Source organism: Streptomyces sp. NPDC007164 (assembly GCF_040634135.1).
In the GTDB taxonomy this organism is placed as follows: Bacteria; Actinomycetota; Actinomycetes; order Streptomycetales; family Streptomycetaceae; genus Streptomyces; species Streptomyces sanglieri.
In genome coordinates this window covers 1-55,466 of sequence record NZ_JBEYFB010000032.1, presented here as the reverse complement: position 1 = coordinate 55,466, position 55,466 = coordinate 1, and the positions used below count along the sequence as shown (strand labels likewise).

The 55,466-nt window shown below is 69.9% G+C and carries 56 protein-coding genes and 3 pseudogenes (1 of these 59 running past the window's edge); 31 read left to right on the top strand and 28 right to left on the bottom strand.

Translation table 11 applies throughout. The annotated features are described in order from the left end of the window. The 3 genes from ABZ622_RS30365 to ABZ622_RS30355 form a co-directional block, all read right to left on the bottom strand. On the bottom strand, window positions 1-663 hold the 5' portion of the coding sequence (locus tag ABZ622_RS30365) for an ATP-dependent endonuclease (RefSeq protein WP_360548583.1). It extends 6 nt beyond the left edge of the window; the window shows 663 of its 669 coding nt (coding positions 1-663); the start codon lies at window positions 661-663; its stop codon lies beyond the left edge, outside the window. A gap of 228 nt (window positions 664-891) precedes the next feature. Next, complete coding sequence (locus tag ABZ622_RS30360; RefSeq protein ID WP_360548581.1) at window positions 892-1,104, bottom strand: DUF5988 family protein; 213 nt, start codon at window positions 1,102-1,104, stop codon at window positions 892-894. Window positions 1,105-1,216: 112 nt separating this feature from the next. Beyond that, window positions 1,217-2,740 carry a DHA2 family efflux MFS transporter permease subunit gene (locus ABZ622_RS30355; RefSeq protein WP_360548579.1) on the bottom strand — a complete coding sequence of 508 codons (1,524 nt, stop codon included), beginning with the start codon at window positions 2,738-2,740 and terminating at the stop codon, window positions 1,217-1,219. 185 nt (window positions 2,741-2,925) lie between these two features. Between ABZ622_RS30355 and ABZ622_RS30350 the strand changes: the two genes are divergently transcribed. From ABZ622_RS30350 to ABZ622_RS30335, 4 genes are all read left to right on the top strand, one after another. Further along, the gene (locus tag ABZ622_RS30350; RefSeq protein ID WP_360548577.1) at window positions 2,926-3,381 is read left to right on the top strand and encodes a MarR family transcriptional regulator; all 456 of its coding nucleotides are present in this window, start codon (window positions 2,926-2,928) and stop codon (window positions 3,379-3,381) included. A 143-nt stretch (window positions 3,382-3,524) separates the two neighbouring features. Continuing rightward, window positions 3,525-4,304, top strand: a complete 780-nt coding sequence (locus ABZ622_RS30345; RefSeq protein ID WP_360548575.1) for an alpha/beta fold hydrolase — start codon at window positions 3,525-3,527, stop codon at window positions 4,302-4,304. A gap of 4 nt (window positions 4,305-4,308) precedes the next feature. Next, window positions 4,309-5,139 (top strand): metallophosphoesterase, encoded by an 831-nt coding sequence (locus tag ABZ622_RS30340; RefSeq protein ID WP_360548573.1) that lies wholly within the window; start codon window positions 4,309-4,311, stop codon window positions 5,137-5,139. 161 nt (window positions 5,140-5,300) lie between these two features. Then, window positions 5,301-7,649 (top strand): AAA family ATPase, encoded by a 2,349-nt coding sequence (locus ABZ622_RS30335; protein WP_360548571.1) that lies wholly within the window; start codon window positions 5,301-5,303, stop codon window positions 7,647-7,649. A 215-nt stretch (window positions 7,650-7,864) separates the two neighbouring features. On the opposite strand, the pseudogene ABZ622_RS30330 reads toward ABZ622_RS30335, so the two are convergent. Continuing rightward, window positions 7,865-8,818 (bottom strand): annotated as a pseudogene (locus ABZ622_RS30330) (FAD-dependent monooxygenase); the annotation flags it as partial. A gap of 234 nt (window positions 8,819-9,052) precedes the next feature. On the opposite strand from ABZ622_RS30330, the gene ABZ622_RS30325 reads away from it, so the two are divergent. Beyond that, window positions 9,053-9,676, top strand: a complete 624-nt coding sequence (locus tag ABZ622_RS30325) for a L,D-transpeptidase family protein (protein WP_360548569.1) — start codon at window positions 9,053-9,055, stop codon at window positions 9,674-9,676. A gap of 105 nt (window positions 9,677-9,781) precedes the next feature. On the opposite strand, the gene ABZ622_RS30320 is transcribed toward ABZ622_RS30325, so the two are convergent. Further along, complete coding sequence (locus ABZ622_RS30320) at window positions 9,782-10,960, bottom strand: GDSL-type esterase/lipase family protein (protein WP_360548567.1); 1,179 nt, start codon at window positions 10,958-10,960, stop codon at window positions 9,782-9,784. A gap of 87 nt (window positions 10,961-11,047) precedes the next feature. Further along, entirely contained in the window at window positions 11,048-11,617 is a 570-nt protein-coding gene (locus ABZ622_RS30315) for a WHG domain-containing protein (protein ID WP_360548565.1), read from the bottom strand. Between the two features lie 115 nt (window positions 11,618-11,732). Between ABZ622_RS30315 and ABZ622_RS30310 the strand changes: the two genes are divergently transcribed. The 4 genes from ABZ622_RS30310 (at window position 11,733) to ABZ622_RS30295 (ending at window position 14,680) form a co-directional block, all read left to right on the top strand. After that, window positions 11,733-12,272, top strand: coding sequence for a winged helix-turn-helix domain-containing protein (locus ABZ622_RS30310; RefSeq protein ID WP_360548563.1), 540 nt, complete (start codon window positions 11,733-11,735; stop codon window positions 12,270-12,272). Beyond that, a complete protein-coding gene (locus tag ABZ622_RS30305) occupies window positions 12,269-13,537 on the top strand; it encodes an MFS transporter (RefSeq protein WP_360548561.1) in 1,269 nt (422 codons plus the stop codon). The genes ABZ622_RS30310 and ABZ622_RS30305 overlap by 4 nt, the downstream gene beginning before the upstream one ends. A 598-nt stretch (window positions 13,538-14,135) precedes the next feature. After that, window positions 14,136-14,411 carry a hypothetical protein gene (locus ABZ622_RS30300; protein WP_124723133.1) on the top strand — a complete coding sequence of 92 codons (276 nt, stop codon included), beginning with the start codon at window positions 14,136-14,138 and terminating at the stop codon, window positions 14,409-14,411. Next, window positions 14,408-14,680 carry a hypothetical protein gene (locus tag ABZ622_RS30295; RefSeq protein ID WP_360548559.1) on the top strand — a complete coding sequence of 91 codons (273 nt, stop codon included), beginning with the start codon at window positions 14,408-14,410 and terminating at the stop codon, window positions 14,678-14,680. Before ABZ622_RS30300 ends, ABZ622_RS30295 begins: the two co-directional genes overlap by 4 nt. 42 nt (window positions 14,681-14,722) lie before the next feature. Here ABZ622_RS30295 and ABZ622_RS30290 read toward each other — a convergent pair whose 3' ends face one another. Then, window positions 14,723-15,298: an SMI1/KNR4 family protein gene (locus ABZ622_RS30290; protein WP_360548557.1), complete on the bottom strand. Its 576-nt coding sequence runs from the start codon at window positions 15,296-15,298 to the stop codon at window positions 14,723-14,725. Window positions 15,299-15,524: 226 nt separating this feature from the next. On the opposite strand from ABZ622_RS30290, the gene ABZ622_RS30285 reads away from it, so the two are divergent. The 3 genes from ABZ622_RS30285 (at window position 15,525) to ABZ622_RS30275 (ending at window position 17,297) form a co-directional block, all read left to right on the top strand. Next, the gene (locus ABZ622_RS30285) at window positions 15,525-16,061 is read left to right on the top strand and encodes a hypothetical protein (protein ID WP_360548555.1); all 537 of its coding nucleotides are present in this window, start codon (window positions 15,525-15,527) and stop codon (window positions 16,059-16,061) included. Window positions 16,062-16,395: 334 nt separating this feature from the next. After that, a complete protein-coding gene (locus ABZ622_RS30280; RefSeq protein ID WP_360548553.1) occupies window positions 16,396-16,779 on the top strand; it encodes a VOC family protein in 384 nt (127 codons plus the stop codon). 131 nt (window positions 16,780-16,910) lie between these two features. Beyond that, entirely contained in the window at window positions 16,911-17,297 is a 387-nt protein-coding gene (locus ABZ622_RS30275; protein ID WP_360548551.1) for a nuclear transport factor 2 family protein, read from the top strand. 270 nt (window positions 17,298-17,567) lie between these two features. Here ABZ622_RS30275 and ABZ622_RS30270 read toward each other — a convergent pair whose 3' ends face one another. After that, window positions 17,568-18,137, bottom strand: coding sequence for a TetR/AcrR family transcriptional regulator (locus ABZ622_RS30270; protein ID WP_360548549.1), 570 nt, complete (start codon window positions 18,135-18,137; stop codon window positions 17,568-17,570). A 103-nt stretch (window positions 18,138-18,240) separates the two neighbouring features. Here ABZ622_RS30270 and ABZ622_RS30265 point away from each other — a divergent pair, with 103 nt between their 5' ends. Then, a complete protein-coding gene (locus tag ABZ622_RS30265; protein WP_360548547.1) occupies window positions 18,241-19,152 on the top strand; it encodes an alpha/beta fold hydrolase in 912 nt (303 codons plus the stop codon). 150 nt (window positions 19,153-19,302) lie between these two features. On the opposite strand, the gene ABZ622_RS30260 is transcribed toward ABZ622_RS30265, so the two are convergent. The 3 genes from ABZ622_RS30260 to ABZ622_RS30250 all read right to left on the bottom strand — a co-directional run bounded on the left by ABZ622_RS30260 (window position 19,303) and on the right by ABZ622_RS30250 (window position 21,568). Next, window positions 19,303-19,641, bottom strand: a complete 339-nt coding sequence (locus ABZ622_RS30260) for a hypothetical protein (protein WP_360548545.1) — start codon at window positions 19,639-19,641, stop codon at window positions 19,303-19,305. A 67-nt stretch (window positions 19,642-19,708) separates the two neighbouring features. Then, on the bottom strand, window positions 19,709-20,311 hold the full coding sequence (locus ABZ622_RS30255; protein ID WP_360548543.1) for a sigma-70 family RNA polymerase sigma factor: 603 nt from the start codon (window positions 20,309-20,311) through the stop codon (window positions 19,709-19,711). A gap of 408 nt (window positions 20,312-20,719) precedes the next feature. After that, the gene (locus tag ABZ622_RS30250) at window positions 20,720-21,568 is read right to left on the bottom strand and encodes an alpha/beta hydrolase-fold protein (RefSeq protein ID WP_360548541.1); all 849 of its coding nucleotides are present in this window, start codon (window positions 21,566-21,568) and stop codon (window positions 20,720-20,722) included. A gap of 233 nt (window positions 21,569-21,801) precedes the next feature. On the opposite strand from ABZ622_RS30250, the gene ABZ622_RS30245 reads away from it, so the two are divergent. Beyond that, on the top strand, window positions 21,802-23,739 hold the full coding sequence (locus ABZ622_RS30245) for an SMI1/KNR4 family protein (protein ID WP_360548539.1): 1,938 nt from the start codon (window positions 21,802-21,804) through the stop codon (window positions 23,737-23,739). 190 nt (window positions 23,740-23,929) lie between these two features. On the opposite strand, the pseudogene ABZ622_RS30240 reads toward ABZ622_RS30245, so the two are convergent. Then, window positions 23,930-24,127: pseudogene (locus ABZ622_RS30240) on the bottom strand (helix-turn-helix domain-containing protein); the annotation flags it as partial. 231 nt (window positions 24,128-24,358) lie between these two features. Beyond that, window positions 24,359-24,865, bottom strand: a complete 507-nt coding sequence (locus ABZ622_RS30235; RefSeq protein ID WP_360548537.1) for a MarR family transcriptional regulator — start codon at window positions 24,863-24,865, stop codon at window positions 24,359-24,361. Between the two features lie 206 nt (window positions 24,866-25,071). Here ABZ622_RS30235 and ABZ622_RS30230 point away from each other — a divergent pair, with 206 nt between their 5' ends. Together ABZ622_RS30230 and ABZ622_RS30225 are read left to right on the top strand one after the other, a co-directional pair. Further along, window positions 25,072-25,407 carry an SgcJ/EcaC family oxidoreductase gene (locus ABZ622_RS30230; RefSeq protein WP_360548658.1) on the top strand — a complete coding sequence of 112 codons (336 nt, stop codon included), beginning with the start codon at window positions 25,072-25,074 and terminating at the stop codon, window positions 25,405-25,407. A gap of 149 nt (window positions 25,408-25,556) precedes the next feature. Further along, complete coding sequence (locus ABZ622_RS30225; RefSeq protein WP_360548535.1) at window positions 25,557-26,147, top strand: SgcJ/EcaC family oxidoreductase; 591 nt, start codon at window positions 25,557-25,559, stop codon at window positions 26,145-26,147. Window positions 26,148-26,285: 138 nt separating this feature from the next. On the opposite strand, the gene ABZ622_RS30220 is transcribed toward ABZ622_RS30225, so the two are convergent. Next, window positions 26,286-26,852, bottom strand: a complete 567-nt coding sequence (locus tag ABZ622_RS30220; RefSeq protein ID WP_360548533.1) for a TetR family transcriptional regulator — start codon at window positions 26,850-26,852, stop codon at window positions 26,286-26,288. A 68-nt stretch (window positions 26,853-26,920) separates the two neighbouring features. Here ABZ622_RS30220 and ABZ622_RS30215 point away from each other — a divergent pair, with 68 nt between their 5' ends. Both ABZ622_RS30215 and ABZ622_RS30210 read left to right on the top strand, forming a co-directional pair. Continuing rightward, window positions 26,921-27,361, top strand: a complete 441-nt coding sequence (locus tag ABZ622_RS30215; protein ID WP_360548531.1) for a nuclear transport factor 2 family protein — start codon at window positions 26,921-26,923, stop codon at window positions 27,359-27,361. Between the two features lie 107 nt (window positions 27,362-27,468). Beyond that, window positions 27,469-27,900 carry a hypothetical protein gene (locus tag ABZ622_RS30210; protein ID WP_360548529.1) on the top strand — a complete coding sequence of 144 codons (432 nt, stop codon included), beginning with the start codon at window positions 27,469-27,471 and terminating at the stop codon, window positions 27,898-27,900. Window positions 27,901-28,071: 171 nt separating this feature from the next. On the opposite strand, the gene ABZ622_RS30205 is transcribed toward ABZ622_RS30210, so the two are convergent. Then, a complete protein-coding gene (locus ABZ622_RS30205) occupies window positions 28,072-28,488 on the bottom strand; it encodes a hypothetical protein (RefSeq protein WP_360548527.1) in 417 nt (138 codons plus the stop codon). 197 nt (window positions 28,489-28,685) lie between these two features. Between ABZ622_RS30205 and ABZ622_RS30200 the strand changes: the two genes are divergently transcribed. Further along, window positions 28,686-29,603 (top strand): aminoglycoside phosphotransferase family protein, encoded by a 918-nt coding sequence (locus tag ABZ622_RS30200; RefSeq protein ID WP_360548525.1) that lies wholly within the window; start codon window positions 28,686-28,688, stop codon window positions 29,601-29,603. Between the two features lie 92 nt (window positions 29,604-29,695). After that, window positions 29,696-30,004: a hypothetical protein gene (locus ABZ622_RS30195; RefSeq protein ID WP_360548523.1), complete on the top strand. Its 309-nt coding sequence runs from the start codon at window positions 29,696-29,698 to the stop codon at window positions 30,002-30,004. A 467-nt stretch (window positions 30,005-30,471) separates the two neighbouring features. On the opposite strand, the gene ABZ622_RS30190 is transcribed toward ABZ622_RS30195, so the two are convergent. Beyond that, entirely contained in the window at window positions 30,472-31,185 is a 714-nt protein-coding gene (locus ABZ622_RS30190) for a GNAT family N-acetyltransferase (RefSeq protein WP_360548521.1), read from the bottom strand. Between the two features lie 315 nt (window positions 31,186-31,500). On the opposite strand from ABZ622_RS30190, the gene thpR reads away from it, so the two are divergent. From thpR to ABZ622_RS30175, 3 genes are all read left to right on the top strand, one after another. Beyond that, window positions 31,501-32,127 carry an RNA 2',3'-cyclic phosphodiesterase gene (gene thpR / locus ABZ622_RS30185; protein ID WP_360548519.1) on the top strand — a complete coding sequence of 209 codons (627 nt, stop codon included), beginning with the start codon at window positions 31,501-31,503 and terminating at the stop codon, window positions 32,125-32,127. 39 nt (window positions 32,128-32,166) lie between these two features. Next, on the top strand, window positions 32,167-32,808 hold the full coding sequence (locus ABZ622_RS30180) for a histidine phosphatase family protein (protein ID WP_360548517.1): 642 nt from the start codon (window positions 32,167-32,169) through the stop codon (window positions 32,806-32,808). A 164-nt stretch (window positions 32,809-32,972) separates the two neighbouring features. After that, window positions 32,973-33,551, top strand: coding sequence for a hypothetical protein (locus ABZ622_RS30175; protein ID WP_360548515.1), 579 nt, complete (start codon window positions 32,973-32,975; stop codon window positions 33,549-33,551). Window positions 33,552-33,569: 18 nt separating this feature from the next. On the opposite strand, the gene ABZ622_RS30170 is transcribed toward ABZ622_RS30175, so the two are convergent. Together ABZ622_RS30170 and ABZ622_RS30165 are read right to left on the bottom strand one after the other, a co-directional pair. Further along, the gene (locus ABZ622_RS30170; protein ID WP_360548514.1) at window positions 33,570-33,710 is read right to left on the bottom strand and encodes a hypothetical protein; all 141 of its coding nucleotides are present in this window, start codon (window positions 33,708-33,710) and stop codon (window positions 33,570-33,572) included. A 194-nt stretch (window positions 33,711-33,904) separates the two neighbouring features. Beyond that, a pseudogene (locus tag ABZ622_RS30165) lies at window positions 33,905-34,135 on the bottom strand (alpha/beta hydrolase); the annotation flags it as partial. 452 nt (window positions 34,136-34,587) lie between these two features. On the opposite strand from ABZ622_RS30165, the gene ABZ622_RS30160 reads away from it, so the two are divergent. Next, window positions 34,588-36,132, top strand: coding sequence for an FMN-binding glutamate synthase family protein (locus tag ABZ622_RS30160; RefSeq protein ID WP_360548513.1), 1,545 nt, complete (start codon window positions 34,588-34,590; stop codon window positions 36,130-36,132). 186 nt (window positions 36,133-36,318) lie between these two features. Here the strand turns inward: ABZ622_RS30160 and ABZ622_RS30155 are convergent, their stop codons facing one another. Beyond that, the gene (locus ABZ622_RS30155; RefSeq protein WP_266920929.1) at window positions 36,319-36,582 is read right to left on the bottom strand and encodes a hypothetical protein; all 264 of its coding nucleotides are present in this window, start codon (window positions 36,580-36,582) and stop codon (window positions 36,319-36,321) included. A gap of 234 nt (window positions 36,583-36,816) precedes the next feature. On the opposite strand from ABZ622_RS30155, the gene ABZ622_RS30150 reads away from it, so the two are divergent. From ABZ622_RS30150 to ABZ622_RS30135, 4 genes are all read left to right on the top strand, one after another. After that, window positions 36,817-37,770, top strand: a complete 954-nt coding sequence (locus ABZ622_RS30150; protein ID WP_360548511.1) for a helix-turn-helix domain-containing protein — start codon at window positions 36,817-36,819, stop codon at window positions 37,768-37,770. Window positions 37,771-37,890: 120 nt separating this feature from the next. Continuing rightward, window positions 37,891-38,889, top strand: a complete 999-nt coding sequence (gene gap / locus ABZ622_RS30145; protein ID WP_360548509.1) for a type I glyceraldehyde-3-phosphate dehydrogenase — start codon at window positions 37,891-37,893, stop codon at window positions 38,887-38,889. 39 nt (window positions 38,890-38,928) lie between these two features. Continuing rightward, entirely contained in the window at window positions 38,929-39,462 is a 534-nt protein-coding gene (locus tag ABZ622_RS30140; protein ID WP_360548507.1) for an aminoglycoside adenylyltransferase, read from the top strand. Window positions 39,463-39,557: 95 nt separating this feature from the next. After that, on the top strand, window positions 39,558-40,031 hold the full coding sequence (locus ABZ622_RS30135) for a nucleoside hydrolase (RefSeq protein WP_360548656.1): 474 nt from the start codon (window positions 39,558-39,560) through the stop codon (window positions 40,029-40,031). Between the two features lie 50 nt (window positions 40,032-40,081). Here ABZ622_RS30135 and ABZ622_RS30130 read toward each other — a convergent pair whose 3' ends face one another. From ABZ622_RS30130 to ABZ622_RS30120, 3 genes are all read right to left on the bottom strand, one after another. Next, window positions 40,082-42,247: a serine/threonine-protein kinase gene (locus ABZ622_RS30130; protein ID WP_360548505.1), complete on the bottom strand. Its 2,166-nt coding sequence runs from the start codon at window positions 42,245-42,247 to the stop codon at window positions 40,082-40,084. A 104-nt stretch (window positions 42,248-42,351) separates the two neighbouring features. Continuing rightward, a complete protein-coding gene (locus ABZ622_RS30125; protein ID WP_360548503.1) occupies window positions 42,352-42,999 on the bottom strand; it encodes a response regulator transcription factor in 648 nt (215 codons plus the stop codon). Continuing rightward, window positions 42,984-44,204, bottom strand: coding sequence for a sensor domain-containing protein (locus tag ABZ622_RS30120; RefSeq protein WP_360548501.1), 1,221 nt, complete (start codon window positions 44,202-44,204; stop codon window positions 42,984-42,986). Before ABZ622_RS30120 ends, ABZ622_RS30125 begins: the two co-directional genes overlap by 16 nt. Window positions 44,205-44,313: 109 nt before the next feature. Between ABZ622_RS30120 and ABZ622_RS30115 the strand changes: the two genes are divergently transcribed. Beyond that, window positions 44,314-45,081, top strand: coding sequence for an ABC transporter ATP-binding protein (locus ABZ622_RS30115; RefSeq protein WP_360548499.1), 768 nt, complete (start codon window positions 44,314-44,316; stop codon window positions 45,079-45,081). After that, entirely contained in the window at window positions 45,078-47,450 is a 2,373-nt protein-coding gene (locus ABZ622_RS30110) for an ABC transporter permease (protein ID WP_360548497.1), read from the top strand. The genes ABZ622_RS30115 and ABZ622_RS30110 overlap by 4 nt, the downstream gene beginning before the upstream one ends. A 290-nt stretch (window positions 47,451-47,740) precedes the next feature. Here the strand turns inward: ABZ622_RS30110 and ABZ622_RS30105 are convergent, their stop codons facing one another. Further along, window positions 47,741-48,271 (bottom strand): GNAT family N-acetyltransferase, encoded by a 531-nt coding sequence (locus ABZ622_RS30105; RefSeq protein WP_360548495.1) that lies wholly within the window; start codon window positions 48,269-48,271, stop codon window positions 47,741-47,743. A gap of 62 nt (window positions 48,272-48,333) precedes the next feature. Further along, window positions 48,334-49,218, bottom strand: coding sequence for a LysR family transcriptional regulator (locus ABZ622_RS30100; RefSeq protein WP_360548493.1), 885 nt, complete (start codon window positions 49,216-49,218; stop codon window positions 48,334-48,336). 165 nt (window positions 49,219-49,383) lie between these two features. Between ABZ622_RS30100 and ABZ622_RS30095 the strand changes: the two genes are divergently transcribed. Continuing rightward, window positions 49,384-50,037, top strand: a complete 654-nt coding sequence (locus tag ABZ622_RS30095) for an anthrone oxygenase family protein (protein ID WP_360548491.1) — start codon at window positions 49,384-49,386, stop codon at window positions 50,035-50,037. 142 nt (window positions 50,038-50,179) lie between these two features. Here the strand turns inward: ABZ622_RS30095 and ABZ622_RS30090 are convergent, their stop codons facing one another. The 4 genes from ABZ622_RS30090 to ABZ622_RS30075 are packed head-to-tail and all read right to left on the bottom strand — an operon-like array spanning window position 50,180 to window position 55,186. Further along, on the bottom strand, window positions 50,180-51,145 hold the full coding sequence (locus ABZ622_RS30090) for a terpene synthase family protein (protein ID WP_360548489.1): 966 nt from the start codon (window positions 51,143-51,145) through the stop codon (window positions 50,180-50,182). After that, entirely contained in the window at window positions 51,142-52,521 is a 1,380-nt protein-coding gene (locus ABZ622_RS30085) for a cytochrome P450 (RefSeq protein WP_360548487.1), read from the bottom strand. The genes ABZ622_RS30090 and ABZ622_RS30085 overlap by 4 nt, the downstream gene beginning before the upstream one ends. After that, entirely contained in the window at window positions 52,518-54,113 is a 1,596-nt protein-coding gene (locus ABZ622_RS30080; protein WP_360548485.1) for a prenyltransferase/squalene oxidase repeat-containing protein, read from the bottom strand. Before ABZ622_RS30080 ends, ABZ622_RS30085 begins: the two co-directional genes overlap by 4 nt. Window positions 54,114-54,160: 47 nt before the next feature. Further along, window positions 54,161-55,186 carry a polyprenyl synthetase family protein gene (locus tag ABZ622_RS30075; RefSeq protein ID WP_360548483.1) on the bottom strand — a complete coding sequence of 342 codons (1,026 nt, stop codon included), beginning with the start codon at window positions 55,184-55,186 and terminating at the stop codon, window positions 54,161-54,163. Between the last annotated feature and the right edge of the window lie 280 nt (window positions 55,187-55,466).

Genomic DNA, 55,466 nt, shown 5'->3' with positions numbered 1-55,466 from the left:
CGCGGACACGTGCGCGAGCAGGCGGTCCAACGGCCTTGGTACCTGGGTGAGTTCCAGGGCATCGATGAGTGACCGCGCGTACTGGCTCTTCCGGCCGCTGATGGTTCCCATGAAGCGCCGCAGCTGGTGCTCGACCATCCGCTCCCGCTGGGCGGGCTGCTTCTGGAAGATGTGGAACGCCCGCAGGTCGCCCTGGGCGTCGATGACCTGTTGCACGGAGGTGGTGCCCAGAGAGCGGATCAGCTCCTCCTCCAGGTCGGCGACGCACACATAGAAACCGAGCGGCTCCATGTCGGCGCGAGAGAGGCCGCCCCCGAGACCTGCCCGCTCCAGCGCGCGTGAGAAGTGGCTCTCCTCTCCGGCGTCGCACAGGCCCGCCAGCCCGATGCCGAGCCCCTGAGGACCCAGCAGATCCAGGAACCTGCCGATGCTGGTCGCACCTCCGAGCGGGACGACCGCGATGCCCTCCGCACCGAGGTCCCGCCCGTGGCGGGCAGCCAGCGCTTCGAGCGCGACCCGGTCGCTGACCCCTTCCACGAGCACCGCCGTACGCAACGCGGAACCGGCCGCCAGTTCGCGTGCGACCTCGGCGGCCGCCGGAGCCCCGCTACCGCCGGCCGCCCATTCCACAACTGCCGTACAGAACCGCTCTGTCGCATCCATGGACCCAGTCTCTCAGCCCTGCCCGGGAAGGCCGGTCCGCCCGGGAAGGCCGGTCCGCCCGGGAAGGCGGGTCCGCGCGGAACTCGGGGTGCCCGTTCCCGCGCGGGTGCGGACAGCGGAGGGCAGCGGTCCGGGACGCTGCCGGGCCGCTGCCTCATGGATCGTTCCGTGTTGTCGGCCGACGCCGACCGGGTCCGGTCGGCGTTCGTCCTGTCCGTCCTGTCGGGTCTACTCGGCGACGTAGGTGCAGCCGCTCCAGGCGAACACCTGGAGCTCTCGGTTGCCTTCGACGACGGTCTCGTCGGTCGGCTCGAAGTGCTCGTGCCGGTTGCCCGAAAGTACCTTCACCTTGGAGTTCGTGTTCGCGATGTAGCGCACGCGGTCCTCCTCATGGATGAGGAACGTAGGACCACCAGTGAGAATGACGTTGGGATTCTCCATGACTGCCGTCTCCTTCGGCGCAGGTGCGGATTGTTCGGAAGTCCTCATTGCTTCGGCTTGGCAGTAGGGGTGCTTCGCTGCGCGCAGGATCGGCGGTTGCTCTAAAGCTCGTCTAAAGCGTTTTCCCGTCCGCCGGCCCCGTCGTGGCGCCGACGGCCCGACCGGTCTGGGGGCCGGCCCCGGCCGGAGGAACGACAGGGGGTGCGGCCGGGGCGGCGGCCGGGGCGGTGCCCGGTGTGCGGGACTTGGTGTGGTTGCGGATCAGGAGGCAGGCGAGCAGGCCGACCATCAGGACCGAGATGGGCAGGGCCACAGTGCTGTGCAGAGTGGAGAGGAACGCGGCCGAGTAGGTCTGGCCGGCCGAGATCCCGGCGGAGAGCTGTCCCTGTACGAGGGCGCCGACAGCGGCTGCACCGATGACCGAACCGATCTGGCGGACGGTGTTGTTGACACCGGAGGCGGCTCCGGCGAGCTGCGGCGGGATATTGCGCATGGCCTCGGTGGACATCGGGGCGACGATGCATCCGACGCCGAGCCCGGTGAGCAGGGTGGCGGGGACGAAGGCGTACCAGGAGGTGGCGGGGCCCGCGATCAGGGCGATGGCGAGGATGCCGGACGCGTACAGGGCCAGTCCGGTGACCATCAGGTACTTGCCGCCGATCCGGTCGGACATGCGCCCGGCGAACGGGCCGAGTGCCATCGATACCAGGGAGGACGGGGCCAGCACCAGACCCGCCTTCATCGCGCTCATGTGCAGGACGGACTGGAGGTAGAGGTTGAAGGGCAGCACCAGCCCCAGCATGGCGATCGAGACGAGTCCGACCAGCACGGTCATCACGGTGAAGTTGCGGTCCTTGAAGAGCGCGAAGGGGACGAGCGGCTCACGGTCCTGCCGGCCGCGCTGGTGCAGCAGGAACCCGACAGCCAGGGCCGCGCCGGCGGCGAGCAGCGTCCAGATGCCCGGACCCCACTGGTAGCGCTCGCCCTCCTGGAGACCGAACGCCAGGCAGAACAGGGTGGCGGTGGCGAGAAGAACGCCCATCAGGTCGAAGCGGTGGGCGCGGGCGGGGCGGATGTCGGGGACGAGCAGGAACGTGAGGGCGAGCGCGGCGATCCCGATCGGTACGTTTACCAGGAAGATCCAGCGCCAGCCCACGGCCGAGACCAGGATGCCCCCGAGGGTCGGCCCGGACAGGGTGGCCAGGCCCGCGACCGTGCCCCAGATGCCCAGTGCGGAGCCGCGCCGGGAGGCCGGGAAGACGGACACGATCAGGGTCATCGTCTGCGGCACGAGGAGGGCGGCGCCCAGCCCCTGTACTCCGCGGGCGGCGATCAGGGCCGCTGCGTTCGGGGCGAATCCGCAGGCGACGCTTGCCAGGGTGAAGACGACCAGGCCCGCGGCGAACAGGTTGCGCGGGCCGCGCATGTCGCCGAGCCGGCTCGCGGTGATCAGCAGCACGGAGAGCGTCAGCGCGTAGGCGCTGACCACCCACAGGGTCTGGTCGAGCGAGGCTCCCAGGCCGTTGATCATGTCGGGGATCGCGATGTTCACGATCGTCAGGTCCAGCAGGGTCATGAAGAACCCGAGCGAGAGCGTCACCAGGACTGCCCAGGGGTTCCCGCGCCACTTGAGCACGACCGTCTCCTTCGTCCGTCGATGGCCGGTGTCCCGGCGTCTGCTTCGAAGCTAACTCATCTTCTTAGATGTATCAAGATAGATGTATCAAAGTAGTTGCATCTCCGAGAGATACATCTTCAGAAGATGCATCTCTGGAAGATGCATCTCTGGAAGATGCATCGAAAGCGATGTAACCTGGTGGCATGGATGGAGTCGAGCTTTTCCTGCTGGGGCGAACCTTGATGAAGATCGGGGAGGGCGCGATGCCCGAGCCGGAGGGCGGCGCGGCCCGCTACGGCGGCGGTGTGCGTTCGGTCCTCATCGTGGTGAGCGACCTGGCCACCCACCCCGACAGCGCGGTCGGTGAGATCGCGGCCCGTACCGGCCTTCCGCAGAGCCAGGTTTCCACCGCGGTGGCCCGGCTGAAGGAAGCCGGCGTCGTGGTCACCAACCCCGACCCCGCAGACCGCCGCCGCCTACTGGTCCGGCAGTCCGCCCGCCCCTCCGACCGGATGGCCCAGGTCAGAGCGACATCCATCGAGGGCGCACTGGCCCACGCGCTCGGCGACGATCCCGAGCGGCTCAAGGAAGTCACCGAGGCCCTGGACGTGCTCGCCCGCCACCTGTCCCCGCAGGCCAGATCCCGCAAACAGTCCTGACGAACACGCACCTGGGGCGGACGCAACCGCACCCGGGGCGGACGCAACCGCCGCTTCGGACGATCCCGACGGCCCCGCCGCACCCCGCCCGGCCCCGGCGCGCACAAGCCCCGCTTAACCGGGAAGAGCTAGCTTTCCGGCACATGAGCATCCACGAGACCGAAGCAGAACTGTGGATCCGGCGCTTCCACCCGGCTCCCGAGAAGCCGATCAGGCTCGTCTGCCTGCCGCACGCGGGCGGCACCGCCTCCTCCTTCTTCCGCTACTCGCAGGTCCTCGCGGCGACCGCGGACGTGCTCACGATCCAGTACCCGGGGCGCCAGGACCGGCGGCACGAACCGCCCCTGACGACGGTGAGCGCCCTGGCGGACCGGATCCACCGGGTGATCGCGCCCTACCACGACCGTCCGCTGTTCCTCTTCGGCCACAGCATGGGCGGCGTCCTCGGCTTCGAACTGGCCCGCAGGATGGAGCGCGAGGGCCGGCCGCCCAGCGGCCTCATCGTCTCCGGGCGGCGCGCCCCCGACATCTACGCCGCGGACAATGTGCACACCCGCGGGGACGAGGCGCTGATCGCGGAGATGAGCACCCTCTCGGGCACCGACCCGGGGGTCCTCGCCGACGAGGAGATCCTGCGGATGGTGCTGCCCGCCATGCGCGCCGACTTCAAGGCGATCGAGACCTACCGCTACCGGCCGGACGGGTCGCAGCCCGCCCTCGGCTGCCCGCTGAGCGTGCTCACCGGGGAGTCCGACCCGCGCGTCAGCCTGGAACAGGCCAAGGCATGGCGGGAGTTCACCAGCGGCCCCTTCACCTTCCGCAGCTTCCCGGGCGGCCACTTCTTCCTGACCCCGCAGCAGGACGCCGTCACCGCGGCGATCGCCCAGGACATGGCCCTGATCTCCCAGCCCGCCGACCACTGAACCCGTGGCGCACGGGAAGCTGCTGGCCATCAGTGACCTGCACGTCGGATACCCCGAGAACCGCCTCGTCGTCGAAGGGCTGCGGGGCACGACCGATCAGGACTGGCTGATCATCGCCGGTGACATCGGCGAGCTGGTGTCGGACGTCGAATGGGCCGTGCGGCTGCTGGGCGAACGCTTCGCCAAAGTGGTGTGGACACCGGGGAACCACGAACTGTGGACCCCACCCGACGACCCGGTACAGCTGCGGGGCGAGGAGCGGTACCAGCACCTGGTGTCGCTCTGCCGGGCCGCGGGCGTCGTCACCCCGGAAGACCCCTACCCCGTGTGGCACGGCCCCGGCGGACCCGTGCTCGTCGCCCCGCTGTTCCTGCTGTACGACTACACCTTCCGCACCGGTACGGCCCGGAACAAGGAGGAATCGCTGGCCCAGGCGTATCGGAGCGGCGTCGTCTGCTCGGACGAATTCCTGCTGCACCCCGATCCGTACCCGAGCCGCGAGGCGTGGTGCCGGGAACGTGTCATCGACACCGAACGGCGGCTCCGGGACATCGACCCCGAGCTGCCGACCGTACTGGTCAACCACTTCCCACTGGTCCGCGAGCCGACCAGGATCCTGCGCCATCCCGAATTCGCCCAGTGGTGCGGCACCGTGCGCACCTCCGACTGGCATCTGCGCTTCCGCGCCCGGACGGTCGTCTACGGCCATCTGCACATCCCCCGCACCAGCTGGTACGACGGCGTGCGCTTCGAGGAGGTGTCGGTCGGCTACCCCCGCGAGTGGCGAACCCCGGGCCATCCCCGTACCGTTCCGCGCACCATCCTCCCCGCCTGAGAGGCTGCCCGGATCCTCCCCGCCCGAGAGGCAGCTCCGGCTCTCCCCACTTCCCGTCGTTCCGGCCTCGGGAACGGGCCCGGGGAGAACTTGCTGTCCCGCAGGTTGTGGCCACCGTTCCCCGGCTCCTGCCCACCCGGAACGTACATAACCTGCTGCTCATGACGCTGTTGAGCCGAGACGCCGAACGGACACAGCTCGACGGCGCGCTGGCCGCCTGCATGCGGGGCGACACCGGAATCGTGCTGGTGGAGGGCGCCGTGGGCTGCGGCAAGTCCGCCCTGTTGCGGCACTGCGCCGACGCCGCGCACCGCCACGGAGCCGCGACCGTGCGCGCCGCGTACCCGGACTGCGCCACGGACCTCACCACCGCGGTCGGCGACATCCCCGAGCGAACCCCCGTGGTCGTCTGCCTCGACGACATCGACCAGGCGGACGCCGCTTCCCTGGGCCGGCTCACCGCATGGGTGCGCACCACGTCCCACACCGCCCGCGCCGGCGGTCTGCTGCTCGTGCTCACCACGGCCGACGCCCCGTCCCGCGACGCGGGCCTGGACACCGAACTGCTGAAGCACCCCGCCTACACAAGGATCCGGATCGGTCTTCTGGACCGCACCGCGACCGCGGCACTGGTACGTCAGCACACCGGCACACCGGCCGCCCGCGCCGTGGCCGACGGCCTGCACCGCATCAGTGGCGGGAACCCATTGCTGCTCCGCGCCCTGCTCTCCGAGCCCGGACACGTACCCGAGCCGGGCGGCCCCTTCTCGCGCGCGGTGCTCACCTGCCTGGAGCGCTGCGGTGCGGCCGCCCCGCGCCTGGCCCGGGCGCTCGCCGCCCTCGGGGACAGTGCGACCACGGAGCGCATCGCGAGCGTGCTCCGCATGACACCCACCGAGGCCGCCCGCACCCTGACCGCGCTCCGGGCCACGGGCCTCGCCCTCGGCGACCGGCTGCGGCACGCCGCGACAGCGGCGGCGGTGCTGGACGGCATGGACCCGACGGAACGCGAGGAACTGCACCGGCGGGTGGCCCGCGTCCTTCACGCGTCCCGGGCCGAGGCCGCCGTCATCGCCGACAGCCTGCGGGCCTGCGGCGGCATCGACGACTCCGATGAATCCGGCAGCTCGTGCAGCTCGTGCAGCTCGTGCAGTTCGTGCAGCTCCGACAACTGCGGCAGCTCCGGCAGCGACTGGGTCGTGCCCGTGCTGCGCGAGGCGGCACAGCAAGCCATGGCCGTCGACGAACCCGAGCGCGCCGCCGCCTGTCTGCAACTCGCCCACGCGTCCTGCGCGACCGCCGCTGACGAGCACGCACGCGGCGAAATCATGCTCCAACTCGCGGCCCTCACCCGGCGGTTGAGCCCGGCTGCGGCAGAGCAGCATCTGGAAGAACCGCTCGCCGCCCTGCGCGCCGGACGGCTCGGCGCCGCCACCGCGGGACATCTCGCGAGACTCCTCGTCGCCCAGGGGCGCATCGAGGAAGGCGCCGAAGCCCTGAGCCGTACGACAGGCACCGACGCGCTGCGGGAACTGTTCGCGCTTCCGCCGGGCGGGAGTCACCCCACCCCGCCCGGCGGAGAACACCTGAGCCCCTGTGCTGCGCTGTGGACCCACCCGGGCCACCAGGACGACGCGAAGGACGCCGAGCGATTCCTCGACGGCGCCCCGGCCGCACAGGGCACCCACGAAGCCCTGGCCCAGGCCGTGCGGACACTCATCCACACCGACCAGCCGCGCAGGGCCGCCGAATGGTGCCGGCGCCTTCAGGAAAAGGCCGCCCGGCACCGGGCCCCCGGGCTCCGGGCGACGTACGGCACGCTGCACGCCGAGGCACTCCTGCGTCTCGGTGACCTCGCGGGCGCCGAACGCGAGGCGTCCACGGCGATCCGGGCAGTCGCCGGCCGAGGAGGCCACTTCCGCTCCGCGCCCGTCGCCGTCCTCGTCATGGCACTCACCAACATGGGCCGGTACGACGAAGCGGCACGGCACCTCGAACCCCTCGTACCGGAACGGACCCTGGCGACGGTCCACGCACTGCCGCTGCTGCGCGCCCGCGGACAGTACTTCCTGGCAACACACCGCGCCGAGGCGGCGCTGGGCGAATTCCTCGATCTGGGCCGCCTCGCCCGGCGGTGGGACCTGGACCGGCCCCGCCAGCACCCTTGGCGCACCGACGCAGCCGAGGCGCTGCTGCGACTGGGCAGACACCAGGAAGCCACGGCACTGATCGCCGAGCAACTGGCCCTGCCCGACGCGACGGGGGCCCGGCTGCGTGGTGTCGCGCTACGCCTCCGCGCGGCCACCGAGGTGCCCCGTGAACGGACCCGCCTGCTGACCCGGGCGGTCGCCGAACTCCGAGGCAGCGGCGACCGGTTGGAACTTGCGCCCCCGCCACCGGACAGATCCAGTACGACCCCTCGACCGGAATGGAACAGCTCCGGGGTCGCCACCGCACCGGCCGACGTCACCAGCGCCGTATCGGGGAGGACGGCACCGAGCAGCTCGTGATCCGTCGAATCATCGGCGGACAGGGGATAACGCACCCGAGTGACGTACTGCGAAAGGAACTTGTTGACCACGTCGAACTCCAGCAGCTCCGCGAAGACCTCGCGCAGCGGAACGGCTCGGTCGAGCGGCGCCTGCAAGGGGAGCTGTGCCAGGGCCCGCCGACACGCACGCCTCCCCACGGGGTGCCGCTCGCCGTGGTAGGAGTCGAGCAGCCCGGAAGGGGCCCAGCCGTGCACGGCGCCGGCCAGCTTCCAGCCGAGGTTCACCGCATCGTGCACGGCGGTGTTCATCCCGTGCCCGGAGGACGGTGGATGCGGATGGGCGGCGTCACCGGCAAGGAACACCCTGCCCGTGCGATAGCTCCGGGCCAGCCGCGTAGGGCTTCCGTACCGCGTCATCCAGCGCACCGCGCGCAGATCCGGCGCCTGCCCGGTGACCCGCTCGATCGTGGAGCGGATCTCGTCGACGGTGAGCGGCTCCCCGTCGGACGGAGGCTCACGGTAGAACTCGACCGTCATCAACCGGACTTCGGTCGGATCGGCCGGATTCACCGGCAGCGCACCGAACTGACCACTCGGATACGAGCCGGCCCTGAACAGCGCCTGCGCCTCGTCGTCCACGACGACATCGGCGATGACCCCGTAGTACGCAGGGGCGAGGGATTCGAACTCGAAGCCGGCCGCCTCGGCCACAAGACTGCGCGGACCGTCGCACCCGACTACGTAGGAGGCACGCAGAGTGCCGGAACCCTCCGGCGAGACCACCGTGAGCGTCACGCCGTCCGCGTCCTGCTCGATATCGATGACTTCCTGGCCGAGCCGCACCTCGACACCCAGCTCGACCGCTCGTTCCCGCAGCAACTGCTCACTGCGCCACTGCGGAACGATCAAGTCGTAGTCGGTCTCGGCCAGTTCGCCGTCGATGTCCCGGTAGACGAGACCGAAGTGACTTCGCCCCCAGGTAGGCGTGTCCGGCGTCCGGAAGCGTTCCTCCAGGCCTCTCTTGCGCAGGAAGTCCGCGATGTGTGCGTTGAGGAGCATGCCGCCGGAACGCTCCAGGAGCTCGGACCGACGTTCCAGCACGACCGTGGGAACCCCGGCCAGCCCCAGCTCGCACGCAAGCGTCAGACCGGCGGCGCCACTACCGACGATGACTATGGGATCAGACATGGTCTCAGCTTCCGCCATCGGGCTTAAGCGACCGCAAAGCGCCAGGGCCTATGGGGGTCGCGCAGGCTCACGACCGCCCCGGTCCCTGTCCGGGAAACGGTGGTGACCAGCCAGGACAGCGGCGGACTGTCCGGGACAGCGGGCATCCCTTGCTGCACAGGGCGCGCGGCCAGCAGGGTCGGTGTTGCCGGCGAAACAGTCACGTACAACGACACATCAGACAGGAGTGCCCACATGCGCAAGAACGTATGGTCCGCACGCATCGTCCCCCTCGCGCTCGCCGCGGTCTTCGTCGGTGGCCTGAGCGCCACCACGGCCGCCCCGGCCCAGGCGCGCACCGAGACCAAGGCGCCCGCCCAGACATCCGCCCAGGCGTCCGCCCGGGTGACCGACGCCTACTACCTGCGCTTCAACAAGGGTTCGGTCACCAACTCCCGCCTCGAACTGGTCAAGCGCACGCCCGGCCGGGACAAGGTGATCAAGACCTACAAGGCGGGCTCGGGCCAGGTCAAGAACACCTGTGCCGTCGGCAAGGGCTGGCTGCCCAACGCCGGGGCGAGCAAGCCGTACGCCGTTCAGTGGCACCGCAAGAACTTCGACGGCATCATCAACGGCTTCGTCATCAAGATCTCCGACCGCAAGTGCCACAACGGCACCAAGCGCACCGAACTGTTCATCCACAGCGAGATGAAGCCGAACGGCAAGCAGGGCACCATCGAGTCCGAGCGGTGGACCAACAACGGCCCCAACGACTACTACTCCAACGGCTGCATCAAGCTCAACCCGACCAACATCAAGGACCTGTTCAAGCGCCTGGACCGGGTCGGCTGGCCGAAGAAGATGTACGTGGTGAACTGACCCTGCGTCAGTGCTCCGTCCGTGGTGCCCGGGAAGCCCGTCCAGAGGCTTCCCGGGTACCACGTGTCGGTGGCGACGCAGCACCGGCGAGAACTGCCGGCAGCGTCAGCCGGTACTGACGCCGAACGGGCCGCCGTCGCCGAACGCGAGCCGGGCGAAGTTCTCGCCGATGCGGCGGTGTCCTGCCGGGTCGGGGTGGACCTCGTCGGGCAGCGGGAATTCGGCGTAGTCCTGCTCGCCGTACAGGTCACGGCCGTCCAGGTAGTACAGGTTCGGGTCGTCGGCCGCCCGTTGTTCGACGATCCGGACGAGTTCCTCCCGGATGACGTTGAGCGTCAGGCGTCCGGCGGCGATTTCGGCGGGATCGCCGGTCGCCTTGAACCGCAGGGTGCCGCCGTCGAAGTCGGGGGCGAGAGGGCCGGGAGTGTCCTCCTGGACCGGACACAGGACGGGGGACACGACCAGCAGCGGCTCGGTCGGGTGCCCCTCGCGGATGGTGTCGAGGAAGCCGTGGACCGCGGGGCCGAAGGCGCGCAGACGCATCGCGTCGGCGTTGACGACATTGATCCCGACCTTGACGCTGATCAGGTCCGCGGGCGCGTCCCGCATCGCTCGGGCCGTGAACGGATCCAGCAGCGCGCCGCCGCCGAACCCCATGTTGACCAGCTCCACCCCGCCCCGGGCGGCTGCCAGGGCCGGCCAGATGGCGGTCGGATGAGTGGCGTTCGAGCCGTGGCTGACGGAACTGCCGTGGTGCAGCCAGACCCTGCGCCCGTTGTCCGGCGCCCGCTCGACGGGGGCGTCGGTGCGCAGGGCGATCAGCTCGGTGATCTCCGTGTGCGGGAGCCAGATCTCGATGTCCTTGTCACCGGCCGGGAGACCGGCGAACCGGGCGGTGCCGGCCGGCCCCTCCGACAGCTCGGAGGACTGGGTGACCATGTCGGTGATCGTGCGTACGTTGCCGCCGGTCACCGTGGCCTGGGCGACGAGACGGCCATCGACCAGCAGGTCGTACACGCCGTCCGCCGGGGCCGGGAGACCTCGGTAGACCCGCTTGGTGGGCAGTGTGTCCAGCTCGATCGTGGTGGCCCGGGTGCGGAAGGCCAGCCGTACGCCGGAGGGCTGGGCCTCGGCCACGGCCAGCTGGTCGTCGGGGATCTGCCGGCGTGCCCGGGCGGGCAGCCGATGCGGCAGCAGACCGTGCGCGGTCGTCTCCACATCGAGGAAGCCGCGCAGGAGGTCCGTGGTGACAGGTGTGGTGATCGTGTTGTGTTCGCTGTTCATTGCCAGTGCCTCGCTGCCTCAGTGCCTCGGCCTGTTGATCAAGATTCTCGGAATGTTGTGGATGAGCCGGTGCGGCACCCCTGCTGGTCAGGGTGTGGCCCGGTTCCGCAGCAGGGCGTCGAGGGAATCCACGATCCAGAGCCAGGACTCCTGAGAGTCCGGGGAGCTGTGCTCGAAGCCTCCGGCCAGCTCCAGGCTGACGTAACCGTGGAAGACGCTGCCCAGCATCCGGACCGCGTGCGTCTGGTCCGGCCCCGTCAGGTCGTAGCCACGCAGGATCGCCCGCGTCATCTGTGCGTGCCGCACCCCGGCGCTGGCGGCCGCCGTCTCGGGATCGAGCCGGAGCCGTGCGGCGGCGTACCGGCCAGGGTGCTCCCGGGCGTAATCGCGGTAGGCGTCCGCGAAGGCGGACAGGGCGTCCTTGCCGGCCCGCCCGGCCACGGCATCGGCGACCCGGTCGGCGAGCTCCTCCAGGGCGAACAGGGCGATCCTGGTCTTGAGTTCCTGGGAGTTCTTCAGATGTGAGTACAGACTCGCGACCTTCACGTCGAACCGCCGGGCGAGCGCCGAAACGGTCACCTGGTCGAAGCCGACCTCGTCGGCCAGCTCTGCCCCCGCCAACGTCAGACGCTCCGGGGTCAACCCCACTCTGACCATAATCTTCCTCCTTCTTGGCGATAACCATTATCGATTTGCCTAAAGCTTTTAGGTAAATGACTTCCGGCGCCGGGGCCCCTTGTCAAATGGTCAAGAAGTGTTGACCATTGAGGGCATGCCTACCGATGATCTTCCCGAGGCGTTCCACGTCACCACTGACGAGCAACTGCGCGCCGTTTCCAATCTCACGCGTCACCGGATCATGGCCGTGCTCCGCTTCGAGCCCGCGACGATTACGCAGATCGCCGAGCGCGTGGGCCTTGCGAAAGGGAGCTCCAGCTACCACGTACGGCTGCTGGAGCGGGCCGGCCTGGTGAAGGTGGTACGGACGCGGAAGGTCCGGGGGGTCACCGAGCGGTACTACGCGATGGCCGCGCGGGCGATCGTGCTGCCGGATCCGGGCGAGGGAGGGCCGGATGTGCTGATGCGGCATGCGGTGGCGGACCTGGAGGCAGCGCCGGTGGACGGCGAGCGGCACGTACGGATGGCGCATCTGCGGCTCACCGAGGAGCGGTTCGCGGAGCTGGGGGCGCGGCTGGAGGCACTGGCGGACGAGTACCGGGAGCTGTCCGATCCGTCGCTGCCCGACGCTTCACTGGTCTTCGCACTGTTCCACCCGGCACCGCGCGAGCAGGCCGAAGGGGACGCCGAGTGACCTCGGACATCCGGAAGTTGCCGACCGGGTTCGGACGGCTGTGGACTGCGCAGACGGTCTCCTCGCTCGGTGACGGGGTGTCGCATGCCGCGCTGCCGCTGCTCGCGCTGACGTTGACGCGGGATCCGATGGCGCTCGCCGTCGTCACGGCTGCCGGAACGCTGCCGTGGCTGCTGTTCGGGGTGCTCGGCGGTGCGCTGGTGGACCGCTGGGACCGCCGGCGCACGATGTGGGTCACGGACGCGGTGCGTGCGGTGCTGCTCGCGATACCGGCGGCAGCGGCCGCGCTCGACGTACTGAGCATTCCACTGCTCGCGGCCGTCGCCTTCCTGCTCGGCCTCGGCGGCCTCTTCTTCGACACGGCCGCCACGGCCTATCTGCCGGATCTGCTCGGCCGAGACCCCGCGCTCCTGGAGCGCGCCAACTCCCGGCTGCGCGGCACCCAGACCGCCGCGTCCGGCTTCGCGGGGCCGCCTGCGGGCAGTGCCCTGCTCGCGCTCGGGCTGGCGGTTCCGCTGCTCGCCGACGCGGTGTCGTTCGCGCTCTCCGCACTGCTCGTACGGTCGCTGCCCGTCGCACCCCGGCCCCTCCCGAAGGCCCGCGAGTCACTGCTGCGGCAGGCGCGTGCCGGCGCCTCGTACGTATTCCGGGATCAGTTGCTGCTCGGGCTCGCGCTGCGTCCGGCGGTCGGAAACATCGCCTTCCTCGCCGTGGAGACCGTACTCGCCCTCTTTGCGCACGATCGTCTCGGCATCGACACCTTCGGTTTCGGCCTGCTCCTCACGGCGGAGGCCACCGGCGGTCTGCTCGGCGCGGGCATCGCCTCCTTCCTCGGCCGACGACTCGGCACCGGCACCGCACTGACCTGCACGGCCGCAGTCGAGGGACTCGCCATCCTGGGCCTGGCCGCCGCCCCGAACCCGTACGTCGCCGGCCTCGCGCTCGCCGTCTGCGGAGCGGGCATGGGCGCCACGATGGTGCTCGGCCCCTCCCTCCGACAGACGATCGTCCCCGCCCACCTCATGGGCCGGGTCGCCTCCACCTCCCGCATGCTCGCCATGTGCGCCGCCCCGTTCGGCGCCTTCCTCGGCGGCTGGCTGGCCACCACCTACGACGTACGCACCCCGCTCTACACCGCCGCCGGCCTCCTCCTCACCATGACCGCCGTCACGTCGACCATGACCGGCAACCGCCGGGTCGAGGCGGCGCTGCGTGCCGCCGCCCCGGCCGATGAACCGGATCACCCGAAATCCCTGAACCCCTGAACCCCTGAACCCCTGAACCCCTGAATCCCGATCAGGAGGGTGCCGTTCAGGGCTCCGCGAGGTCGTTGAGCCGGTGCTGAGCCCAGCTTCCGGGTCCCGGAGGGGGCAAGGACCTGACCGGGACCGCCGGCTTGATGCTGAACAGATGGCGGCCCAGGAGGTTCTGTCCGGACGATTTCCGGGACGGTGATGGCCTACTCGTAGAAGCAAGCCGCCCTCAACATGCTGGCGATCAAACTCCAGTCGGGGCTTTCGGGAACGGGCTCTCCTCGGTCGATGAAGTAGCCGTCCATGTCGTCGGTCCAGGCACTGAGCGCTTCGAGGTAGCGATCCAGTGACTGGTTCCCCCAACTGCTGGAAGGGGCCTCGGCCTCTTGGCCGAGCTGTACGTCCCGGTGAACAGGCGTGGCTCACTGGGCGTTGATCGCCCGCAGCATGTTCAGGCGGGCCACCCGCCCGGCCCGACCCACGGACGGGCCGCCGGCCCTTCGGGCAGTCGCCTTCCCCACCTCGAAAGCCGGGGGCGAGTTCACCGGCCCGGTTCCCGATCCGGGCTCCGGCGTAGGACACTCGGGTCAGCAGAACGAAGGAGAGATCTGTGACGGCTCAACCCGAGCACCCCGCAGGCCCCCGGGTCACCGCTGTCCCGCACACCATCAACGCGATCGGTGACGCACTGACCGGTGCCGAGCGTGCCCGGTTCTACACCGAGGTCCTGGCCGCCGAAGAAGGCGAGGTACCGGGCGTGATGCGCCGCTGGTGGAAGACGGCGATGCTGCACCGTGCCCCCGCCGCGGTCCAGAGCCGGGCCAATGCCGCGGCCGGCCGTGCTCTCGTCTCCGTCGACGACCTGCTCGTGGACGAGCCACGGTGAGCTGGACCGTCTGGACGGAGGCGATCCCGGCACAGACCGTGCTCGACATGCCCGTCGATCTCCGCAGGAAGACGGCGAACTTTCTGCGGGCCCTGGCCATCGAGGCCGGTGGCGCGATCAACCTCGGCAGGAAACCGCCCGGCGACGCGATGGACGACTTCGAGGTCCGATACTCCCTCGAAGTCCCCGGCGAACCGGTCATCATCGAGTACATGATCATGCGGGAAGCCAAGGAGATACGCGTCTCCGTCCTGGTCTGGTTCCACTGACGCAACCGTCCGCGCCCGGCGGAGACGGCCCAACCTCCTCAGTCAGCCGGCTGCCCGGTCCGACTGCATTCGTGAGGCGGCGTCCGCCCATCGGGCCCTGCCGAACACTCCGTCGACGGCGTCCTGTTCGTCCCGGCCTCGGCCGTCCAGCCAGGTCACGAGCCACTCGGCGAGACTGCCCGCATCCACGAACCACGCCCTGGACGGGTCCTGGCCACTGATGGCATTGGGTTCGAAGAGCAGAACTGTTCCGTCATCGCTGTGACAGTCCACGCAGGCGAACCTTGCGCAGCCCCAGTCCAGAACAGGCACTACCCCTTCGGGCCACGACCACCACGTGTCCGCTCCTTCCGGAGGAATCCTGTCCTGGTATTCCTGTACGACCGACGTCTCCCAGTTCTCATCCGGGCCGCCGCAGAGCGGAAGCAGAGAATCTGCGAGGCCGAAGCCACCGTTCCCCACTTGCCGGTAGAGCGCGGCAAGCAGGGGATGCAGGCGAAAGCCCAGATTCCGCTCGGCCTCGGCCAGTTCTGCGGCGGAAATCGGCGGCTGGAGGCGGTCACTTGCCGCAGATGCAGCCGCAACCCGACGGACCAGCGCTTCGAAGCTGTTGCTCATGGCCGCATCTTTTCCTATCCGCCCGACAGTCAAGAGCCTGGGGGCTCAGGAGCTTGACCAGCGGATTCGCGCATACGTGGACGCAACAAGTGCGGCACCGATCACGACACCCGGACCGGCTCGGGAACCGTTCGCCCGGATCCTGCGTGGCGTCTTGATGTCTTGATGTGTTGTCGGCTGGTGATGTGACCGAGGGGACCGGATGAGAGCGCGGACGATTGTGAGCGTGGCGGTATCGGCCTGTGTGGTGCTGGTGGCGAGCGCGTGCGGTCCGGAGAAGGCGAAGGAGGATACGGACGCGAGGCCTTCGCAGCCGTCCGCGTCCACAGGAGCGAAGGAGCCGTCGGCCACGCCGTCCGCATCCGCTCGGACCGAGAAGCCGCCGGCCGCCCAGACAGGCGACCGGCCCGCGCCCCGGACGACGCAGGGCGCGATCCAGCGGTACGAGCAGTACCTCCACGCCGTGGGCCATGAGGACCTCGACACGGTCTGCGATGTGGCCGGGCCTGCCGCGAAGAAGGCACAGGACGAGGGGCTCGGCCCGTGCAGGTCGACGTACCCCGTCGTGTTCCAGATGATCTCGCCCGCGCAGAAGAAGGCCCTGCAAACCGCAACGGTCGACCCGCAGCGCATCGTCGTGAGTACACCGGACAAGATCGAGATGCCGACCGAATCGGTCAGAGCCTCCGTCACCTTCTCCGAAGAAGAACTCGGCAGCTGCACCTTGGAGTACCTCAAGAACAATTGGTACATCACCGACTGAATCCGCATGCTGTGTGCGGATCCGCCCGGTGGTGCATGGGCCAGTTGGATCCTGCGCGCCTGCACAGGGTGTGGTTGCCGAGAAGGGCGTGGCCCGACTGCGTACCGCCCACAAAGCGGTACGCAGTCGGGCTTTCGGTAATGCGGTAATGCGGCAATTTTGCAGTGCGGGTCGAAATGGCCACCCCGAAATCACATCAAGCGCCCTCTGGGGCTGGATGGCATACAAGCTCCCCGGCACGGCCGCTGAGACGACAGGGAACTTCAGGGCACTTCGCGGCGTTCGGTCGCGGATTTGATGGCGGACCGAGCGGTGTTCAGGCAGGCTGAGCTGCATGGTTTCGGTGGTGCAGAACGTGGCGATCGACTGTTCGGATGCCTATGAGCTGGCTCGGTTTTGGAGTGAGGCGACCGGTTGCCCACTGCACCCGGAGGACAGACGGGGCAGCAGGGAGACCCAGGTGATGCTTCCGGAGGGCCCGCTGCTGTACTTCAACCAGGTGCCGGAACCGAAGACAATCAAGAACCGGATCCACCTGTGCCTGCGCCCGACGACCTCGCGCGAGGAGGAGATCGAGCGGCTGTTGGCTCTGGGAGCCACCCTGGTCGCTGATCGCAGGGAGCCCGACGGTGCGGGCTGGGCCGTCCTCGCCGATCCTGAAGGCAATGAATTCTGTGTCCTCCGCAGCGAGTCCGATCGCGCTGCGATGTCCCCCTGAAGAACATGTGAAGGTGCCGGCCCAAGGGGGTGTCGCGATAGGTGGCAACCAGCCGGCCAGGAAGCCGAGCCGTGCTCTGCGCGTGGTAACTCGGTTGCGATGGGCTTGGTCACTTGGGCGAAGATGCCTGCATGAGCCGGGAGACAGAAGAGGTACGCGAAGCGATCGCAGGCGAGCTGCGTCTCATGGACCCCAGTGTGCGCATGTCACGCTCGCTTGCCCGACAGCTGATGGACCCGGACTTCGTGGAGGTCGGTGCTTCGGGGCGGCGGTGGACGTATGACGAGATGCTTGCCGCGCTGCCCGAGCTGGACGGTGCGGCAGAAAGCAGTCCGCGCTATGAGCCCTCAAACTTCACCGGTGTTCTGCTGGCACCCGGACTGGTGCACCTCACCTACGAGACCACGATGGACGGAGACCGGGCACGCCGGAGTTCGCTCTGGCGCAAGCAGGGTGCGGCCGCGACGTGGCAGATGTATTACCACCAGGCCACCCCCATCCCGCCCGACAGCGTGTAACCGCGAATCCCGGGCGGCGATCGCCCGTTGTCACTCGCTCGCGGTCCGCTACGAGGCAGTCGTCCTTGTCGTAGCCGTCAACGATTGGCTGTGACCTCCGGCCGTCGCGCGGAGGGCTCCCCGGTTCCGCGCCTCCATGGTTCCGCGCCTCCATGGTTCCGCGCCTCCATGGTTCCGCGCCTCCACGGCTCCACGCCTCCACGGCTCTATGCCCCAGGCAGAGATCGATGTTGCGCACAGCAGGTGGTGAGGGCGGGGCGGGTCCTGTCGCTATACCCTGCGACGACATCCGGCGAGGAGGGTGGCGACCATGTGCTTGGCGTCGGCCTGTTCGTAGTCGGGGCCCGTGATGCAGAGGTTTCCGATGGCACGCATGAGCGTGTAGGCGGTGATGCCGGGGCTGAGTTCGTCGGCGGCGACGCAGGCGTCGAGCAACGTTGCGCAGGCCGGGACCAGTGTGTCGAGCATGAGGCTGTGGAGGTTCTCCAGCCCTGCGTCACCTGACCCCAGCGCGGCGCCGAGCCCGTGCTTGGTCACCAAGAACTCCACGAACGCGTCCACCCAGCGGGTCAGCGCGGTGAACGGCGAGGCTGAATCCTCCAGGAGTTGGGGCGCGAGTGCGGCGCAGGTGTCGATCTGGTGCCGGTAGACGGCGGTGACGAGGTCCGCCCGGGTCGGGAAGTGCCGATAGATCGTGCCGACGCCGACGCCGGCGCGTTCGGCGATGTCACGGATGGGGGCCTGGACGCCCTGATCCACGAAGACGGCTGCCGCGGCCGCCAGCACGCCACCGCGGGTCCGTTGCGCCTGTGCTTGGCGTACTCCGACCGTCTCCGGCACGAGGCCCTCCCTTTGTTCGCGGAACAATGTTCCGCTAAAGTGGCGGAACGGTGCTCCGCCAAAGTACGGCAGAGCGATCCCGTGGAGAAAGGGCAGGTCCCGCATGTCTTCCAGCCACCTCGACCAGCGGATCGTCGCGGTCAAGCCCATCATCGTTCCCGTGCCCGACCGCAGCATCGACCTACAGGTGAAGGTCACCGCCCCGCTGTCGGGCCAGAACCTGCCCGTCATCGTGTTCTCCCACGGCAACGCATGGTCCCTGGACGGATACGAACCGCTCGTCGACCGGTGGGCCGCAGCCGGGTTCGTCGTCGTGCAGCCCACTCACCTGGACTCCCGCCGCAACGGTCTCGGGTGGGACGACCCGCGCTTCGCCACCGTCTGGCGCGTCCGGATCGCCGACCTCCATGCGGTCCTCGACGGCCTCGACGACATCCTCCTCCAGGCCGGCGGCCTGGAGACCCGCGTCGACCGTGAGCGCATCGCGGTCGTCGGCCACTCCTGGGGCGCCCAGACCGTCGGCGCGCTCCTCGGCGCACGCGTGCTCGACGCCGACGGAGTGCCCGGAGAAGATTTCTCCCACTCTGCGGTCGCGGCCGGCGCACTGATCGCCGCGACCGGAACCGGCGACACCCTCACCCCGTTCGCCGCCGAGCACCTTCCGTTCATGAGGCCGGACTACTCCAGCATGACCACCCCGGCCCTGGTCGTCGCGGGCGGCAAGGACCAGTCCCAGCTCTCCACGCGCGGGCCGGAGTGGTTCACCGACGCCTACCACCTCAGCCCGTCCCCGAAGAGTCTGCTCACCATCGCCGAGGGCGAGCACACCCTGGGTGGCATCGCCGGCGAGATGGTCGCCGAGACCACCGACGAGGACCCCACCCGCGTCGCCCTCGTCGCCAACGCGATCTCCGCCTACCTCCTCGACGCCTTCAAGCTCAACAGCGCCGCGTGGACCGCCCTCAACAACGCCACTGAGGCCGGCGACAGTACGTGGAGCATCTCCAGCAAGTGAACCCGGCCGGACCGCGCTGTCGACCGAGCCAGGAGTGGGCGGTGCAGAAGCCCGGCCCGAACCCCGACCGCAAGAATCAGGGTGGCTCGCGGTGGGCGGACGCCGCGAGGCCCTCGCGGTCGAGCGACCAGCTCCTTCGATACACGACCTCTAAGGTCTGGCGCGGTTCAGTTCGCACCTCCCCTCCGTGCAGGACCGACGCAGCCGCCCGGCCGAGACGGTCTCCACGAGGCCGATCACCCAGCACATCGGGCAGCCGCGCAGCGCGACCAGGCCGACCGGGGCGAGCAGAAGGCTCGCCGGCCCGACGACCGGTAACAGGGCCAGGGACCCGGCGAGCGCGCCGAATCCGACGGCGCCGCGGGCCAGATGACGCGGAACGGTGTCGCCGGCGAAGCCACCGCGCGCCGGTGCGCCGCGTGCGCCAGCGGTGCCGGGTCCGGAATCAGGCATGGAGCCGGGCACGGAACCGGGAATGGAGCTGGCCATGGAACCAGGTCCGGGACCGGGCGTAGCGGTGCGTTTCGTCGTGGTCGGGTCAGGTGTCGTCGTGGGCTCACCTCGTCCCGGTCGGATCGTCCCGCAGCGCCTCGCGCACCGCCGAACGGGCCCGGTGCAGGCGGGACTTCATCGCGGCGGTGCTCAGCCCGAGCCGGTCGGCGACGGTGCGGCCGGGCAGGCCCTGGACGTCCCGCATGACCAGTACCTGCCGCTGGTCCTCGGGCAGGGCGGCGACGGCAGCCGCGACGCGTTCGGCCTCCAGGCGCAGCAGGACGTCCTCCTCGGCGGACCGTGCGGTGCCGCCTGACGCGCCGAACACGTCGAACGCGTCGAACCGGCCCGATGCTCCGAGCCCGCCGGGTTCGTCGGCCGGTCCGCGACGGAGCAGGGCGCGGGTGCGCCGCAGGCATTCGTTACGGACGATCCGGAACATCCACGATGCCAGCGCCCCGGAGGCGCGCAGCATGCCGATCTTGCGGTAGAGGATGATCAGCGCTTCCTGGGCGGCATCCTCGGCGTCCTGGGGTGTGGCGCACAGCGTGTGCGCGAACCGGTGAACGTGCGGGTAGGAGCCGTACACCAACGCGGTGAGCGCCTCGACGTCGCCGCGTTGCGCCGCGCCGACCAGGGTCGCGCCGGGCCAGATGTGGTCAGCCACGCTGACGCCTCCGGCGGCGCAGCAGCGTGACAGTACACGCGCACAGCAGCAGCGCGGCGGCCGCGGCGACGATGACGACGGCGGTCATGGGTTCCTCCCGGTGGGGTGCAGGGCGGACGCGGTCGTCCGCACGCATATGAGAGGCGCGGCGGGCGCGAAAGGATTCACCCCTGTCCGCGCTCCGGTGGTTCGGGGCACCTCGGCACGTACGGTCCGCAGACCGTCGCGGCCGAGCCCGGTGGCGTCGGACGATGTGGTGATGGGGGATGGGGCGGGCCGGTGACGGGCGGCCTCGTCCTCCGTGACTCGTAGCCCTTCCCGATCTCGTCCTGCGGCACAACCTCATGGTCGGCCGAGCAGATCGCTTCCCCGGTGCTCAGGGTTTGTCGACCCACACCTGGACGGCACTCAGCGCTCCTCGGACCGCCACAGCCAGCGAAGGGCATCGGGGAGCAGGACGCCACCGTGGTTGGGGCTGTGGCCGCCGTCGCCCAGGACCAGCCGAAAGTCGTAGCCGGCTTCCGCGAGCGCGGTCGCGACACGCAGATTGCCGGCCAGCCAATTCCTCTCGCGCTCGTTCCAGTGCAGGTCGCGATGGCCCGCCTGCAGGAGAATTCGTAGCGGCTTGCGGGGAACGCGGGGAATGAGTTCGGGGTACGGGTTGCCGGCCGGCATCTGCGTGAAGCTGGACAGGAAGGCGATGACCCGGCTGAACCTGTCGGGGCGCAACCATGCCGCGGTGAAGGCGCAGTTGCCGCCGCTGCTGCCACCGCAGACGGCCCACTGACCGGGGTCCTCGGTGATCGAGTAGCGCTTCGTGACCTCGGGGATGATCTCGCTGAGGAGGAAACCGACGTACCGGTCGTCGTATGCGTCGTACTCGACATTGCGGTTCTTCGGATTCTCGGCGCCGGGGATGATGCCGGGGTCGACGAACACCCCGATGGTGACCGGGATGTCTCCATGCTGGACGAGGTTGTCCAGGACGATCGCGCCGCGGACTTCCCCATCGGGATCGAGGTACCACCATCCGTCCTGGAACACCACGAGCGACGCCGGCTCGGAAGGGGTATAACGCGCGGGCACGTGGATCCAGAATTTCCGGGACGTCCTGGGATAGACCACGCTGTCGTTCCAGTCGAACTCGATCGTCTCACCGGCGCGCACTCCGGGTTGTGCAACAGAGTCGGGGCCATGGACGTAACGAACGTCCGACTGATGAATCGGGAGCGGCTGGTAGGGCACCTCGATCGTCACACGGGCCAACCTAGGAGAGACCGGGACCTGGCTCAAGGGGGTTAGGAGCCGGTGCGAGGTGGCGGTCGCAGCGAAGCGTCGAGGCCGGTCGGAGCCGATATGCCCGGCGAGCTCGTCGGCCTGCTCTCGGAGGGCGTCGTACGACGCGGCACCGATCCCGTCGTGGACCCGAGCCACGACCACCGGACCCAAGGGCCAGGGGCAATGTCAGTGCCGGATGACATCATCCGGGCATGAGCGGCGATTCTTTCGACTGGCACGAGTTCCTGGGACGTTGGCAGGAGGAGTGGGTTCCGCGCGAGGACGAGTACGAGGGCGAGAGCGAGGACGGCGGGCAGGCCGTCGCCGCTCTGGGGAGGCCCGGGGCGGACGAGGCAGCGATCGCTGCGGCCGAGGAGCGGCTGGGGCGGCGGCTGCCGCCCTCGTACCGGGAGTTCCTGTCCGTGAGCGACGGGTGGCACGTGGACCAGATGGCCGGGGTCTATCAGCTCGGCGGCGCCGCGGACATCGACTGGTTCCAGGATCCGTACGACATGACCCCGATGTACGAGGAGAACCTGGGCGACAACCCGCGCGAGGAGGACGTCCTGCTGGCCGGCATGTGGCAGCGGGCGCTACGGCTGGAGACGGACTCCGACATGTCGTACGCCCTGCTCGACCCGGGCGACAGCGACCAGGACGGCGAATGGGCGCTCTACGTCTACAAGGGCTGGGGCGGTGAACTGCCGGACCGGTATCCGTCGTTCCGCGCGTACATGGAGGCCATGTACCGGGGATTCCACTCCGTCCGGGTGGAGAGACCCGACTTCGAGAACGCGACCACGCGCGCCCAGGACGCCCACGTGGAAGAAGCCCATCTGCTGGCCCTGCGCGGACGTTACGAGGAGGCCCTGCCCCTGCTGGAGGAAGCGCTGTCCTTCGGACGGCCACGGAGCGCCGCCCTGCTGACCCAGATCCGGCATCTGCTGGCTCCGCACAGCTCCCAGGGTTACGGCCATCTGGTGTCCGACCCGTGCTACCTGCCCGAGATTCTGCCCGTGGAGGCCATGACGCCGGCCCGTGGCGAATGGCGGCTGGGCGGGGACGACCACTGGCTCGGGATGATGGCCGCCCGCGGGGCCACCCGGGAGACCGCCGAAGCTGTACTGAGCACGATGCGGGACGGTACTTACTGCTACGCGCCTCCCGGCGCATGGGGCCGGGCCGTCACCGAGGCCCGGGAGTCGGCCCGCTGGGGGGCGACCGACGCCGCATGGCGGGTGCTCCGGGACGCGCTCCCGTCGTGGGAAGCGCCCGGGCCCTTGCTGATCGCCCCGATCGGCCTGCTCGCCGATCCGGTCCTGGGTCCGCTGATCACGCCGGAGCGTGGGCGGGAGATCCTCGCGACCCCGCGGGCCGGGGAGACGGGCCCCGCTCCCGAGCCGGTGCCCGATCTCGACCCGCCGGGGCTCGCCTGGCTGACGGAGCCCGCGGCGAACCGGTGGCCGCTCGACGGATACCGCTGTGTCTGGGCCGAGGGAATCGACCCCTCCCGACTGCCCGACCTGATCGGCGAGGAAGGCGCCGGACTGAGCGCGCCCACGGATCCGGGCAAGGCGTCCTGGCGGGCACCCAGGCCCCATGAGCGGGAGGGGGTGGAACTCTGGGAGGACCGGGCCGTGGTCGCCGTCGGCCGCACCGCGGATGCGTGGGCCTTCGCCTTCGCAGGCCACTCCGGCCACCTGAACAATCTGTTCCTGTCGCCCGCTCCGGCCGCCTCCTCGTCCGGCCGCGCGGTGGTGGTGTGGCGCGACCCGAGGCGCACGTCCTCGGGCGACCATCCGACCGCGTTCCACCTGTCGGTGGCCGAACGGGGCGAGGAGATCTACGCGTTCACCGTGCGGGGCACGGAGATCCAGCGCTCCGGCGCGATACCCGGGTCCCTGGACCCCGAACGGCTGTTCCGCCCGGAAGACACCGAGCTGGACCGCGAACTGCGTGTGCTGGAGGCCCTGCATGCAGAGCTCGGACTCGCGCTCCCGCGCTTCGCGCTGACCCAGGGCAGGCTCCACACCCTCACCACCACCTCCTGGACCCGGGCGCCACGCTCGGGCGAGGGGTTCGCCTATGCCTACATCGGCTTCGGGGGCGGTGACCGGTCGCGGGCGCCCGCCCCCATGCGTTATAGTTGATCTTGAGAGTTCGCCGCAACACACGGCGAACGACCTCGCGTTGGTCGTCCAAGGAAAGACGCCCCGCTTCCTGCGGGGAAATGCAGGTGCAAGGCCTGCCCAGCGCTCGTTCACGAGGCCCTTCCCCCGCCGGGGAAGGGCCTCGGGCCGTTTCTCACACGCCCTGTGGCCTTCGGGCCGACGCCGATTCTCAGGTGGAGGCGGCTTCGAGGAGGGTTTCGGCGGCGGCGGCGGTGCGGGCGTAGAGGACGGAACGGCCGACGCGGTGGGCGCTGACCAGACCCGCGTCGCGCAGCGCGGTCAGGCACTGGGACACCCCGGCTACGGAGAGCCCGGTACGACGGGCCAGCACGGTGGTGGAGGCCGGGGTCTCCAGTTCGGTCAGCACCAGCCCCGCGCCTGCCGTCCTGCCGTCCTGCGGGACAGCGGTTGCTTGCGGCGGGCCAGCAGCAACGCGTTGTCGCCTCAGGTCACCGTGGTGTGCAGGTCGTTGAAGAGATGGCCGACGCCCTACCCGGACGCACCCGGCACCCGGCACCCGGTCCTGACCGCCCGCTGAGCGACACCGGCTGGAGCCTCCGTCCAGCATCCGGGCCCCATGGGACGGCTGGGGGAGCGGTTACGGGGCCGCCGGCGGTGCGCTCGGCTTTCTTCCCGGCTTGCGGCGCCGGGTGGCCGCTGCGCGGATCTCGTCGGTGGCCGCACGGTAGGCGGGCGCGGCGTGGGCGAAGTAGTCGAAGAGGAGTTCGCGCTGCTCGGGTGTGTAGCGGTTGAGGACCTCGGCGATGCGCCGGCGGGCGGGACCGACCACATCGTCGATGTCGGGAAGGCTGTCGGCCGATGCCTGGACCACGACACGGCGGCGGTCGGCCGGGTCGGCGGTGCGGTGTACGTATCCGGCCCGCTCCAGCCGGTCGATCAGGCGGGTGGTGGCACCCGTCGTGAGACCGGTGCGGGTCGCCAGTTCCCCCGAGGTCATGCCGCCCGCGAGCGTGATCTCGCTCAGCGCGTACCACTCGCCGGCCTGTAGCCCCGCGGCCTCGGCGCCGGCCAAGGCGTGCAGCCCCACAGCGTCGAGGTACTGACGGAAGGTCACATGCGGGTCGGCAGGTGCCGGGATTGCCATCGGGTGCATCTCCCTCTACATTTATATCTGCACGCATGCAGATGTTGCTTTAAAGCTGATTCTGCTTCATTCTAATCACCTGGGAGCGGCATGACTACCACCGAGGAGACGGCCGCGGTCAGGGCGGTGATCGCCTCGCTGATCGACGCGTGGCAACGCCATGACGCGCAGGCTTACGGCGCCCGTTCACCGTCGATGCCGCGTACATCACCTTCGTCGGCACCTACTACCAAGGGCGCGCCGGCATCGTGGAGAGCCACCGCACGCTGTTCGAGAAGCACCTGAAGGGGACCCGGCTCGCCGACGAGGTCCTGGACATCCGCTTCTACGGGCCGGACACGGCCGTGGTCACAGGCCGCGGCGACACCTACAAGGGCAGCCGGCCGCAGAAGCTCACCAAGATCCAGTCCTACACGCTGGTGCGCGAGGCTGACGGGGAATGGCGCATCGCCGCCTTCCACAACACCAAGCGCAAACCGCTGCTGGAGGCGATCTCGTTCAGGACCGCCCCGGGCCTGGTCCCGGCCGCCGCCCGGAAGTAACCCCCGTCGCTCACCACCACGAAGCGGCCGCCGGCCGCGGAAAGCCCGAGTGATCACCCATGACGACCCGTCAATTACCTGCCGCCCCGATCGCGAGCGACCCGGCCCCCGAGAAGGGCCCCCGTCCACGCCGGCGCCGCGTCAAGCGCGTGCTTGGATACTCCGCCCTGGCTCTGGCCGGGGTCGCCTGCGGCGGCTATCTCTGGCTCGACGCCACGTCCGACGTGCACAGCACCGGCCAGGCCGAATGCACCCGCGTCACCCCCGTGGCCACGGCCGCACAGACGAAGGGGCAGGCCGAGAAGGACCACGCGGCGGTCTGCGGGGTGCTGGACTCCATGGCCGATGCCTGGGACCGCAACGATGCCGACGCCTACGGCAAGAAGTTCACCGAGAACGCCACCTACACCACCTTCGTCGGCACCCACTACACGGGCCGCAAGGACATCACCGACGCCCACCGGGCCCTGTTCGACGGGTTCCTCGACGGCAGCAGGCTGGCCGACTCCTTTCTCGACGTCCGGTTCCTCTCCCCGGACACCGCCGTGGTCACCAGCCGCGGCGACACCTACACCGGCGACGAGCCGGACGAACTGTCCAAGATCCAGACCTACACCCTGGTCCGCGAACCGGACGGCGAATGGCGCATCGCCGCGTTCCACAACACCCAGCGCCAGTCGGTGATGGAGCGTGTCTCGTTCATCTTCTCCCCCGACACCAGGCCCGAGGCCGAGAAGTGACCGAGTCCCCGCGGCGCCGAGCCCTGGTCACCGGTGTCAGTGAGGGCATTGGGCGGCCCTTCGCCCGAAGGCTCGCCGCACGGGTACGCGGTGATCGCCGTAGCCCGCAACGAGGAGGCACCGGAGGCGCCGCCGTTTTCAGTCCGGAGGTCCTGCCAGGGCCTTGAACGCCGGGCGCAGTAGAGCGGCGATGCGGTCGGCCGGGACTTCGCGAAGAGCGGCAAGGCCGAGGAACTGGTGGCCGATGGTGATGCCCAGCAAGGCGGTGACGAACAGTGCGGCGCGCAGCTCGGGGTCCTCGGTCGCGGTCAGGGCGGTGCTGACGCTGTCGATCTGCCGGTCGAGGGCGGCGCGGACGTGATCGGCTGCTGCCGGGTCGGTGAGCATGGAGCGAATCATCGCCAGCGTGCCCTCGGGAAGGCCGCCGAGCTTGAGCCCGAGCGTGGCCAGCAGCTGATCGACGAGCGCGTCGGTGTCAGTGGTTTCCGGCAGCGCGGGAAACGCCTGCATGGCTTGGTCGAAAAGCTCGCGCTTCGAGCCGAAGTACTGCATGACCAGAGCCGGGTCGACGGTCGACGCAGTCGCCACGGCGCGGATGGTGGTGCGATCGAATCCCTTCTCGGCGAACAGCTCCCGGGCGCTGTCGAGGATGCGTGCCTCAGTCGCTCGGCGGCGGTCGGCGCGGGACTGGCGAGGAGTGGACACCGATTTACTTTACAGCCGTTGACCGAACTTCCTGCCGACTCTACGGTGAGCGGGTCAACAAGCGTTGAGTGAATGGAGTCCCTGTGTCGCATGTGGATACACCTGCTGTTCGCGCCCCTCGCGAGGTGCTGAACCGCTACTACCGGGCCATGCTCGACAAGTCCGCGGACGATCTCGCCGATCTCTATGCCATGGACGCGGTGCACGAGTTCCCGTTCACTTCTACCGGGTTCCCTCCGTGCTACGAGGGACGCGAGGCGGTGCGCGCGGGATACCGGGCGGCCTGGGGTGCAAGCCCCGTCCAGGTTCAGGAGGTCAGGAAGATCGCGGCCTACGAGACCGCCGATCCGGAAGTGATCATCGCCGAGCACGTTGTGGTGGGAACGCTGCCGACCGGACCCACTGACTTCACCGTCCCCGGCCTTTTGATTCTCCACGTCCACAACGGACTGATCACGCGGGCCCGCGACTACATGGACAGCTTGGGAGTCCCCAGCGCCAGGGGATGAGAGTGGGGTGTTCCGCAACTGCTGGCTCCGTGCTCGGAGGTCGTCGCCGGTCAGGCCCGGTCGGAGGTCGATGCGGAGGGGCGAGGCGGTGTTGAGAGAATCCGGACATGGGATCTTGGGGGACTCTGGCGAGTGCCCGGCAGCTGGAAGTCGAGCAGTCGGCCGCGTATCGCGCCGAGCTCAAGGACGTGATCCTGAAATTCCTGGGCGTCGCGTCCCGGGTGCAGAAGGCGGCGCTTGCCCGCTCGGGTGGCGACGGCGGCCAGGACGGCGGCGGCGTCCAGGAGGGCCGGCTCGACGAACTCGCGGAAGAGCTGTGGCTCGCGCAGGCCGAGATCGACCTGGCGGCCAGGACGGAGTCGCTGCGTGGTGCCACCTACCGCTATGCGTTCCGGCTTGCCGAAGCGGCCCGGGGCGACGATGCCGATGCGGCCACGCTGCGCGGGGTGCAGGCCGAGTTCATGGACGCTGCCTATGACGATCTGTGGCCGGGCCGGCAGCGGGTGACCGCCCCCGGTGACTTGGGCAGGAATACGTGAACGATCCAGATATGCCTGGTGTGTTCACGGCGTCGGAGTCGTCCTGATCCGGTGCAGAGACAGAGACAGAGACAGGGACAGGGACAGGGACAGGGACAGGGGCAAGGGTGGCTGTGAGGGGCGTGCGGCTCACGGGCTGTTCGAGCATCGGCCGATGGATGGTCACGGTGGCTAGTTCGGCGGCCGCACCCACGGTGCGAGGCGCTGACCAGGGGCAACGTCGTCCCGCCAATACCTCAGAACGGTCCCGCGCACGATCTTGAGCTTTTCCGCAGCGACGAGACAGGAGACAGGCTCCCGACCACCGGCGTCCGCTTCGAAGGCGACGACGACCGGCAGTTCTTCGCCGAGCTGACGAGCGACTCTCGCACGCTCCTCGCTCGTAGGGTCCCGGAAGACCGGATCTTGAAACGTCGCCGGACAACTGACGAAGCCCGGATCGTCGAAGACCAGCTCCAAGCCGTGGTGATAGGCGAGATCCCAACCGGCCGCCAGACTGAGCCGGCCGGGATCCCAGGCGATGACGTCCCAGTCCCACCAGCTCCCCTCAGGAAGCCGGATGCCACCGTTTCGGTGCTCCCTGTCCACCCCCAGCCCCTCACTCCGTTCGAATGGATCGACAGGCTACAGAAGGAGTCGCCGTCGCACTTTTGGACTCGACTCGTTACGTGCCGACGGAGCCCGCGCACACTCGTAGGTCATTTACCGGACAGCCCTTGGTCTGAGCAGCGCAGAGTGATGGGCGTCATAAACGGTGGATCACTGTCCGACTACGGTTGTTCCGCATGACCCACACCGAGATTGAGATCACCGCGGAGTTGGTCCGGGACCTGTTGCGCGACCAGCACCCCGACCTGGCCGATCAGCCCTTGAAGCTCGGCGCGCGTGGCTGGGACAACCAGCTGTGGCGACTCGGCGACGACCTCGCCGTCCGGTTGCCCTGGGCGACACAGTCCGCGGACGAACTGCTGCGCAAGGAACACGCCTGGCTGCCCGCCCTTGCCCCGCACCTTCCGCTGCCGGTCCCCGTCCCGCAGCGCCTCGGCGAGCCCTCCGAGCGGTTCCCGCGGCCCTGGATCGTCACCACCTGGGTGCCGGGCGAGCCGGCCGACCGCGCCCCTGCCACGCGCCCTGAGGTGGCTGCCGACACCTTGGCCGCCTTCCTGACGGCTCTTCACCGCCCGGCCCCCGACGGGGCGCCTGCCGGCCGTGGCCGCGGTGGGCCGCTGGCCGACCACGCCGACGGGTTCGCCGGCGGGCTCGCCTCGGCCACCGAGCTGGGGCTGATCCCCGACCCGGACGCCGTCCGCGCGGTCTGGGAGGACGCCGCCGCCGCGCCCGACTGGGCCGGTCCGGCACTGTGGCTCCACGGTGACCTGCACCCGGCCAACGTTCTCACCGCGGACGGCACCTTCTGCGGCGTGATCGACTTCGGCGACCTCTGCGCGGGCGATCCGGCCTGCGACCTCGCCGCCCCTTGGGTGCTGCTGCCGGACGGTACCGCCGACCGCTTCTACGAGGCCTACCGGCCGACCCCGGACGCCGCGACCTTGCGCCGCGCCCGCGGCTGGGCGGTGCTGCGTGCCCTCTCCTGCATCCTCATCGGAGACGCCGGCGTCCACGGCCGCCCCGGAGGCAAGCCGACCTGGGGCCCGCCCGCCCACGCCACGCTGCGACGCCTCATCGCAACGGCCGGCCGCTGAATTACGCCCTCGACCCGGCAGCGGGAGCCCGCTGCCGGGTGCGGCACTGGACAAGTGAGCCGGCCGGTCGAACGTTCCGGGACCATGGCAGCATGACCGCCTCTCTCGTTGAGCCGCAACCCGAGGTCCAGATCGTGCAGGTGGACATCCTCGGGACCGATCTGCTCGCCATCGTGGTGCGATGTCTGGCGACAACGCGGCTGGGCGCTCACTTCCACTGCGTGAACCGAGATGGCCGGGCCGTCGACCTGACCCTGGCGGAGATCCAACGCTACGCCGGGGTAACGGTCACCGAAGTGGACCCGCCCTGCGCCGCTCGCCTCGTGCTCACGGGCACGGGCGCGAGTGAACTTCACCTCCAGCCCCGGGACGTCCTCCAGGGCATCAACCCGATCGCCTGATCAAGCGGCCGGGTGGCTGCCCCCGGGCTTGGTTGGCGCGGGTTCGGGAAGCCGTGCCACCAGTTGGAGTCAAGGCCCGCCGGTTACAGGTTGTCGCAGCGGGCGGCGGCTGCGAACAGGGGAGGGGCACAGCAGCGGGAGCAAGGAGGAGAAGAGAGGTCGGCCCGATGGGCAGCGCCGGCCAGGGCGAGGGCTGATCCGCACGTCCGGGCCGTGCCCACGAAGTCCCGTCCGGCTCGCGGCGGCCGGCACTTCCCCGGGGGAGACCTCATCTCATGCGGCGCCGTCGGAGCCGCCCTCGTACACCCGGTCAATCGGCCCTGCGGCACGTGCGAAGTGGCCGCAGGACCGACCCAGAAGCACCGTCCTGTCAGGGCGCCCACGCCCGACCGTACGAGCAGCAGCAGTTCACCGCTCGGTGAGCTGCTGCATACGTGCTCGCCCCGGCCCCGCTCACTGAGCCTCCGCTACGAATCGGCCGGGGTGCGGAACCCGCGGAACGTCACCGGCCTGCGGGTCTCGAAGCCCAGGCGTTCGTAGAGCGCGATGGCGGCGGTGTTGCTGTCGGCCACGTGCAGGAAGGGACGCTCGTACCGGGCCACGATCCGCGCGGCGAGTGCGCCGACCAGACGGGCGGCGTAGCCTCGCCCGCGGGCTTCGGGGGCGGTGCAGACCGCGCTGATCTCGGTCCATCCCAAGGGCCGCAGCCGTTCCCCAGCCATCGCCACCAGCGTGCCGTGGTCGCGGATGCCGAGGTAGGTGCCGAGTTCGGGGGTGCGCGCCCAGAACGGTCCCGGTCGGGTTCGCCCGGCCAGATCGAGCATCTCGGGCACATCGCCCGGGCCCAGTTCGACCACGTCAGTTCTGGCCTCGGCCGGGGAAGCGGCGGGAGAGCCGGCGCCAGGCCGGATCATCTGACGCCCTTCGAGGACGAAAACAGGTTCCCAGTGCGACGGGGGGATCGACGGGCAGTCGAACATGTCCGCGAACCCACCTGGCCCCAGCAGTTGGGTGAGGTCGGCCCACTCTGCCGGCCCCGGTTCGGCGGGCACCGCGGAGAAGGTCGCGACTTCCGGCAGGTAGGTGACGGCCCGGCCGCATCCGCGGGCGAGGTGCGCGTGGTGGCCCCGGAGCGACGCGCCGACCGGGTCGTCCAGTACGACAGCGTTGCTGCCCTCCATGGTGCAGTGCCTTCCGTGTTGAGCGTGAGGCGGTGCGCTGCCGTGCGATGCGGCGGCGCCTGGGCACCGCGGCCGGTGCGAGGAGCCTCACTGATCAGCTGTCCGAGATCGGACTCTAGTAGGGCCGAGCCGTGCACCTGGAACAGGGGCCGTTCGCCCAGGTGAACGCCTTGGCGACCGCTGTGCCGTGCTCCCTGCGACAGGACACCGAACCGGCACTTCGGCCCTTGCGGCGCGGCGTTTCACAGGCGGTACATGAAAGCGGTGGCTACCCGGGTCGTTGCATCCGCTACCGGGTGCGGTACGAAGTCCGGTGTGAACGATCAGACTCAGCCCGCGACTGTTCGCGTGTTCATCGCGCTCGCCCCGCCCGACCACGCGAAAGAAGAACTCGCCCGGGAACTGCGCCCCGCCTATGGCACGTACCCTCGCATGCGATGGAACCGCATCGAGGACTGGCACATCACCCTGGCGTTCCTCGGGGAGCTCCCGGTCGAGACAGTTCCGCTCCTGCGCCCGCCGCTCGCCGACCTCGCGGCGATCCACCGGCCAATCCGTCTGGCACTGCGCGGCAGCGGGAACTTCGACGACCGGGTGCTGTGGAGCGGAATCGACGGAGACCTCGATGGGCTGCACATGCTCGCGGCCGATGTGCGTGCCGCCGTCAAGAACTGCGGTGTCACCTTCGAGGATCGCCCCCTGCGCCCCCATCTGACGTTGGCCCGTGCCCGCCGAGGGGATCGGTCCTCGGCAGGAGAAATCGCCGAGGGGCTCGCCGGATTCGCCGGGTGTCAGTGGCCGGCCGAACGTCTGCACCTGGTCGGCAGCAACGTCGGCCGCAGCCGGGGACCGATCCACTACCGCGACATCGAGGCCTGGCCCCTCGGCAACGGGAACCCCACCGGATCCCGAACGGACCGACAGCGGCCCGGAGAGGTGTGACCACCTCGACGTCTCTCGCGGAGTCCGTACCGGGCATCCATGCGCACTCTTTACGTCGTCACCCACCCGGAGGCGACGCACCACGTCGACGGAGTCGTCGGTGGATGGCACGATTCGCAGCTGACGCCCACCGGCGTCCGTGCGGCCGTCTCCATAGCCCGGGCGCTTCGGTCCCAGGTCCCGGACGGAGCGGAGGCGGAGCTGTTCTCCTCGGATCTGCAGCGCACCCTGCGGACGGCCGAGGAAGTGTCCGAACTGTTCGGTGTGAAGCCGAACTTGGACCGCAGGCTGCGGGAGAAGCCTACGGGCAGGCGGGGGGGAAGGCCCCAGGAGTGGCTGGACCGGCGCTTCGTCCCACCGCCTGCTGCCGGGGAGCGGATGGAACACGACGAGGGCGTGGAGGGCGCGGAGACCAAGGCGGCGTACGCGCAGCGCATCTACGCGGCCATGGACGAGATTCTGCAGCACCCTTGCGAGCACCAGATCATCGTGACGCACGGCGGCTCCCTGACGTTCGTCGTCACGTCCTGGATCAGGATGCCGGTCGAGTCGGCCGGCTATGCCAGTTTCCGGGCGCCTTCGCGCAGCATCACCACGCTGCGCGAAGACGACTACTTCCACAGCCGTCAGGTGGTCAACCTTGGTGACACCCGCCATCTCGACGCCGTCCACGCCGACTGACCTCGACCTGGCCCGTTTCGACGGCCTGCTGCCCCTCGTGGGCGGCGGGCCGTTCCATGCCTGGGTGCCGTTGGCCGGTCCGCCCTGTCCGTGATGTGTGTGCTGGTGGCGGCATCTCAGGGTGCTCGAAGAGGCCCCTTCTCAAGCCCCGTTATGCTCGGCGCATGAGAGGGCCTTACCCGGTTGAACCGCCGGAGACGTTCGTCACGGGGCGCGACGATCGCTGGTTCGGGCGGTTCCGGTTGCGTTTCCCGCAGGTGTCGCCGTGGCCCGACCGGCATTGGACGTTCGCTCGGGTGCGCCCCGGGTGGCGGTCCTTGGTCGAGGAGATGCTCTCGGTGGTCGCCACCGAGGTGCCTGGTCAGGTTTGGCCCGTCTATCTGCTCAACCAGGGGGTCGACGGGAAAGGATGGGAGTTCGATCTGGGCCCGCCGGAGGCAAACTACCTCTACTGGGAGCAGTTGTCGGACGTCTGCTACATCGACATGCGCAATCTCTACCGGCTCGTCGACCTGCTGGCTCCAGCCGTTGAGGACGCACATTTCTTCGTCTACTCGATGGGCGACGGCCTCGACCAGTGGGTCGACGAGGTACGTATCCGTGACGGGCGCAGCAGCGTTGCCAGGTGGACCGTCGAGGGCGAGGCCTGGACTGATTTCCCTGCGCTGTGCGCCGAGCTCGCCGTCAGTCGCGCTGGGGACGAGGCCTTCGAACGCTTCCTCACCTTCCTGAGCGATCGGTGAGCCCAGCCGCGAATCCGATCACGCGGCAGTGCTCTCCAGGCATTCGACGAGGACGCCGTTCTCGAACCCCGGTGCCGGCGCGGACGAGCGCGACGAGGTGGGCTCCGGACCGGGCCTGGCCTCTGCCGCCTTCACTGCTGCCTCCACTGCCTGCTCCACTGCTGCCTCCACGCGTCCGATCCAGGTGGCAGCCAGGGCTCCATGAGCTCGATGAACGTTTCCGCGCCGCAACGATCCCGTGGCCCGGCCGACGGCACTCCGGCTCCGCGGCTCCATCATCTGGATACGCAGCCCCGACCCGGGCCGCGGTGGCGGCGCCCGATGGGCGGATCGGACACCGCCACCGTTCACCTTCAGGCCGGTGAGGTGACCGCCCGGCCGAGATTCCGGGCGAAGAACCGGACCGCGCTGTCCGCCTCGAACCTGGGGAAGCCGAAGTGCTTGCCCGCGTTGGCGTGCAACGACTTCTCCTTCGAGGCGAAGGCGTCGAACAACGCGAGGCCGGCCTCGCGCGGGATGCGCTCGTTGTCCCACTGCATGTCGAACTCGATCGGGACGGTGATCTGCTTCGCCTTCTCGACCATGCCGTTCGACGACGACTCGGCGGAGAACTGCGGAGAGTGCACAGGTGTTGCCTTTCGGGAGTGCCTTGTTGTCGAGGCGCTCCCGGCGACGTCTACGTCAATCGCCGGCCGTGACAGGAAGGGGGAGCACCCACATCGATACAGCGTTCATGGGTCTCACCTCCTCGGGCGGTGTCGCGGTCAACTGCAAGCTACCAGCCCGATCAGCATCCTTCCAGCGCCCTTCCCCACCACTGATCACCACTCCGGACAGGCCCTGGGCGATGCCTGCGGTGCGGCCGGACTCACACACCCTGCCCCGTCCGCCCATCCACGAGACCTCTAACATCATGTGGCGTTTCGTCGTCGGACGCTGATGCCTGCCTGGCTGGCCGTGTCCGCCGCCCAACGCCCACGACGTCCGCCGCACAGCGACGGAGTCGGGTATCGAGCAACCGAGGAGAGGAACGTTCATGCGCGCTCGGAGCATCGGAGCGGCCGCCGCAACAGCACTGGCGCTGGTGGCTGCCCGGGACCTCGTCCAGAAGAAGCACGCACTGCTCAGAAACTTCCCCGTGATCGGCCACGCCCGGTACCTGCTGGAGACGATCGGGCCGGAACTGCGCCAGTACGTCGTGACGTCCAACGAGGAAGAGCGCCCGTTCAGCCGTGACCAGCGCACCTGGATCTACGCGTCGGCGAAGGAAGAGAACAACTACTTCGGGTTCGGAACCGACGTGGACGTCGAGCACGTGCAAGGGCACGCGTACGTGAAGCAGCGGACGTTCGCCGGCACGCTGCCCGATCTGCACGACCCGCAGGCCCCGCTGCCCTCGGCCAAGGTGCTGGGCGGACCGCGCGGGCGCGCCAAGGCGTTCCGGCCGGCGAGCGTCGTGAACATCTCGGCGATGAGCTTCGGATCACTGTCCGGCGCGGCCGTCACGGCGCTCAACAAGGGCGCGGCGCTGGCCGGCGCGATGCAGAACACGGGCGAGGGCGGCCTCTCGCCGTACCACCGCAACGGCGGTGACCTCGTCCTCCAGATCGGGACGTCGTACTTCGGCTGCCGCAACGAGGACGGCACCTTCAGCCTCGACAAGCTCAAGGAAGTGGTCGCAGGCGCCCCGGTCAAGGCGATAGAGATCAAGCTTTCCCAGGGCGCCAAGCCGGGGCTCGGCGGGATGCTGCCGGGTGCGAAGGTGACCCCCGAGATCGCCGAGATCCGCGGCATCCCGGCCGGCCAGGACTGCGCCTCCCCGTCCCGGCACACCGCGTTCCACGACGTCGACTCGATGCTCGACTTCGTGGAGCTGATCGCCACCGAGACCGGTCTGCCGGTCGGGATCAAGAGCGCCGTGGGGGAGATGAGCTTCTGGGAAGAGCTGGCCATGCTGATGGCGCGTGGTGACCGCGGGGTCGACTTCGTGACCATCGACGGAGGCGAGGGCGGCACCGGGGCGGCTCCGCTGATCTTCACCGACTCGGTGTCGCTGCCGTTCCGGATGGGCTTCTCCCGCGTCTACAGCACGTTCGCCGAGCAGGGGCTGACCGACGACCTCACCTTCATAGGATCCGGCAAGCTGGGCCTGCCCGAGAACGCCGCCGTCGCCTTCGCTCTTGGCGTCGACATGATCAACGTCGCCCGCGAGGCCATGCTGTCCATCGGCTGCATCCAGGCGCAGAAATGCCACACCGACAAGTGCCCCACCGGCATCGCCACTCAGAACCCGTGGCTGGTGCGAGGCGTCGACGCACCCTCGAAGGCCACCCGGGCAGCTGTCTACCTGCGTACTCTGCGCAAGGAGCTGCTGAAGGTCTCGGGAGCGGTCGGCGTCGCCCACCCGGCACTCATCACCACCACCGACATCGAGATCATGAACGGCGACTACGACGCCCGCACCCTGGCGAGTGTCTACGGCTACAAGGACGGCTGGGGCGAACTCGGCCCGGAACTCGCCCAGGAGATCACCGCGCTGCTCACCACCGAACCGACCCCTCTCCAGAAGCCTGCCGGCTGACGCGTGACGTGTGACATGTGGCGCGTGACGCGTGACATGTGGCGTGTGACATGTGGCGCGTTGTCGGTGTCTGATCCGCGAAGCCGGGCGGTACGGCGGCACGCGGGGTGGTCGGCCGGGCCGGACACCCCTCACACACCCGTGCACGGCGGGTCCCACGTTCCGCCCGGGCCGCTCCTCGCATGCTCAGCCCAGGACGTTTGTGACCTCGGCAGGGTCTGTGCCGGGAAGGGGACGGTGCCCTTCGGCCCAGTGGTTGGACCACCCGCAGAGCCCGCACGCGTACCGTCCGTCGAGTCCGTGGACTTCCGCGTCACAGCCGCTGCACCGGGTGGTCGTGATCTCCGGGGTTGCCGCGACGACGCGGGAGGACCAGCCGCACTGGTTGGAACAGATCCAGGACCCGTCGGGGCCCTGGCCGGCGGCCGCGCCGCAGTTTCCACACGTCATGGAGGAGCCTCCTTCGAGGGCGGCTCCGCCGCGAGTGCGGCGGGGCCGTGCCCATTTTGGCAGGAGCGCGAGGTACGGGGGTAGGCCGTACCGGGGCGCGAAGAAGTGTTTCGGCGCGTCGTTCACATCCGATAGTCGCGCGGACGCACCAAACTCTCGGTCACCCCACGTTCCTTCCACCCCCACGCTCCTTGCGTTTTTACGCTCCCTGCACTCCCACGTACCCTGTTTCCCGTGGTCTCCCGCTTGCATCGTGTCGCCGTCCTTGTGCTTGAGGGTGCGAAGCCGCTCGATGTCGGCATTCCTGCACAGGTGTTCACGACCCGTGCGAGCATGCCGTACGAGGTGCGGGTATGCGGTGCGGCACCCGGTCTCGTGACGGGCGGCGACGGCCTGTCGTACCACGTCGCCCACGGCCTCGACGCGCTCGCCTGGGCCGACATCGTCTTCGTCCCCGGCTACCGGTTCCCGGACCGCGACGACCCCCCGCGCTCCGTGCTCGACGCGCTGACCTGCGCCCATGCCCGGGGCGCACGGCTCGCCGCGATCTCGACGGGCGCCTTCGCGCTCGCCGCCACGGGCCTGCTCGACGGCAAGCGCGCCACGACACACTGGCATTACACGCGGGCGCTGGCGGCGAAGCACCCGCTCGTTCAGGTCGACGAGAACGTTCTGTTCGTCGACGAGGGCAGCGTGCTGACATCGGCCGGTGCCGCCTCGGGCATCGACCTGTGCCTGCACATTCTGCGCGGTGACCTCGGGGTGGCCGCGTCCAACCACGCGGCCCGGCGTCTGGTCGCGGCCCCCTATCGCAGTGGCGGTCAGGCGCAGTACGTGCCGCGCAGCGTGCCCGAGTCGTTGGGGGAGCGGTTCGCCGCCACCCGCGAATGGGCGCTGCATCGGCTCGGCGAGTCCCTCACCCTCGAAGCGCTCGCCCGGCACGCGGCGGTCTCGCCGCGTACGTTCTCACGGCGCTTCGTCGAGGACACGGGGTACACGCCGATGCAGTGGGTCATGCGCGCCCGCGTCGACCTGGCCCGCGAACTGCTCGAACGTTCGGAGCGGAGCGTCGAGCAGATCGCCGCCGACGTCGGTCTGGGCACCGGTGCGAATCTGCGGCTGCACTTCCAGCGCATCCTCGGCACCACGCCGAGCGAGTACCGGCGCACGTTCGCGCAGGGCGAGTAGCCCGCGCCACGTGGTCGGCCCGCGTCACGTGGCGCGATCCTTTTGAACCGTGGCGATCACGCCGCTGTCACGGGCGGATGCGGCACGCGACGCTGGTGGCGAACCGAAGGGACACCACTCATGACTCGCATCGCCGTCAACGGATTCGGCCGCATCGGACGCAATGTGCTGCGCGCGCTGCTCGAACGCGACAGCACCCTCGAAGTCGTCGCCGTCAACGACCTCACGGAGCCCGCCACCCTCGCCCGGCTGCTCGCCTACGACACGACGGCCGGCCGGCTCGGCCGCCCGGTGACCGTCGACGGGAACGTCCTCGTCGTTGACGGCCGTCGCATCACGGTGCTCGCCGAGCGCGAACCGGCACAGCTTCCGTGGGCCGAGCTGGGCGTGGACATCGTGCTCGAAGCGACCGGCCGTTTCACGTCGGCCGAGGCCGCCCGTGGCCACCTGGACGCGGGCGCGAAGAAGGTGCTCGTCAGTGCGCCGTCGGACGGCGCCGATGTCACGCTGGCGTTCGGGGTCAACACGGATGCGTACGACCCGGACGCGCACACCATCGTCTCGAACGCCTCGTGCACGACCAATGCGCTGGCGCCGCTGGCCTCGGTGCTCGACGACCTCGCCGGCATCGAGCACGGCTTCATGACGACGGTGCACGCCTACACGCAGGAGCAGAACCTGCAGGACGGTCCGCACCGTGACGCCCGCCGCGCCCGCGCCGCCGCCGTCAACATCGTGCCGACCACGACGGGCGCAGCCAAGGCGATCGGCCTCGTGCTCCCGAACCTCGCCGGCAAGCTGTCCGGCGACTCGATCCGCGTGCCGGTTCCGGTGGGCTCGATCGTCGAACTCAATACGACCGTTGCCCGCGACGTGACGCGCGACGACGTGCTGGCGGCGTACCGAGCGGCGGCGGACGGGCCGCTGGCCGGCGTGCTCGAGTACTCGGACGACGCGCTCGTGTCGTCCGACATCACGGGCAATCCGGCCTCGTCGATCTTCGACTCGGCCCTCACCCGCGTCGATGGCCGCCACATCAAGGTGGTCGCCTGGTACGACAACGAGTGGGGCTTCTCGAACCGCGTGATCGACACCCTCGAACTCCTCGCCACCCGCTGACCGGACGCCGGGGCGGTCTCCATCTCCGCGGTTGTGGATATGGGACGTGCTGATCAACAGCTCCGCCTGATCGCCGAGGCCGTAGAGGTTGCCGAGTCCCTCGGGGTCCCGGTGTGGCTTCGCGGTGGATGGGCCATGGACTTCTTCCTCGGCGAGATCACGCGAGACCATGAGGACATCGACTGGTTCGCTTGGGCGGACGATGCCGGGGACCTGGCACGAGAGTTGCTGCGGCACGGCTGTGAGCCGGTCCCGGGGTCGCCGCCCGACCTGCAGCTCGACTTCGTCAAGAACGGTCTGGAGAGCAGCTTTACGCTTTTGGACCGGGACACGGCCGGCCGTGTGGTGGTTGCCGGAGGCCCCTGGGCCGGTGCGCCCTGGCCCGAAGGAATGCTCGACGCCGGGCCGGGCCGTATCGGTGGTCTGCAATGCGCGATCGTCGGTCCGCAGGCCCAGATCGAGATCAAGCGGATGACGCCCGTCTGGGATCCTTCCAGGCCCCGGCGGACCAAGGATGCCGAGGACATCGCCCGTCTGGAGGCGGCCCTCCGCGCGCAGGGCGAAACGGCCTGAGCGAGGGCTTGGCATCGGCCGTCCGCTGCCGTCGGAGGCCGCAGGCGACCTGAAGCTGTCGCGGATGAGCCTGCGCGGGAGATCAGGAAGACGGCATTTCGCCGCCGCGGCCGGAGCCGCGACGGCGGAATGCCGAAGAGGAGGGGCGGTCAGTTCACCAAGGTCACGGCCTTGTACTGGTTCGAGTCCTTGTCACGCTGCAGGTGCGCCTCACCCGGCAGCACGCTGCCGAGATGCTCTCCGGAGGCGGACGCTTCGGGCGGTACGCGGGGGAGATGACGCTGGCGTGGATCGATGCGACGGCCGAGCGGTACCCGGGGGATCCCGAAGCGGCCCGGTCCTGTGCGATGCACGATCCGCTCGCGGCCGCGGCCGTCAGCCGGCCGGACCTGATCACCTGGGCTCCCGCGCATGTCGACGTCATCACCTCCGACGAGGTAGGACGTGGTGTGGCGGTCGCGGACCTGCTCACCTCGGAGGGGGCTCCCGCGGCGAACGCGCAGATCGCGACGGCGGTGGACGTCGACGCGTTCCTCGACTACCTCCTGGACCGCATCCGCTCGATCTGATCCGAACGCGGGCACGGGGGCGGCTCCGGAGGGGGCGAAGCCGCGGCGAGTCAGGGATCGACGCGGAACGAGTACAGACCGAGTGCGGTGAAGTACGCGTTGCTGCCGCTGATGTGGATCTCCGAGGAGATCCGGGCTTCGCCCTCGCTCCACGGCAAGGCGGACGGATCCCTCAGCGGCACCTCCCAACGTTGCTTCCCCGTACGGGAGTCGAGGGCCAGGAGCTTGCTCGGATGGGACCTCCCCGCGTACACGGTGCCCCGGGCGACGGCGACTCCCTCGGTGCCCGCACCGATCTCGCACCGCCAGCGCTGCTTGCCCGTCCTCGCGTCCAGGGCGTAGAGGAACCGGTCCTGACAGTGGGCGTAGACGGTGTCGCCCCGCACCTGGACGTCATTGATGCCGCCCCCGAGCCGGCGCTTCCAGCGCTGCCGGCCCGACGCGGCTTCCAGGGCGTGCACCCAGTGCTCCTCGGTGCCCAGGCAGACCGTGCCGCCGTGGACGGCGGGCGAACCGTTGGTTGTGTTGCCGGTGCCGGAGAACTTCCACCGGGCTCTGCCCGTGGAGCAGTCCACGGCGTGCAGCACGCCCTTGTTGGTCATGGCGTAAACGGTGCCCGCCGCGACGGGGGTCCGGCCCGTGGGCATGCCCTCCCCCGTCTGGAAGCGCCAGCGGTGGCGGCCGGTGGCGGGGTCGAAGCCGTACAGATAGCCGTCTGTGGCGCGGGCGTAGACGAATTTGCCGCCCGCCGCCACTGAGACCTGTCCAAAACTGGGCAGCGGTACGGACCAGCGGCGGCGGCCGGTAGCGATGTCGACCGCATGGAGCCTGCCCTCCGAACTCGCCGCGAAGACCGTGCCACCGAGGACCGCGGGTTGTTCGGACATGAGGCTCTCCGCGGTGTAGGCCCACCGTTGGCGGCCGGTGGCCGCGTCGACCGCGTACAGGTCGCTGTTCTTGTAACTCCCGAGATAGAGCGTGCCGCCCGCCATCGTCGCGTTGCCCATCTCGCTCCCCGGTGCGAAGCGCCAGTTCTGCCGCGGGTCCGGTGGCTCCTCCTGGAAGACTCCGGCCAATGTGTAGGCCCCGGCTCCGGTCGCCGACAACGCCGCGAGGCCGAGCAGCAGCTTCCGGCGGGGCAGCCGCCGACGAGCGGAGCCCCCCGGCGGAGAAGCCCCCTGAAGGAGGGCCGGGTCCGGCCGAAGACCGTGCCGCGACGGCGGTTGCGGTTGCGGTCGCGACACCGGCGGCGCGGGCCGTGGAGCGGTACGGGTCCGGGCTCCGTGCAGAGGATCGGCGGCCGGGTCCACCACCGTCGGCTCATACCGGACCTGCTCGGCCGCCTCCCTGGTCCGGCGGGCGATCTCCGCAGCGAGCGCGGGTGGCGGCCAGGGCGGCGCACCGCCGGGCAGACCGGCCAGCGCGGTCTCCAGCCCTGCCGGCGTGGGGCGTTCGGCGGGGTCCCGGGCCAGACAAGCGCGCAGCAGGTCGGCCACGGGCGGATCGATCCCGGTCAGGTCCGGGTCCTCGGACAGGACCCGGACATCGACGGCCGCCGGGTGGCCTGTGCCGTACGGCGACTGCCCCGACGCCGCGAACGCCAGCACCGCACCGAGCGCGAACACATCGGAACGGGCGTCGAATTGGCCGTGCCGCAGATACTCCGGAGCGATGTATCCGGACGTACCGATCACCCCGGTCCGGGTCAGCCGGGTGTCCTCGCGGGCGCGGGCGATCCCGAAGTCGATGATCACCGGGCCGTCGTCACCCATCATCACATTGGACGGCTTGAGGTCACGGTGGACCAGCCCGGACGCATGGATCCGCCGCAGGGCCGCCGCCAGGAGAAGACCGAGCCGGCGCACCTCCAGCGGCCCGTACGCGCGGACGGCCTCGCCCAGCGAAGGGCCGGGGACGAACTCGGTAGCCAGCCATGGCGGGTTCTCGTCCACCCCGTCGGACAGCACCGCCGCGATTCCGGGGCCGGAGACCCGTGCCGAGGCCCGCGCCTCGTGGGCGAACCTGCGCCGGAACTGCCGGTCCTCGGCGTACTCGGGGCGGATCACCTTCACGGCCGCGAGACCGTGGCCGCCCCCCGTACTGCCGACGCCGAGATACACCAAGCCCATTCCGCCGCCGCCGAGCCTGCGCAGCACTGTGTACGGACCGATGTGTTGTGGATCCGTACTCCCGGTTATCACCGACTCGCCCCCCATGCGTCACAGATGACTCTATGTCACCCCGCTTCATGCGCACCAGGATTCCGGGTGGCCGGGCGACGGGAGACGAAGCCTGCGGCAGAGGTGTTGGTGCCGGGTGGTCAGGTTCGCAGGTAGGTGAGTACGGCGAGGACTCGTCGGTGCCCGTCGGTGGTGGTGGAGAGGCCGAGTTTGGTGAAGATGTTGCCGATGTGTTTGTTCACGGCGGCGGGGCTGACGAACAGTCCGGTGGCGATGGTGCTGTTGGTGTGTCCTTGAGCGATCAGGCCCAGTACTTCGCGTTCGCGGGGGCTGAGTGCTTCGAGGGGATCTTTCCGTATCCGGACCAGTTGCTGGATCACTTCGGGGTCCACTACAGTGCCGCCGCCGGCGATCTGATCGATCGCGGTGGTGAAGTCGGTCACCGCGGCCACGCGTTCTTTGAGGAGGTAGCCGACCGCGGTCCCGCCGCCGGAGTCGAGCAGGCCCAGGGCATAGGAACGTTCCACGTACTGACTGAGTACGAGTACGGGCAGTCCGGGGAATTCTTCACGGAGTTGCACGGCGGCCCTGAGCCCGTCGTCGCTGTGGGTCGGTGGCATCCGTACGTCGGTGATGATCAGGTCGGGCCGTTCGGCGCGTGTGGCCTCGATCAGGGCGTCGGAGTCGCCGACCGCGGCGACGACATCGTGTCCGACGCGTTGGAGCAGCCCGACCAGGCCCTCGCGCAGCAGTACGGCGTCTTCCGCCACGATCAGGCGTAGTGACATGGAACCTCCACGTGCAGCAGGGTGGGACCTCCGGCCGGGCTCGATACCCGTATCCGGCCGTCGAGTGCCCGGACCCGGTCGGCCAGCCCGGTCATGCCGGTGCCGGCCTCTGTGTCCACGCCGCCGTGGCCGTCGTCGGTGATGTCGAAGATCAGCAGGTCGGCATGGTATCTGCCGCGTACTTGCGCTGTCGCGGCGCCGCTGTGTCTGGCGATGTTCGTCATTGCCTCGTTGAGGAGGTAGTACATGGTCGTTTCGACTTTTCTGGGCAGTTTCTCGGGTAGCCGGAGGTCGACGGTGACGGGGATCGGGAACCGGGCGGCGTAGTCTTCGATCGCGGCGACGAGCCCGTGGTCGGCCAGTACCGGCGGGTTGAGACCTCGGATCAGGGCCCGTAGTTCCTGGTGGGCGGCGGAGAGCTGGGCCTGTGCCTGGGTGAGCAGTTCGGACTGGGGGGAGTTCGGAGGGGTGTCCAGGTGGAGCATCCCGAGCGTCATCCCCAGGGACACGAGCCGCTGTTGTGCTCCGTCGTGCAGGTCACGTTCGATGCGCGTGCGTTCCGCGTCGAAGGAGTCGAGCAGACGGACCTGTGAGGCACGTACTTCGCGCAGCTCTTCGCCGAGTTCCCGGTCGCGTGGGGCCAGGAAGGTGCGTGCCATCGCGGCGCGTGCTCCGGCCCATGAGGTGACTGTGTACGGTGACGCGAGCAGCACGATTACGCTGAAGACTGCCCAGGGCCAGGTTTCGCTGTCCAACGAGCTGAGGAAGACGGCGGGCAGCGCGAAGGTGAAGCCCAGCACGATCAGGTCCAGCCACCACAGCGCGGCTGCCGAGATCAGGGTGAACAACAACTCTCTCCAGGTCACCGGTTCTTTGAGCCGGCCGGCGACCCAGGCCCTGGTTCCATGGGTGTCCGGGCGGCGGTGCGGGTCCGGCAACCGGTCGAGGTCCACCAGCCGCAGGCGGTGGCGTTCGACCGTGGCCACTGCGGTGGAGGCCAGGACGAGACCTACCAGGGGGGCGATCCCGATCAGTACCACCAGCAGCGCGACCCCCACTGCCAGACCCGCGGCGACGATCACCACCGCTGCCGTGCCGAACAGGACGCCGCTGATCAGGTAGGCCAGGGACCTCCAGGGCCAGCTCGATGTCAGAAAGCTCATGGGGCGCTGAGCCATGGCCTGCCAGGCCGTCGTGGGACGCATTCGGTCACCGTAGCCCGGGAGTTCGGGCGGCCGGGGTAGAGCCTGCACTACCCCGGAAGTAGCGGGCGGGTCAGTGCCCCGCCACCGCCTCGTGCGGTGGGATCGGTGCATGACGACAACGAGGCAGACCTTGGTGCAGGACGCGGTCGAACTCCACGGCGTGCGTAAGGTCCACGGCAGCGGTGACCACGCGGTGACCGCGCTGGACAGCATTTCCGTCGGCTTCCCCCGTGGCACGTTCACCGCGATCATGGGCCCCTCGGGCTCGGGGAAGTCCACCCTGCTGCAGTGCGCGGCCGGGCTGGATCATCCGACCGACGGCCGGATCGTTCTCGCGGGAGTCGACATCGGCCGGCAGAGCGAGAAGCAGCGCACCGAGCTGCGCCGCAAGCACATCGGGTTCGTCTTCCAGGCCTTCAACCTCGTCGAGTCGCTGACCGCGGCCCAGAACGTGGAACTGCCCTCCCGGTTCGCCGGCCGCAGGGCCGAGCCCGGGCAGGTCGCGGACGCGCTCGCCTCGGTCGGTCTGGCCGAGCGCGCGAACCACCGGCCCAGCCAGCTCTCCGGCGGCCAGCAGCAGCGCGTGGCCCTGGCCCGGGCCCTGGTCACCCGCCCCGACGTCCTGTTCGCGGACGAGCCCACCGGCGCCCTGGACACCGTCACCTCCCGCGAGGTGCTGAAGATGATGCGGATGCTGGTCGACCGGGAGGGCCAGACCACCTTGATGGTCACCCACGACCCGGTGGCGGCTTCCGCCGCCGACGTCGTCGTCTTCATCAAGGACGGCCGGATCGCCGGCCGGATCCCGCTGGACAAGGACCCGCAGAGCAACAACGCCGCCGTGATCGCCGCTCACATGGCCCGGCTGGAGGCATGATGCTGATCATCGCGAACGTACGCGAACGCTGGTCCGGTTTCCTCGGCGCTTTCCTCGCCGTCCTGGTCGGCGTGGCCCTCATCACCACCACCCTGGTCATCTACGACTCCTCCCGCCCCGCCACCCAGCCCCGCTACGCCGGCGCCGCCGCCCTGGCCCTGCCCGAGCAGGCCCTCGAAACGGACGGCGGCCCCAAGGACCGGATTCCGTGGAGCCCGGCCGAGGCCGCACCGATCCGGGCCGAGCTGGCCGCGGTTCCCGGAGTCGCCGCCGTCGTGGTGGACCGCTCCTTCTACGCTCAGGCCTTCCGCGGTGACAGACCCGTCACCGACGAGGGCGCCGCGGAAGCCGGCCACGGCTGGGACAGTGCCCGGACGGCGCCCTACCGGCTGGTCTCAGGCCGGGCCCCGAGCGGGGACCGGGAGGTTGTCGTCGACCGCGCCCTGGGCGTGGCAGCGGGCAGCGGACTGACCGTCAACATCACCCAGGGCCGCACCGAGTTCACCGTCGTCGGCGCCGTCGACGGCCCCGGCTACTACTTCAGCGAGGCATTCGCAGCCAGGCAGCAGCCCGGCGTCGGCGTCTTCGCACTGATCGCGGACGAGGGAGCATCCAGCGCCGCGATCGTCTCCGGCGCACAGCGGGCCCTCGGCGGCAAGGGCGCGGTCCTCTCCGGTGACGCCCGCTCCGCACTCCAGCCCCAGTACATCGACCACAAGCGCAACCTCGGCGTCCAGCTCATCGGAGCCATGGCCGTCCTCGGCCTGTTCACCACGGTCTTCATCGTCGCCTCCATGCTGGTCCTGTCGACCGGCATGCGCCGCCGGGAGATCGGCCTGCTGCGCACCATCGGCGCCGCACCCGGCCAGATCCGCCGCATGATCCTCGGCGAGGCCGCCGTGGTCGGCCTGCTCGGCTCGGTCATGGGCTGCCTGGCCGGTGTCGCCGCCGCCCCGCTGCTGCGCGACATCCTCAAGGGGCTGGACGTCACCCCGCCGGGGATGGAGGTCACCGTGGCGGCCTGGCCGCTGCTCACCGCGTCCGCGGTCGGTGTCGGTGTGAGCGTCACCGGTGCCTGGGCCGCGGGCCGCAAGGCCGCGAAGGTCGCCCCGATCGAGGCCCTGCTCGACAGCCGCCCCGCGAACAACGGTATGGGGCAGGGCCGTTGGATCGCCGCGCTGTCCGTTCTCGGCCTGGGCGCCGTCCTCGCCATCGCCACCGCGACCACCGGCGCCGACAACCGCATCAGCACGGCGCTCTTCGCGACCATGACACTCATCGTCGCGGCCGCCCTGCTGGCCCCCGCCCTCGTCGGCCCGGCCGGCCGCTTCCTGACCGCCCCCTTCCGCAAGCGCGGTTCCGCCGCTGCCGTCCTGATCCGCGGCGAACTCACCGCCAACTCCCGCCGCGCCGCCTCCCTGGTGGCCCCCGTGATAGCGGCGGTCGGCTTCGCGGTCCTGCTCAGCGGGGCGGTGGAGACGATGCGGGTGGCCTATCCGGCGGGCGAGGCGCTGAAGGTCGCCGGGCAGACGATCGTCACCCCCGACGGCACTCCCGGCAACACCGACGAGGTCGTCGCCGCGAACCCGGTCGGCAAGGCAGCCCTGCCGACGCGCGCCTTCGTCGGTGAGGAGCGGACCGTCCTGGACGTGCTGGGCACCCGTGACGCCCGGTGGAACCGACCGGGCGAGGCCGTTCTCGGCCGGCGCACCGCGTCCGAACTGGGCCTGAAGCAGGGCCAGAGCGTCCCGGTCCGGTTCGCCGACGGCGCAAGTGTCCGGCTGAAGGTCGGCAGGGTCCTGCCCGACGACCCGGCCCGCGGTGACTTCGTGGTCGCCCGTGACCTGGTCCGGGCCCACGACCCGGCCGCGCTCACCGACGACATCTTCGTCCCGGCGGGCAGCAGGGCCTTCGGCACGGTCCCGGGTACCGCCCGGCACGACGCCCTGCAGTACGCCCTCGACGACTACAACACCGACGCCAGGCTCACCGACAGCCTGGCCGCCATGCTCATCGTCATCGCCGTCGGCTACAGCGTGATCGCCGTCGCCAACAGCATGGCCATGGCAGCCCACGGCCGCCGTCGTGACTACGCGGTGATGAAGTCCGCCGGCGGCACCGTCCGTCAGCTCCTCGCGGTGGCCGCCGGTGAGACCGCCCTGCTGGTGGTCGTCGGAGCCGGCCTCGGTGTCCTGGTGACGCTGCCCCCGCTGGCGGGGATGGCCTCCGGTCTCTCCCAGGCCACCTCGTCGGCCGTCGCCCTGCACCTGAACGGCGCAGCCATCACCACGGCGATCACCGGCACCCTGGCCGCGGCAGTCCTGGCGGGGGTGATCGTCACCGGGAAGACACTGAGGAAGCCCGCCTAGCCACCACGCCGGTGAGAGCGCCGCCCGCCTGATCACGAAGGACGAGCAGCACAGGACGGGGGAGGAGGCGAAGGGAGCGAACGACCGCGGCGGGCACGGGAAATGAGAAGGCGGCTGAGGGGACACCCTCTCAGCCGCCTTCTCACGCCAGCGACTGAGGGGGCACACCCCCGCAGCCCCTGCGCACACCGTCTCCGCGTCCTGCCTCCCGGCGCAGGCGCGACGCAGGCGCGACGGGGGGCGAAGAGCCGCAACGAGCGGCTGTGACCGGCGCGGCTGCACCCCTCTGCCTACAGAGTGATCCAGTAACGGCGCTTGATACCGGCCGTGGTGGTACGGACGTCCTCCAGGACGCCGCCGTTGCGCTCGATGCTGCGGGCGGAGCCGGCGTTGTCCTCGTCGCAGGTGACGAGAACCCGGCCCAGCCCCATCGCACGTGCCTCGGGCAGAACCGCTCCAAGGGCCCAGGTGGCCAGGCCGCGCCTACGGGCGGAGGGGCGGATGCTGTAGCCGATGTGTCCGCCGGCGTCGAGCAGAAAGGCGTTCAGGCGGTGCCGCAGATCGATGGCTCCCAGATAGGTGTCGTCCTCGACGATCCACCAGTGGGTGGCGTGGACGTGACCCTCTCCCAGCGTGACCGACCCGTCCGACTGCTGCCGCAGTTGCCCGACCCACGCCGAGAAGACCTCGGGGCTGTCGAGACCACCTTCAGGAGCGAGGCGCAGGCCTGCCCCGTCCTGGTGGGCACCTGGCGTCCACTCGTCACACGCCGCGAGCCAGGAGGAATGAAGTCGCCCCGTGGGTATGGTCAGTTCGGGCATGCGGGCGACGATAGCACTCGCCCGCCCCTTGCGATCAGGCACTTTGCACCGGCGAGGAAGTGTCACAGGGACAACGGGCCGAGCTCGCCGGCGACCTTGGCGAAATCACGGATCGAGGCGGTCTCGCCGCTGGTGCGCCAGCACAGTGCCCAGCGGCTGAGCGGGGCGTCGTGGATGGGGACGTAGGCGATGTCGGGGCGGGCGTAGTAGCGCAGTGCGTGTGCGTGCACGGGGCAGACCGCTTCCCCGCTGCCGACGATGGCGAGCAGTTGCGTGCCGTCGACCGCGGACGGCCCCCGGGGAATCGGCCGTCCGCTGGGCGTGTGCGTGGGTATCAGCGACTCGCGCCAGTAATCGGGCGCGGCACCGGTCAGGACGGCCTCGTCGGCGAGGTCTTCGTAGGACACGGAGCGACGTGAGGCCAGCCGGTGGGTGGAGGACACGCACAGCACGACGGGCTCGGTACAGACCACCGGGCCTACCGTGAGGTCCGGTTCCCGGATGGGGAGCCAGGCGAGCAGGACGTCGATCGTGCCGCGGCGCAGGGCGGAGAAGGGGTCGTTGTAGCCCACGGCGCGGATCTGCACGGTGCAGCCGAGACGACGGGACGCGAACGCGGTGAGGAGGGGCCGCAGGTCCTTGCCGTTGCTGGACGTCATGCCCAGGCGCAGCACCGCGCTCCTGCCGCTCGCGGACAGTGCGGCCCGCTCCAGGCTCCGCTGTAGGCCGCGGTGCACAGGAAGCAGGTCGTCGTAGAGCTGCCGGCCGAGTGCGGTGAGGCGGACATGGTGGCTGGTGCGGTCGAAGAGCACTCCGCCGATGCGGCGTTCCTGCTTCTTGATCGCCTGGCTGACCCGGGCCGGGGAGACGTGCAGTCGTTCGGCGGTCCGGCCGAAGTGCAGCTCCTGAGCGAGCGTCAGGAAGATCTCGATGTCCCTGATCTCCACATTGCCCCCGGTCTCGTCGCCGCCCCTCGTCCACGTTAACCGCCAGGTTAACGGGCCCTGCGGAAAGTGCCGTTGCCGCCGGCATTCCCGCGGTCGATGGTTGGCCCGGGAAGGCCGCCGCCGTAGGCGCGCCCTCGATGCGGTGCCGAACCAGGAGGACGTTCCATGAAACACTTGCAGACCGGTGTGCTGATCGCCGCCACTCTCTCCACCGGGCTCATGGCCGGGCTGTTCGCCGCCTTTGCCTACGCGGTGATGCCCGGTCTGGCCAAATCGTCCGACCACACCCTCGTCGAAGCGATGCAGAGCATCAACAAGGCCATCCTCAATCCGGCCTTCATGCTCCCGTTCATGGGCGCGATCCCTCTGCTCGGTCTCGCCGTCGTGCTGGCCTGGCGCGGCCACGGCCGCTCCGCGCTGCCCTGGCTGATCGCCGCACTGGTCCTGTACCTGGTGGCCTTCATGGTCACCGGCGGCGTCAACGTACCCCTCAATGACCAGCTCGCGCGTGCCGGCGACCCCGCCCATGCCGGGCAACTGGCGGCAGTCCGTGCGGACTTCGAGAACAAGTGGGTGCTGTGGAACGTCGTCCGCGCGCTCCTGCACACTGCGGCGTTCGCCTGCCTGGCCTGGGCGCTGCTCGTGTACGGTGCGCATCAGCGGGACGAGAGCAAGCACACCGGCGCATCCGCGTGGACTCCTGCTCCGGCGTTCCGCCCCGGTCACTCCCCGGTCGCGCAGCACTCGCAGGAAACCCGGCCCCACTACGCCCCGCTCGATTCCCCCGCACTTGGTCCTGACACCGTGGCCAAGGCTTAGCACCCACCCGGTCGTTGGTCCGGTGGCGGGGGAACGGCGGTCGCGGCCGCCGCCCCCGTCGTGGCCGGCCGGCCCGGACGGCTGCTACGGCGCCCGGACGGCTGCTACGGCGGGGGTGGCGGCCTTCCGGGGCCGTGGTCGGCTATTGCCTGTAGCGGGCGTGCCCTATGTGCCATACGTAGGAGGCTGTGACGGCTTCCATGGCGTGAGCGTGATCCGTGAGCGGGTTCTTGCTTCCGGTGGTGAGTTCGGTGATTCGACGGCGTGCGGCGGAGGCCTGGTCCTCACACATGCGGGAGGCCACGCGGAACGCCTCTTCGAGGTCGTACCCGCGGTGTCGGACCAGCAGTGTCGGCAGGCTCAGCGGCTCCGGGCCGCCGCGGTGTGTCTCCTTCGCGTACGAGGCGAGGTCGTTGATCCACCCGGCGAGATCGGCAACGGACTGTTCCATTTCCCGCACGGCCGACGAGGCCCGCTGTTCCTCGGTGAGTTCGTACCCGAGTATGACTTCCGCGGCTGCCATGACAGTCCGGACGAAGACCGTGTGCGGGCGCATCGCACGGTAGTCGCTCAGGGTGACCTGGCCGGGATCGCCGAGGTGGTGGGCCTCCCATACGATGCCGAAGAGGCTGTCCCGCAGGTGTGCGGTGAGCCGTAGGTACTGCGTGGGCGTGGCCCGTTCCCGGAACCGGTGCAGGAGGTCCCGCAGAGCGGCGGTGCAGGCGTCGTCACCGGCCGTCGGCGCGTGGTGCCCGGCCAGCAACTGGACACAGTGGCCGGTGCGGCGGACCAGTCGGGCGGTGTCCCGGCCGCCTTCGGCCTCACCGTGCACGTCGTCGAACGCGGTGAGCCACACAAAGAGGCCGGCGCAGAGGAACACGCCGTCCCGGTCCGCCGTGGGCAGGACACGAGCCACTCCCTGGGCCGTGATGTTGCAGAGGGCCTTCGCCTCGCCGGGAGTACCGGTCAGGGGGAAGGTCCGGAGCCAGTGGGCGGTCTGCTCCTCGACGGCGTCGGCATACGGGCTGGTGGCGAACGGGCCGGGGAAGGAGCCCCGGAGGTCGGGCATCGGCAGGGTAGGCGCGTCCGGGCCGCGGGTGTGGCTCATACGGCTGTCCCCGTGACGGCCCGCTGCCTGGTCTCGGCGACCATACGGGGGTCCGACGGGTGCACGGTGAGCAGCCCGACCGGTTCCACGGCGGCGCCGGGAACGGGCCGCAGCCGCCAGCGGGACGCGATGAACGCCGTGATGACGATCGACTCCGTCCAGGCGAACGCGTCGCCGATGCACATGCGTTTCCCCGACCCGAAGGGGATGAAGGCTCCCCGCGGCGGCTGGGGGCGTTCCGGCAGCCAGCGGTCGGGGTCGAAGCGCAGCGGGTCGGGATACAGGTCAGGGTCCCGGTGCAGCGCGTAGGGGCTCCACAGCACCTGTTCCCCGGCCGGCAGGGCGACCTGCCCGAGGCGCACCGGCCTGGTGGCCTGCCGGGTCACCAGCCAGCCGGCGTGGTGCAGGCGCAGGGTCTCACTGACCAGTCTGCGGGTGAAGGCGAGCCGGGGGACGTGCTCGGCGGTGATCGGGCCCTGCGCGACCACGGAGTCGACCTCCTCGTGCAGCCGGCGCTCCAGCTCGGGATGGCGGCCCAGCTCGTGGAAAAGCCAGGCCAGCATGACTCCGGTCGTCTCGGAGCCCGCGGCCAGCAGCCCGATGATCTCCGACAGGATCTCGTTGTCGGGCAGCGGCGCACCGCTCTCGTCCCGGGCCTCCAGGAGCAGCGTCACGAGGTCGTCGTGGGCGCCGGGGTCCGCCCGGCGCTCGGCGATGATGTCCGCCACCTCGCTGCGCAACAGGCTTCGGGCGGCCTTGAGCCGCCGGTTGCCGCGGGTGGGCAGCCGTTCCAGCGAGGACATGGGCAGCATGGTGCGCCAGATGGCCGCGGTGAAGACCGTGTCGACGGCTTCGAGGATCGCGTGTGCCCGCTTCTGTTCCGCACGGAAGGAGCACAGCACCGACATGGCCACGTCCTGGGCCATGAGCCCCATCTCGGTCTTCAGGTCGAGGACTTCCCCCTCGCCCCAGCGCGCGATGGACGGCTCCACCGTCTCCCGCATCGTGTCGACGTACCCACTGATCTGCTCGCGGTGGAAGGCGGGTTGCAGCAGGCGGCGCCGGCGCAGGTGGGGCCCGCCTTCCGCGACCGGCAGGGCCGACTGACCGAAGAGCTTGAGCTTCTCGCCCAGCAACCCCTTGGAGAAGGAGCCCGACTTGCTGGTGAGCATCTCGTGGATCAGCTCGTGCGAGTTGACCACGGTGACCTTCTTGGGGCCGACCGACATACGGACGATCGGCCCGTATGTGCGCAGTCGTTCGACGAATTCCAGGCGGTCCTTGAGCAGAGGGACGGCGTGCCCGACGAGCGGCAGCCGTCCCGGAGCGGCCGGCGGAACGTCCATGTCGGCGGTCACCTCTGTGTCGGTACTCACGCGTTCGTCCTTTCCGTGTCGGCTTCTGTGCATGCGGCCGCGCGGCGTGCCCGCAGCAGCTCCTGTGCGGCGAGCACCTCCGCCTCGATCACCGCGGCGGGCGCGTACAGGGTCTTGTCGTGCCACAGGGCGGGGGGCCTGCTGCCGGGGTGCGAAGCAGTGTGCAGATACGTTTCGGCAAGGTCCAGGGCCCGGGCGTGCTGCGGTGTGGGGTTGTCGGCGCTCAGCAGGATCCTGACGGCGTACGCGGTCTCCTCGGCGGTGCTGCCCCACACCCCCCAGGAGCCGTCGGCGCGCTGAGTGTCAGTGGCCCACGCCGCGGCCTTCCGGACGGCCGTGGAGGCGTGTTCGCCGCCGTACTGCGCGAGCGCGGTGACGCATCGCGCGGTGGCGTAGTAGGGCGAGGCATGCCACTTGTCGGTCCAGTGCCCTTCGGGCTGCTGCTGGTCGGCCAGCCAGTCGCTCAGCTTCGCCGCCCGGGGGCCGTGGGTGTGCTGCGCCGCCGGGCTGCGCCGCAGGTGGCTCACGAGGGCCTGGAGGGCGTGGGCGTTCGCGGTGACCGACCCGGTGTCCTCGCCGATGTAGCAGTCGTAGTGGCTGCCGTTGTGGAACAGGTCCAGCGGTGCCGGGCCGTGGGGCAGTCCGACGAGCGAGGCGACCAGCACCGCCATGGCGGTGTCGTCGGCATCGGTCATGAGGCCCGGCGCACCGCGCACGCCCCGGGGGTCGTAGATGTCCTCGGCCCACTTACGGACAGTGGGAAGAGCGGCAGCGGGCAGGTGGACGCGTGCCAGCGCGGCGGCGACCCACAGCCGTTCGACCACGCGCAGGGGCGCGGCCTCGGGGAAGAGACCGTCGTAGCGCCGTGCCACCGCGGAGAGTTCGGCGACGGCCTGGGCGGTGTCGGCGGGTGACCGCGCCGCCCGCGCAGCGGTGGCGGCCGGCGAACTGCCCAGCAGGCCTTCGGCATTGGGGACGAGAGAGGGCGGTACGAAGCCGGCTATGCCTTCGAACGTGTGGTGGTACTTGACGGGCAGGCTGCCCGCCGACTCGTACCGCCCGGCCACGCGGGCAGGTGCCGACCCGTGAAAGCCGCCCGGGACCGGGACCCGGGGGCCGCCGGAGCCCGGCATGTCCCCGCCGTCGGCGGCCGGAGAGTCCAGCTTCTCGTTGATCCCGGCCACCAGGCCGGGCACGAGTATCTCCGCCGCGGCCGTGTCCGGCCACGGGCCCGCCGGGGGCAGCGACCGCGACGCGCCCAGGCCCCTGTCCACCGCGGCCGTGAGCCGGCCGGTGAACTCCGCGGACGCGGCGCCCCTTCGCAGGACCGCCAGCGCGGCCTCCACGGCGCTGAGTGTCGGCAGGAGACGGTAGGATGGTGGTCCGTCACCCCAACTGCCGTCGGGTGCCTGCTGTTCCAGCAGGTACGTGATCCGCCGCGGCTCGCCGGGCAGCCACGGGGCCGCGGACAGGACACGGGCCGTCTCGTACAGGGAGGGGCCGACGCTTCCCCACTGGTCCTGGTCGGCCCCGGCCACCAGGCCGGCGGCCCGTTCGGCGTAGGGTGCGCCGACGGGGGTGCTGATGCTCATGGGGCGGCTTCCTCCTGGGGGTTCTGACGACGGTGTCCGGCGGTGCCTCATGTCTGCCTGGCCGTTGCGTCCAGGGCGAGGCGGCGCAGAGAGGCGGTGGCACTTGCCGGGAAGGGGGCGTCGTCCAGGGCGGCGAGGGCGGACGCCCGCCGCGCGGTGATCATTTCCTCCACGCTCTGCCGGGCGCCGGTGGATTCCAGGACCGTGCGGACCGCGGCGGCGTGTTCCTCGTCGAGGTCGCTCCGGCCGACGAGCTCGCGCAATGTCCTCAGCTCGGCCGAGGAGGCCCGCTGGACCGCGAGCGCCATCAGGACGGTGGCCTTTCCCTCCCGCAGGTCATCCAGTACGGGTTTGCCCGTCTTGGCGGGATCACCGAAGACCCCGAGCAGGTCGTCCCGCAGCTGAAACGCTTCTCCAAGCGGTATGCCGAAGGCCGTACAGGCATCGAGTACGGGCGGGGCCGCTCCGGCCACCGCCGCCCCTATGTGCAGAGGCCGCTCTATGGTGTATTTGGCCGTCTTGTATCGGATGACGTGCAGGGCCGTATCCACATCGCCGGAAAGACGGCCGGTGCTCTGCAGGTCCAGGAGCTGGCCGTACATGACCTCGCTCCGCATCTCGGCCACCAGGGGCAGCACCTGTGCCAGTCGCCCCGGACCGAGGTCCGCCGCACGAAGGAGCTCATCGGACCAGACCAGGGCCAGATCTCCGAGCAGGACGGCCGCGCCCAGACCGTGCGCCCGGGCCCTGCTGTCCGGGCCGCCGCCGTCGGTGTACGCGGTGGCCAGGGCGCGGTGGGCCGACGGCCGGCCGCGGCGGACATCACTGTCGTCCATCACATCGTCGTGCACCAGGGCGAACACCTGGAAGAGTTCGAGACTGGCGGCGGCACGAACGGCATCGGCCAGGTCGCCCGTCGCTCCGCCGGCCTGCCATCCGTACAGGCACAGCAGGGACCGCAGCCGTTTTCCGCCGGTCAGGAGTCCGCGCAGGGTGGTGGTCAGGTGGAGCAGCTCGATTCCTGGCGCCGCACGTTCCTTGGCGTCCAGAAATCCGGTCAGAGCCGCGCCCACCCTCTGTCGTAGGGAAGCGAGATCGGGCAGCGCTGTGGGAAGGGCTTGTGTCACCTGCGGTTGACCCTCTTTCGTTCGGGAACCGTCGTCGCGGTTCCGTTCTTGCAGAGGACGGGGCCGGTGGACCCGCGTCTCCTCCCTGGGGGCTGCCGTGGGGGGGGGGGGCGGGGGGGCGGGGGGGCCCCCCCCCCCCCCCCCCCCAACACCCCCCCCCCCCCCACAAACAAAAAAAAACCCAACCCCTCACACGGCTCCGCGGTGAACGCCACGACCCCGTACG

Bases quoted from the DNA above. Each gene is read 5' to 3' on its own strand.
- ABZ622_RS30290 (WP_360548557.1), bottom strand. From the start codon at position 15,298: ATGAGCAACAGCTTCGAAGCGCTGGTCCGTCGGGTTGCGGCTGCATCT.
- ABZ622_RS30140 (WP_360548507.1), top strand. From the start codon at position 38,929: ATGGGACGTGCTGATCAACAGCTCCGCCTGATCGCCGAGGCCGTAGAG.
- ABZ622_RS30245 (WP_360548539.1), top strand. From the start codon at position 21,802: ATGAGCGGCGATTCTTTCGACTGGCACGAGTTCCTGGGACGTTGGCAG.
- ABZ622_RS30280 (WP_360548553.1), top strand. From the start codon at position 16,396: ATGGTTTCGGTGGTGCAGAACGTGGCGATCGACTGTTCGGATGCCTAT.
- ABZ622_RS30360 (WP_360548581.1), bottom strand. From the start codon at position 1,104: ATGGAGAATCCCAACGTCATTCTCACTGGTGGTCCTACGTTCCTCATC.
- ABZ622_RS30130 (WP_360548505.1), bottom strand. From the start codon at position 42,247: ATGGGGGGCGAGTCGGTGATAACCGGGAGTACGGATCCACAACACATC.
- ABZ622_RS30200 (WP_360548525.1), top strand. From the start codon at position 28,686: ATGACCCACACCGAGATTGAGATCACCGCGGAGTTGGTCCGGGACCTG.
- ABZ622_RS30310 (WP_360548563.1), top strand. From the start codon at position 11,733: ATGCCTACCGATGATCTTCCCGAGGCGTTCCACGTCACCACTGACGAG.
- ABZ622_RS30160 (WP_360548513.1), top strand. From the start codon at position 34,588: ATGCGCGCTCGGAGCATCGGAGCGGCCGCCGCAACAGCACTGGCGCTG.
- ABZ622_RS30090 (WP_360548489.1), bottom strand. From the start codon at position 51,145: ATGAGCCACACCCGCGGCCCGGACGCGCCTACCCTGCCGATGCCCGAC.
- ABZ622_RS30320 (WP_360548567.1), bottom strand. From the start codon at position 10,960: ATGAACAGCGAACACAACACGATCACCACACCTGTCACCACGGACCTC.
- ABZ622_RS30110 (WP_360548497.1), top strand. From the start codon at position 45,078: ATGATGCTGATCATCGCGAACGTACGCGAACGCTGGTCCGGTTTCCTC.
- ABZ622_RS30235 (WP_360548537.1), bottom strand. From the start codon at position 24,865: ATGGCAATCCCGGCACCTGCCGACCCGCATGTGACCTTCCGTCAGTAC.
- ABZ622_RS30115 (WP_360548499.1), top strand. From the start codon at position 44,314: ATGACGACAACGAGGCAGACCTTGGTGCAGGACGCGGTCGAACTCCAC.
- ABZ622_RS30190 (WP_360548521.1), bottom strand. From the start codon at position 31,185: ATGGAGGGCAGCAACGCTGTCGTACTGGACGACCCGGTCGGCGCGTCG.
- ABZ622_RS30345 (WP_360548575.1), top strand. From the start codon at position 3,525: ATGAGCATCCACGAGACCGAAGCAGAACTGTGGATCCGGCGCTTCCAC.
- ABZ622_RS30095 (WP_360548491.1), top strand. From the start codon at position 49,384: ATGAAACACTTGCAGACCGGTGTGCTGATCGCCGCCACTCTCTCCACC.
- ABZ622_RS30125 (WP_360548503.1), bottom strand. From the start codon at position 42,999: ATGTCACTACGCCTGATCGTGGCGGAAGACGCCGTACTGCTGCGCGAG.
- ABZ622_RS30180 (WP_360548517.1), top strand. From the start codon at position 32,167: ATGCGCACTCTTTACGTCGTCACCCACCCGGAGGCGACGCACCACGTC.
- ABZ622_RS30315 (WP_360548565.1), bottom strand. From the start codon at position 11,617: ATGGTCAGAGTGGGGTTGACCCCGGAGCGTCTGACGTTGGCGGGGGCA.
- ABZ622_RS30175 (WP_360548515.1), top strand. From the start codon at position 32,973: ATGAGAGGGCCTTACCCGGTTGAACCGCCGGAGACGTTCGTCACGGGG.
- ABZ622_RS30275 (WP_360548551.1), top strand. From the start codon at position 16,911: ATGAGCCGGGAGACAGAAGAGGTACGCGAAGCGATCGCAGGCGAGCTG.
- ABZ622_RS30265 (WP_360548547.1), top strand. From the start codon at position 18,241: ATGTCTTCCAGCCACCTCGACCAGCGGATCGTCGCGGTCAAGCCCATC.
- gap (WP_360548509.1), top strand. From the start codon at position 37,891: ATGACTCGCATCGCCGTCAACGGATTCGGCCGCATCGGACGCAATGTG.
- ABZ622_RS30155 (WP_266920929.1), bottom strand. From the start codon at position 36,582: ATGACGTGTGGAAACTGCGGCGCGGCCGCCGGCCAGGGCCCCGACGGG.
- ABZ622_RS30335 (WP_360548571.1), top strand. From the start codon at position 5,301: ATGACGCTGTTGAGCCGAGACGCCGAACGGACACAGCTCGACGGCGCG.
- ABZ622_RS30105 (WP_360548495.1), bottom strand. From the start codon at position 48,271: ATGCCCGAACTGACCATACCCACGGGGCGACTTCATTCCTCCTGGCTC.
- ABZ622_RS30325 (WP_360548569.1), top strand. From the start codon at position 9,053: ATGCGCAAGAACGTATGGTCCGCACGCATCGTCCCCCTCGCGCTCGCC.
- ABZ622_RS30210 (WP_360548529.1), top strand. From the start codon at position 27,469: ATGGGATCTTGGGGGACTCTGGCGAGTGCCCGGCAGCTGGAAGTCGAG.
- ABZ622_RS30260 (WP_360548545.1), bottom strand. From the start codon at position 19,641: ATGGCCAGCTCCATTCCCGGTTCCGTGCCCGGCTCCATGCCTGATTCC.
- ABZ622_RS30080 (WP_360548485.1), bottom strand. From the start codon at position 54,113: ATGAGCATCAGCACCCCCGTCGGCGCACCCTACGCCGAACGGGCCGCC.
- ABZ622_RS30350 (WP_360548577.1), top strand. From the start codon at position 2,926: ATGGATGGAGTCGAGCTTTTCCTGCTGGGGCGAACCTTGATGAAGATC.
- ABZ622_RS30120 (WP_360548501.1), bottom strand. From the start codon at position 44,204: ATGCGTCCCACGACGGCCTGGCAGGCCATGGCTCAGCGCCCCATGAGC.
- ABZ622_RS30195 (WP_360548523.1), top strand. From the start codon at position 29,696: ATGACCGCCTCTCTCGTTGAGCCGCAACCCGAGGTCCAGATCGTGCAG.